Source organism: Uliginosibacterium sediminicola (assembly GCF_039631295.1).
Classification (GTDB): domain Bacteria; phylum Pseudomonadota; class Gammaproteobacteria; order Burkholderiales; family Rhodocyclaceae; genus Viridibacterium; species Viridibacterium sediminicola.
Window position 1 is genome coordinate 245,486 of record NZ_JBDIVE010000003.1, and the last position, 57,671, is coordinate 303,156.

Annotated in this window: 47 protein-coding genes and 1 riboswitch (2 of these 48 running past the window's edge); of the genes, 29 read left to right on the top strand and 18 right to left on the bottom strand. The window is 64.6% G+C overall.

All coding sequences use genetic code 11. The annotated features are described in order from the left end of the window. The 3 genes from ABDB84_RS08105 to ABDB84_RS08115 all read right to left on the bottom strand — a co-directional run. Nucleotides 1–348 carry the 5' portion of an NAD(P)/FAD-dependent oxidoreductase gene (locus ABDB84_RS08105; RefSeq protein WP_345919207.1) on the bottom strand. It extends 894 nt beyond the left edge of the window, so 348 of the gene's 1,242 nt are visible here — the first part of the coding sequence; it begins with the start codon at nt 346–348; its stop codon lies off the left edge, out of view. Nucleotides 349–363: 15 nt separating this feature from the next. Next, the gene (locus tag ABDB84_RS08110) at nt 364–708 is read right to left on the bottom strand and encodes a RidA family protein (RefSeq protein WP_345919208.1); all 345 of its coding nucleotides are present in this window, start codon (nt 706–708) and stop codon (nt 364–366) included. A 138-nt stretch (nt 709–846) separates the two neighbouring features. Then, nucleotides 847–1,800, bottom strand: coding sequence for a LysR family transcriptional regulator (locus ABDB84_RS08115; RefSeq protein ID WP_345919209.1), 954 nt, complete (start codon nt 1,798–1,800; stop codon nt 847–849). A 150-nt stretch (nt 1,801–1,950) separates the two neighbouring features. On the opposite strand from ABDB84_RS08115, the gene ABDB84_RS08120 reads away from it, so the two are divergent. The 6 genes from ABDB84_RS08120 to dsdA all read left to right on the top strand — a co-directional run bounded on the left by ABDB84_RS08120 (nt 1,951) and on the right by dsdA (nt 10,139). Further along, nucleotides 1,951–3,495 carry an amidase gene (locus ABDB84_RS08120; protein ID WP_345919210.1) on the top strand — a complete coding sequence of 515 codons (1,545 nt, stop codon included), beginning with the start codon at nt 1,951–1,953 and terminating at the stop codon, nt 3,493–3,495. A gap of 36 nt (nt 3,496–3,531) precedes the next feature. After that, on the top strand, nt 3,532–5,133 hold the full coding sequence (locus ABDB84_RS08125; RefSeq protein ID WP_345919211.1) for an ABC transporter substrate-binding protein: 1,602 nt from the start codon (nt 3,532–3,534) through the stop codon (nt 5,131–5,133). Between the two features lie 64 nt (nt 5,134–5,197). Then, nucleotides 5,198–6,139 carry an ABC transporter permease gene (locus ABDB84_RS08130; protein WP_345919212.1) on the top strand — a complete coding sequence of 314 codons (942 nt, stop codon included), beginning with the start codon at nt 5,198–5,200 and terminating at the stop codon, nt 6,137–6,139. A gap of 13 nt (nt 6,140–6,152) precedes the next feature. Further along, nucleotides 6,153–7,070, top strand: a complete 918-nt coding sequence (locus ABDB84_RS08135; RefSeq protein ID WP_345919213.1) for an ABC transporter permease — start codon at nt 6,153–6,155, stop codon at nt 7,068–7,070. A gap of 7 nt (nt 7,071–7,077) precedes the next feature. Then, nucleotides 7,078–8,748 carry a dipeptide ABC transporter ATP-binding protein gene (locus ABDB84_RS08140; RefSeq protein WP_345919214.1) on the top strand — a complete coding sequence of 557 codons (1,671 nt, stop codon included), beginning with the start codon at nt 7,078–7,080 and terminating at the stop codon, nt 8,746–8,748. A 23-nt stretch (nt 8,749–8,771) separates the two neighbouring features. Next, nucleotides 8,772–10,139, top strand: a complete 1,368-nt coding sequence (dsdA, locus tag ABDB84_RS08145) for a D-serine ammonia-lyase (protein ID WP_345919215.1) — start codon at nt 8,772–8,774, stop codon at nt 10,137–10,139. A gap of 12 nt (nt 10,140–10,151) precedes the next feature. Here dsdA and ABDB84_RS08150 read toward each other — a convergent pair whose 3' ends face one another. Then, complete coding sequence (locus ABDB84_RS08150) at nt 10,152–12,017, bottom strand: AI-2E family transporter (protein WP_345919216.1); 1,866 nt, start codon at nt 12,015–12,017, stop codon at nt 10,152–10,154. Nucleotides 12,018–12,159: 142 nt separating this feature from the next. Continuing rightward, entirely contained in the window at nt 12,160–13,170 is a 1,011-nt protein-coding gene (locus tag ABDB84_RS08155) for a helix-turn-helix domain-containing protein (protein ID WP_345919217.1), read from the bottom strand. Between the two features lie 293 nt (nt 13,171–13,463). On the opposite strand from ABDB84_RS08155, the gene eat reads away from it, so the two are divergent. The 6 genes from eat (at nt 13,464) to ABDB84_RS08185 (ending at nt 22,923) form a co-directional block, all read left to right on the top strand. Continuing rightward, on the top strand, nt 13,464–14,849 hold the full coding sequence (eat, locus tag ABDB84_RS08160; protein WP_345919218.1) for an ethanolamine permease: 1,386 nt from the start codon (nt 13,464–13,466) through the stop codon (nt 14,847–14,849). Between the two features lie 24 nt (nt 14,850–14,873). Continuing rightward, nucleotides 14,874–16,256 (top strand): ethanolamine ammonia-lyase subunit EutB, encoded by a 1,383-nt coding sequence (locus tag ABDB84_RS08165; protein WP_345919219.1) that lies wholly within the window; start codon nt 14,874–14,876, stop codon nt 16,254–16,256. Nucleotides 16,257–16,265: 9 nt separating this feature from the next. Continuing rightward, nucleotides 16,266–17,078 carry an ethanolamine ammonia-lyase subunit EutC gene (gene eutC / locus ABDB84_RS08170; RefSeq protein ID WP_345919220.1) on the top strand — a complete coding sequence of 271 codons (813 nt, stop codon included), beginning with the start codon at nt 16,266–16,268 and terminating at the stop codon, nt 17,076–17,078. Nucleotides 17,079–17,136: 58 nt separating this feature from the next. After that, on the top strand, nt 17,137–18,003 hold the full coding sequence (locus ABDB84_RS08175) for a TorF family putative porin (protein WP_345919221.1): 867 nt from the start codon (nt 17,137–17,139) through the stop codon (nt 18,001–18,003). A 230-nt stretch (nt 18,004–18,233) separates the two neighbouring features. After that, nucleotides 18,234–20,333: a TonB-dependent siderophore receptor gene (locus tag ABDB84_RS08180; protein WP_345919222.1), complete on the top strand. Its 2,100-nt coding sequence runs from the start codon at nt 18,234–18,236 to the stop codon at nt 20,331–20,333. A gap of 7 nt (nt 20,334–20,340) precedes the next feature. Then, a complete protein-coding gene (locus tag ABDB84_RS08185; RefSeq protein WP_345919223.1) occupies nt 20,341–22,923 on the top strand; it encodes a PepSY domain-containing protein in 2,583 nt (860 codons plus the stop codon). Between the two features lie 29 nt (nt 22,924–22,952). On the opposite strand, the gene ABDB84_RS08190 is transcribed toward ABDB84_RS08185, so the two are convergent. The 5 genes from ABDB84_RS08190 to ABDB84_RS08210 all read right to left on the bottom strand — a co-directional run bounded on the left by ABDB84_RS08190 (nt 22,953) and on the right by ABDB84_RS08210 (nt 28,000). After that, the gene (locus ABDB84_RS08190) at nt 22,953–24,260 is read right to left on the bottom strand and encodes an amidase (RefSeq protein ID WP_345919224.1); all 1,308 of its coding nucleotides are present in this window, start codon (nt 24,258–24,260) and stop codon (nt 22,953–22,955) included. Then, complete coding sequence (locus ABDB84_RS08195; protein WP_345919225.1) at nt 24,260–24,952, bottom strand: DUF2848 domain-containing protein; 693 nt, start codon at nt 24,950–24,952, stop codon at nt 24,260–24,262. Before ABDB84_RS08195 ends, ABDB84_RS08190 begins: the two co-directional genes overlap by 1 nt. A 31-nt stretch (nt 24,953–24,983) precedes the next feature. Then, nucleotides 24,984–26,267, bottom strand: coding sequence for a TRAP transporter large permease (locus ABDB84_RS08200; protein ID WP_345919226.1), 1,284 nt, complete (start codon nt 26,265–26,267; stop codon nt 24,984–24,986). Beyond that, nucleotides 26,264–26,890 (bottom strand): TRAP transporter small permease subunit, encoded by a 627-nt coding sequence (locus ABDB84_RS08205; RefSeq protein ID WP_345919227.1) that lies wholly within the window; start codon nt 26,888–26,890, stop codon nt 26,264–26,266. The genes ABDB84_RS08200 and ABDB84_RS08205 overlap by 4 nt, the downstream gene beginning before the upstream one ends. 66 nt (nt 26,891–26,956) lie before the next feature. Next, complete coding sequence (locus tag ABDB84_RS08210; protein WP_345919228.1) at nt 26,957–28,000, bottom strand: TRAP transporter substrate-binding protein; 1,044 nt, start codon at nt 27,998–28,000, stop codon at nt 26,957–26,959. A gap of 158 nt (nt 28,001–28,158) precedes the next feature. Here ABDB84_RS08210 and ABDB84_RS08215 point away from each other — a divergent pair, with 158 nt between their 5' ends. From ABDB84_RS08215 to ABDB84_RS08230, 4 genes are all read left to right on the top strand, one after another. After that, entirely contained in the window at nt 28,159–28,848 is a 690-nt protein-coding gene (locus ABDB84_RS08215) for a GntR family transcriptional regulator (RefSeq protein ID WP_345919229.1), read from the top strand. Nucleotides 28,849–29,198: 350 nt separating this feature from the next. Further along, nucleotides 29,199–30,467 (top strand): glutamyl-tRNA reductase, encoded by a 1,269-nt coding sequence (hemA, locus tag ABDB84_RS08220; protein WP_345919230.1) that lies wholly within the window; start codon nt 29,199–29,201, stop codon nt 30,465–30,467. Further along, entirely contained in the window at nt 30,464–31,549 is a 1,086-nt protein-coding gene (gene prfA / locus ABDB84_RS08225) for a peptide chain release factor 1 (protein WP_345919231.1), read from the top strand. Before hemA ends, prfA begins: the two co-directional genes overlap by 4 nt. Next, entirely contained in the window at nt 31,546–32,493 is a 948-nt protein-coding gene (locus ABDB84_RS08230; RefSeq protein WP_345919232.1) for a HemK/PrmC family methyltransferase, read from the top strand. The genes prfA and ABDB84_RS08230 overlap by 4 nt, the downstream gene beginning before the upstream one ends. Here ABDB84_RS08230 and ABDB84_RS08235 read toward each other — a convergent pair. The 5 genes from ABDB84_RS08235 to ABDB84_RS08255 are packed head-to-tail and all read right to left on the bottom strand — an operon-like array spanning nt 32,488 to nt 37,103. After that, a complete protein-coding gene (locus tag ABDB84_RS08235; RefSeq protein ID WP_345919233.1) occupies nt 32,488–33,717 on the bottom strand; it encodes an MFS transporter in 1,230 nt (409 codons plus the stop codon). The genes ABDB84_RS08230 and ABDB84_RS08235 overlap by 6 nt on opposite strands. Nucleotides 33,718–33,720: 3 nt before the next feature. Further along, nucleotides 33,721–34,143, bottom strand: a complete 423-nt coding sequence (locus tag ABDB84_RS08240; RefSeq protein ID WP_345919234.1) for a CoA-binding protein — start codon at nt 34,141–34,143, stop codon at nt 33,721–33,723. Continuing rightward, entirely contained in the window at nt 34,140–35,027 is an 888-nt protein-coding gene (locus ABDB84_RS08245) for a lysophospholipid acyltransferase family protein (RefSeq protein WP_345919235.1), read from the bottom strand. Before ABDB84_RS08245 ends, ABDB84_RS08240 begins: the two co-directional genes overlap by 4 nt. Further along, a complete protein-coding gene (locus ABDB84_RS08250; protein ID WP_345919236.1) occupies nt 35,024–35,887 on the bottom strand; it encodes a lysophospholipid acyltransferase family protein in 864 nt (287 codons plus the stop codon). The genes ABDB84_RS08245 and ABDB84_RS08250 overlap by 4 nt, the downstream gene beginning before the upstream one ends. A 10-nt stretch (nt 35,888–35,897) precedes the next feature. Then, nucleotides 35,898–37,103 carry an ROK family transcriptional regulator gene (locus ABDB84_RS08255; protein WP_345919237.1) on the bottom strand — a complete coding sequence of 402 codons (1,206 nt, stop codon included), beginning with the start codon at nt 37,101–37,103 and terminating at the stop codon, nt 35,898–35,900. 341 nt (nt 37,104–37,444) lie between these two features. Between ABDB84_RS08255 and metK the strand changes: the two genes are divergently transcribed. The 4 genes from metK (at nt 37,445) to metF (ending at nt 43,069) form a co-directional block, all read left to right on the top strand. Continuing rightward, nucleotides 37,445–38,611: a methionine adenosyltransferase gene (gene metK / locus ABDB84_RS08260; RefSeq protein WP_345919238.1), complete on the top strand. Its 1,167-nt coding sequence runs from the start codon at nt 37,445–37,447 to the stop codon at nt 38,609–38,611. A 624-nt stretch (nt 38,612–39,235) separates the two neighbouring features. Then, nucleotides 39,236–40,480 (top strand): cyclic di-GMP phosphodiesterase, encoded by a 1,245-nt coding sequence (locus ABDB84_RS08265; RefSeq protein WP_345919239.1) that lies wholly within the window; start codon nt 39,236–39,238, stop codon nt 40,478–40,480. 18 nt (nt 40,481–40,498) lie between these two features. Then, nucleotides 40,499–40,595, top strand: a riboswitch (S-adenosyl-L-homocysteine riboswitch). A 110-nt stretch (nt 40,596–40,705) separates the two neighbouring features. Beyond that, on the top strand, nt 40,706–42,109 hold the full coding sequence (gene ahcY / locus ABDB84_RS08270; protein WP_345919240.1) for an adenosylhomocysteinase: 1,404 nt from the start codon (nt 40,706–40,708) through the stop codon (nt 42,107–42,109). A 102-nt stretch (nt 42,110–42,211) separates the two neighbouring features. After that, complete coding sequence (metF, locus tag ABDB84_RS08275) at nt 42,212–43,069, top strand: methylenetetrahydrofolate reductase [NAD(P)H] (RefSeq protein WP_345919241.1); 858 nt, start codon at nt 42,212–42,214, stop codon at nt 43,067–43,069. Between the two features lie 72 nt (nt 43,070–43,141). Here the strand turns inward: metF and ABDB84_RS08280 are convergent, their stop codons facing one another. Together ABDB84_RS08280 and ubiB are read right to left on the bottom strand one after the other, a co-directional pair. After that, on the bottom strand, nt 43,142–43,732 hold the full coding sequence (locus ABDB84_RS08280) for an OmpW/AlkL family protein (protein WP_345919242.1): 591 nt from the start codon (nt 43,730–43,732) through the stop codon (nt 43,142–43,144). 131 nt (nt 43,733–43,863) lie between these two features. After that, entirely contained in the window at nt 43,864–45,399 is a 1,536-nt protein-coding gene (ubiB, locus tag ABDB84_RS08285) for a ubiquinone biosynthesis regulatory protein kinase UbiB (protein ID WP_345919243.1), read from the bottom strand. Between the two features lie 156 nt (nt 45,400–45,555). On the opposite strand from ubiB, the gene ABDB84_RS08290 reads away from it, so the two are divergent. The 8 genes from ABDB84_RS08290 (at nt 45,556) to grxD (ending at nt 55,225) form a co-directional block, all read left to right on the top strand. Further along, nucleotides 45,556–45,930 carry a DUF805 domain-containing protein gene (locus tag ABDB84_RS08290; protein ID WP_345919244.1) on the top strand — a complete coding sequence of 125 codons (375 nt, stop codon included), beginning with the start codon at nt 45,556–45,558 and terminating at the stop codon, nt 45,928–45,930. Then, nucleotides 45,927–48,152 carry an FAD-binding protein gene (locus tag ABDB84_RS08295; RefSeq protein ID WP_345919245.1) on the top strand — a complete coding sequence of 742 codons (2,226 nt, stop codon included), beginning with the start codon at nt 45,927–45,929 and terminating at the stop codon, nt 48,150–48,152. The genes ABDB84_RS08290 and ABDB84_RS08295 overlap by 4 nt, the downstream gene beginning before the upstream one ends. Before the next feature lie 2 nt (nt 48,153–48,154). Continuing rightward, complete coding sequence (locus tag ABDB84_RS08300; RefSeq protein ID WP_345919246.1) at nt 48,155–49,237, top strand: hypothetical protein; 1,083 nt, start codon at nt 48,155–48,157, stop codon at nt 49,235–49,237. Beyond that, a complete protein-coding gene (locus ABDB84_RS08305; RefSeq protein WP_345919247.1) occupies nt 49,227–50,255 on the top strand; it encodes an Ldh family oxidoreductase in 1,029 nt (342 codons plus the stop codon). The genes ABDB84_RS08300 and ABDB84_RS08305 overlap by 11 nt, the downstream gene beginning before the upstream one ends. 120 nt (nt 50,256–50,375) lie before the next feature. Continuing rightward, nucleotides 50,376–51,500 (top strand): uroporphyrinogen decarboxylase, encoded by a 1,125-nt coding sequence (gene hemE / locus ABDB84_RS08310; protein WP_345919248.1) that lies wholly within the window; start codon nt 50,376–50,378, stop codon nt 51,498–51,500. 479 nt (nt 51,501–51,979) lie between these two features. After that, the gene (locus ABDB84_RS08315) at nt 51,980–54,172 is read left to right on the top strand and encodes a primosomal protein N' (RefSeq protein WP_345919249.1); all 2,193 of its coding nucleotides are present in this window, start codon (nt 51,980–51,982) and stop codon (nt 54,170–54,172) included. A gap of 91 nt (nt 54,173–54,263) precedes the next feature. Next, entirely contained in the window at nt 54,264–54,794 is a 531-nt protein-coding gene (locus tag ABDB84_RS08320) for a glycine zipper 2TM domain-containing protein (RefSeq protein ID WP_345919250.1), read from the top strand. A 113-nt stretch (nt 54,795–54,907) separates the two neighbouring features. Continuing rightward, complete coding sequence (grxD, locus tag ABDB84_RS08325) at nt 54,908–55,225, top strand: Grx4 family monothiol glutaredoxin (RefSeq protein WP_345919251.1); 318 nt, start codon at nt 54,908–54,910, stop codon at nt 55,223–55,225. 68 nt (nt 55,226–55,293) lie between these two features. On the opposite strand, the gene argH is transcribed toward grxD, so the two are convergent. After that, nucleotides 55,294–56,718 carry an argininosuccinate lyase gene (gene argH / locus ABDB84_RS08330; protein ID WP_345919252.1) on the bottom strand — a complete coding sequence of 475 codons (1,425 nt, stop codon included), beginning with the start codon at nt 56,716–56,718 and terminating at the stop codon, nt 55,294–55,296. 51 nt (nt 56,719–56,769) lie between these two features. Here argH and ABDB84_RS08335 point away from each other — a divergent pair, with 51 nt between their 5' ends. Further along, a protein-coding gene (locus tag ABDB84_RS08335; protein ID WP_345919253.1) for a sensor histidine kinase crosses the window boundary here: on the top strand, nt 56,770–57,671 show its 5' portion. 178 nt of this gene lie beyond the right edge of the window; only the first 902 of its 1,080 coding nucleotides appear in the window; it begins with the start codon at nt 56,770–56,772; its stop codon lies off the right edge, out of view.

Below are 57,671 nucleotides of genomic sequence, written 5' to 3' on the forward strand. Positions count from 1 at the left end.
GGCGTGGGCGATCAAGGTGGACCAGTCGCGTGAAATGCGGGCGTGGCGCTTGGGCGAGGAGTGGTACCAGTAGGCGGCCAGACGCGGCAGCAGGCTGGGCAGCGCACGCCAGTGGTAGCTGACGGCGGCGTTGAGGCCGAAGGCATGCTGCAGCAGATCGGCCGGCTCGCGCGGCAGCGGATAGGGTTCGACGGCTTCGCGCTGGATCAGGCCGGCATTGCCGTAGGAGGTTTCACGGCCGGGCGCCTTGCGGTCGAGCAGTAACACATCGTGGCCACGCGCCTGCAGGTGTAGTGCGGTGCTGACGCCGACCATGCCGGCGCCCAGGACAATCACGCTCCTCGTCATGATCTGCGTTCTCCCTCAGCCGCGTGCGCCGGCGATAACGGTGATTTCGATGCGCGCCTGCGGTACGACCAGGCTGGCGACCAGCGTGGTGCGCACGGGCAGCGGGGCCTTGAAGCGGCGGGCGTAGGCGATATTGAAGGCGGCGAAGTCGCTCGGCTCGACCAGATAAACCGTGCAGGAGACGACATCGTCGAGATCCAGCCCCTCGCCGGCGAGGGTGTTGGCGATGCGGTCGAGGACCAGATCGGTCTGCGCGCTGATGCCTTCGGGCACGCCACCGGAGGCGTCCAGCGGCACTTCGCCGGAGAGGAAGACGAGGCCGGCGGCGCGGCGTACGCGGGAGAAGGGAAGCTCTGCCATGAACACAATCCTTGCTTGAAAAAACTTGGGTGCGTGCGCCAGAAGCGTCTGCACACGCGGTCAATCAGCTCATTCTGCGCCTGTGAAGCTTTGTAGAACAATAACGATTCTGCAGTTCTTCTTTGCCGATCTGGCAAATCAAGGGTTTTCCTCGCGATGCAGGGCTTCCAGGGGCTCGCCGATGGTGGCCTGCTGCAGGTAGCGCAGAAAGGTCTGGCATACCGTTGGCAGCATCCGCCCGGCGAGGGTCTGGACCTCCATGAAGCGCTCGTTCATCTCGCGGTCACGCAGCGGGATGGCACGTAGCGTACCCGCTTCGATGCGGCCGCGCACGGCCAGCTCACCGCACAGCGTGATCCCGCCGCCGGCGCTGGCAAAGCCGATCAGCGCATTGAGGTCATTGCTCGACAGCACGGCCTTGTACTGCAGGTTCTGGCGGCTGCAGCAGATGTCCAGTAACTGGCGCAGCGTGGTGTCGGCGCTCTCCTCGGCCAGTGCCAGCGGGTGGGCGACGATCTCCGCCACCGACAGCTGGCGGCGCTGGGCCAGCGGGTGATCGGGCTTGGTGATGGCCAGGACCGAAGCCGGGTGGCGGAATTGCACACGCACGCCAGGGTCCGGACTCAGGCCCAGGGTGACGCCGATGTCGCCATCGCCCTCGCGGATTCGCTTGGGCACTTCGCTGGGTTTGCAGACACTGAGCTGGAATTCGATGCCGGTGTAGCGCTGGCGGAAAAAAGCGATCAGCGCGGGCAGAAAGTCGGCGGCAAAGCCGGCGGTGCTGACCAGGTGGATGCGGCCCTGGCGGAGGCCGCGCAGGGCCTGCATCTCGGCGATCACGCGGTCGGCGTCCTGCTGCTGGCGTCGCGCATGGGCGGCCAGCAGTTCGCCGGCGGCATTGACCACCATGCCGCGTGCGCGGCGCTCGAAGAGCAGGGTGTCGAGCGTTTTTTCCAGCCGTGCGATCTGCCGGCTGATCGCCGAGGGCGCGACGCCCAATTGCTCGGCGGCGGCGGTAATCGAGCCACCGCGCACCACTTCGAGAAAGTAGCGCAGCGAGACTTCCTGCAGTTCCTGGGTTCTTTTGATCATGGGGGTGTCGATGGGCTGGCTGAGGGCGGACTGTGCGGCTTGAGCTTTCGCAAAACGGCAATGAAATATTGCAGATTGCTGTGTTGTTGGCAATTTTTTCGTGCCCTAAGATGAGTCCATCCAAGACCTGAGCAGCCTACCGAACGATTCATGAGCACATCCTCCACGCTTCCACACGAATCACTCCTGGCGCTGTCCGCCGTTGAGCTGCGCCAGCTCATCGGCCGCCGCGCGCTGTCGCCGGTCGAGCTGCTCGAAGCCTGCATTGCGCGCATCGAGGCGGTGAATCCGCGTGTCAATGCGATTACCGCGACCTGCTATGAACGCGCGCTGAGCGAAGCACGTGCCGCCGAGCAGGCGGTGATGGCGGGCCAGGCGCTGGGCTTGCTGCACGGTTTGCCGCTGGGCGTGAAGGATCTGGAAGACACGGCCGGCCTGCTCACCACATATGGCTCGCCGCTGTTCCGCAACCATGTGCCGGCGGCGGACAATGTGCTGGTGCAGCGCTTGCGCGCGGCCGGCGCCATCGTGGTCGGCAAGACCAATGTGCCGGAGTTCGGTGCCGGCGCCAATTCGCGCAATGTAGTGTGGGGCGCGGTGGGCAATCCCTTCAATCCCAATCTGAATGCCGGCGGTTCCTCGGGCGGTTCGGCGGCGGCGCTGGCCTGCGATATGTTGCCGCTGTGCACCGGTTCGGATACCGGCGGTTCGCTGCGCATTCCGGCGGCCCTCAATGGCGTGGTCGGCATGCGTCCTTCGCCCGGCGTGGTGCCCAGCGAGCGCAAGAAGCTGGGCTGGACGCCACTCTCGGTGGTCGGGCCGATGGGCCGTAATGTTGCCGATGCCTGCCTGCAGCTGGCGGCAACGGCCGGTGCGCATGGCGGCGACCCGCTGAGCTTCCCGCTCGATGCGCTGCAGTTCCTCACGCCGGCCAGCTGTGATCTGAGTCGCCTGCGCGTCGGCTGGAGCGAGGATCTGGGTGTCTGCGACGTTGATCCGGTCGTACGCCGCGCCTTCCGCAGCAAGATTGCGGCGATGGCCCCCCATTTCGCGCTGTGCGAACCGGTCGAGCTGGATTTTGCCGGCGCGCATGAATGCTTTGATGTGCTGCGTGCCGAGAGCTTCGTGGCCAGCATGGATGCGGCTTACCGCAAGGATCCGGCCAGCCTGGGACCGAATCCGCGCGCCAATTACGAGCAGGGCGCGGCGATGAGCCTGCGTGATGCCGCCTTTGCCCGCGCCGAGCAGACCCGCTTGCTGCAGTCCTTCCAGCGCAAGTTCGAGCAGTACGACATCCTGCTCTGCCCGACCACGCCGCTGTCGCCGTTCCCCTGGACCTCACTGTATGCCGACACCATCGATGGCAAGCAACAGGCCAATTACTACCGCTGGCTGGCGCTGACCTATGTCATCACGCTGACTGCGCACCCGGCGATCAGCCTGCCCTGCGGGCGCGACGAGCTGGGTATGCCATTCGGTTTGCAGGTGGTCGGCCGCTTCCGCAGCGATGCCGCCTTGCTGGCCATCTCGCAGGCGCTGGAGCAGGCCTTCGCCGGCGATCAGCGCCTGAGCCGGCCGCGTCCCGATCTGCAGCACTTGCCCGAGCCGGTGCCTTCTCTCAAATCCATCGTCACCGCGCCGCCCGAAGTGGGCGAGCTTGTACTGGCCGACGCCGGTACGGGCAGCGCCGTGTGAGTTGTTATCATCGATTCAGCCAACAAGGAGTTTTGCATGTCTGTACTCGCCCTCTCACGTCGCTCTGCCCTCGGGTGGATGCTTACGACCTTGGCTGCCGCCGTGATCGGCATGCCCGGGATTGCCCTCGCCGCCGGGGAGGACAGCTCGGTGCTGCGCATGGTGCCGCAGGCTGACCTGAAGATTCTCGATCCGGTGTGGACCACCGCCACGGTGACCCGCGACCACGGCTTCATGGTCTACGACACCTTGTTCGGCATGACCGACAAGGGCGAGATCAAGCCGCAGATGATCGATACCTACAGCCACAGCGCCGACGGCAAGGAATGGACCTTCACCCTGCGCAGCGGCCTGAGCTTTCACGATGGCGCGCCGGTGACCAGTGCTGACGTGGTGGCCTCGCTCAAGCGCTGGGGCTCGCGTGCCTCGGTCGGCCAGCTGCTGCTGAGTGCGACCAAGAGCATCGATGCCGTCAATGACAAGACCTTCAAGATCGAGCTGGCCAAGCCCTTCGGCTTCATGCTCGACGCGCTGGGCAATCCCAACAACCCCTTGTTCATCATGCCCAAGCGCATCGCCGAGACGCCGGGCACCACGCAGATCACCGAGGTGATCGGCTCCGGGCCCTACATGTTCAAGAAGGACGAATACAGCCCGGGCAGCAAGGTGGTCTATCTGCGCAATCCGAAGTACCAGCCGCGCAAGGAGCCTGCCTCGGGCACCGCAGGCGGCAAGAAGGTGTATCTGGAGCGTGTCGAATGGGTGATGCTGCCCGACGCGCAAACCCAGGCCAATGCCCTGGTGTCGAATGCGGTGGATCTGATCGAGCGGATTCCGCCCGAGCAATATCCGGCCTTCAAGAAAGACCCGAACCTGGTGCTCGACAAGCAGGTGGGCCAGGGCAGCATCGTCATGGCTTTCAATCATCTGACGGCACCTTTCAACAATCCGAAGATCGCCCGTGCGGCGATGCTGGCGGTCAATCAGCAAGCGCTGATGCGGGCGCAATTCATCGCGCCCGAGATGTACAGCGTGAATCCTTCGATCTATGCCAATGGCACCGCCTACTGGTCTGATCGCAGCGCCGGTTTTACCGGCAAGCCGCAGTTTGCCGAAGCCAAGAAGCTGCTCAAGGAAGCCGGTTACGACGGCAAGCCGGTGGTGTTGATGGCGCCGACCGACCACTCGACGCACAACAAGTATCCGCTGGTGATGGCCGCGCTGCTGCGCCAGGCGGGCTTCAATGTGGATGTGCAGACCATGGATTGGCAGACCGAGATTGCCCGTCGCGCCAAGAAAGATCCGGTCGAGCAGGGCGGCTGGAACATCTTTACGACAGGCTTCTTCGCGGTCGACATGATGAACCCGATTGTCATGGCGCCGCTGACCGGCACGGGTGACAAGGGCTGGTTCGGCTGGCCCAGCTCGGACAAGGTCGAGGCGCTGAAGATGAGCTTCATCGAAGAGATGGACCCGGCCAAGAAGAAGCAGATCGCCACCGCGCTGCAGGAAGAGGCGCTGTCCAAGGCGCTGTTCGTGCCGCTCGGTGAATACGTGCCTTACACCGCGATGCGCAAGAACATCAGCGGCCTGATCAAGGCGCCGGTGAATGTGTTCTGGGGGCTCCGGAAGAACTGATTATCAGGCCGCGACACGCTGTGGTCGCGGCGCTTCCTTCTCCGCAAACTGGGTTTGACTTGCCATGTATATCTTCGTCCTGCGGCGCATCCTGTCCACCATTCCGGTGCTCGGCATTGTGGCGCTCATCGTGTTCATGATGCTGCACCTGGCGCCCGGCGATCCGGCTGCCATCATCGTGGGCGACAATGGTTCGCTTGCCGACATCCAGCGGGTGCGCGATCAGCTCGGCCTCAATGAATCCTTGCCGATGCAGTTCTGGCACTGGTTGCTGCGTCTCTTGCAGGGCGATCTGGGACGCTCGATCTTCATCCCGCAAAGCGTGGTGTCGCTGATCGGCCAGCGCATCGGTCCGACCTTCTCGCTGGCTGGCCTGACCCTGGTATTCACCTTGTTGCTGGCCATTCCGCTGGGCACCATCGCCGCCTGGAAGCGCAACAGCTGGCTCGACCGTGGCCTGATGGCCGCCTCGGCAGCCGGCTTTTCGGTGCCGGCCTTCGTCGTCGGCTATCTCTTCATCTGGCTGTTCGGGCTGCGTCTGCAATGGTTTCCGGTGCAGGGCTACATCCCGCCGGCGCAGAGCCTGAGTGGCTGGCTGCATGGCCTGGTGCTGCCGGCGCTGACCCTGGCGATGGTCTATATCGCGCTGATTGCACGGGTTACCCGTGCGGCGGTCTCCGAAGCGCTGACCGAGGACTACATCCGCACCGCACGTTCCAAGGGTATCGCCGAATGGCGCGTGCTGCTGCGCCACGCGCTGGCCAATGCCGCCGTGCCGATCGTCACCGTGGTCGGCATCGGCGTGGCCTTGCTGATCACCGGCGTGGTGGTGACCGAGACCGTCTTCGCGATTCCCGGCCTCGGCCGCCTCACCGTAGATGCCGTGCTGTCGCGCGATTTTCCGATGATCCAGGGTGTGACGTTGTTTTTCTCCTTCGTCTACGTCGTGGTCAATCTTCTGGTGGATCTGAGCTATCTGCTGCTCGATCCGCGTATCCGTTACTGATCCGGGCGCGCTCATGTCTTCTTCTGTTCTTCCTTCGATTTCCGCGCCAGCACCCGGACGTGCCTTGCTGCGGCGGCTGTGGGCGCATGGCCCGATCCGCTGGAGCAGCTTGCTGCTGCTGTTGTTGCTCGTGCTGGTGGTCGGCGCGCCATGGTTCGGCACCTTGCTGCCGGATGCGATGGACCCGGCCAATGCCAATCTGCCGATGTTCACGCGTGCGCTGTTCAATGATCTCTCCGGCGATAGCTACGAGCATCTGTTCCTGCTGGGTACCGACGCGATGGGGCGTGATCTGTGGAGCCGCATGTTGTATGGCGGCCGCATTTCGCTGACGGTGGGCGCCGTGGTGGCGCTGTTCTCGCTGCTGCTCGGTTCCCTGGTCGGTCTGGTCAGCGGCTATTTCCGCCGCGTCGATATGCTGTTGATGCGCTGCATGGATGGCCTGATGGCGATCCCCGCGATGATCTTTGCGATCAGCCTGGTGGCGATCTTCGGAGCGCGGCTGAGCACCTTGCTGGTAGCGATCACCATTCCGGAGATCCCGCGTGTCGCACGTCTGGTGCGTTCGGTGGTGCTCGGCGTGCGCGAGGAGGCCTATGTAGAAGCGGCGGTGGCGCTGGCCACGCCGACGCTGAAAATCCTGCGTCGCCACATCCTGCCCAATGCCATCGCCCCGCTGATCATCCAGGGCACCTACATCTGCGCGGCAGCGATTCTCATCGAATCCAGCCTGTCCTTCCTCGGTCTGGGGCTGTCGGCTGAAGAGGCTACCTGGGGCAGCATCATGGCCGAGGGGCGCAGCCAGTTCAATCAGCATCCGAATGTCGTCCTGCTGCCCGGCGTGCTGCTGGCGCTGACGGTACTGGCGGTCAATATGCTCGGTGATGGTCTGCGCGACAGGCTCGATCCCAAGTTCAACAAGCGGACCTGATGCAATCATGAGCGCGATTCCTTCCCCCAATGAAACTGCCGTGCCCGTGCTCTCGGTACGCGATCTGAGTATTGCGCTGCCGCCGGGCGCCGACCGTCCGCATGCGGTGGCGAACATTTCCTTTGACGTGCATGCCGGGCGCATCCTGTGTCTGCTGGGCGAATCCGGTTCTGGCAAGTCGATTCTTGCCAGCACGGTGATGGGCCTGTTGCCCGAGGGTTTGCGTCCCGTCGGCGGGCAGGTGCTGCTGCACGATCAGGATGTGCTGCGCTACTCCCCCGAAGCGATGCGCGCAATTCGCGGCAGCCAGGTCGCCATGGTGTTCCAGGAGCCGATGACGGCGCTCAATCCGGTGATGAGCTGTGGCGCCCAGGTCGACGAGGTTTTGCGCCAGCACACCGCGCTGGATCGTGCCGGGCGCCGCGCACGCGTGCTGGAGATCTTCCAGCATGTACGCCTGCCGGAGCCGCAGCGCATCTACGACAGCTTCCCGCACCAGCTCTCGGGCGGCCAGCGGCAGCGCATCGTGATTGCGATGGCGCTGATCCTCAAGCCAGCCTTGCTGATCTGCGACGAGCCGACCACGGCGCTGGATGTCACCACGCAGGCCGAGATCCTCAAGCTGATCCGCGACTTGCAGGCCGAGAACGGTACGGCAGTGTTGTTCATCACCCATGACTTCGGCGTCGTTGCCGAGATCGCCGACGAGGTGGTGGTGCTGCAACTGGGCCAGATGATCGAGCACGGCAGCAAGGAACAGGTGCTCACCGCACCGCGCGAGGACTATACGCGCAGCCTGCTCGATGCGGTGCTTGAACTGGAGCCGGCGCAGCGCCCTGAGCTGCCACACAGCTATCCGCTGCTCGAAGTGCAGCACCTGTTCAAAACTTACGAGACACGGCGCTGGCCGGCCAAGCCGCGGATCGTGAATGCGGTCGATGACATTTCGCTGCGCTTGCACGCCGGCGAGACCATCGGCATCGTCGGCGAATCCGGTTCCGGCAAGTCCACCTTCGCACGCTGCGTGGCGCGCCTGATCGAGCCCAGCGCGGGCGACATCTTCTCCGACGGGCGCTCGGTGGCGCGTGCCAGCGTGCGCGATCTGCGCCCCTTCCGTCAGGTGGTGCAGGTGGTGTTCCAGGACCCTTACCGTTCGCTCAATCCGCGTCAGACCGTGGGCGAGTCGATCATCGAAGGCCCGCTCAATTTCGGCGTGCCGCGCGCCCAGGCCTGGGCAGCGGCCGAAGAGCTGATGCGTCTGGTGCGCATGAAGCCGGAGGCGCTGCGTCGCTATCCGAGCGAGTTCTCCGGCGGTCAGCGCCAGCGCATCTCGATTGCCCGCGCGCTGGCCTGCAAACCCAAGGTGCTGATTGCGGACGAAGCGGTGTCGGCGCTGGACGTGTCGGTGCAGGCGCAGATCCTGCAGCTGCTCGACGACATCCAGCGTGAGCTGCGCATCGGCATTCTCTTCATCACCCACGATCTGCGGGTGGCCAGTCGCATCTGTGACCGCATCGTGGTGCTGCATCAGGGCAAGGTGGTGGAGGAAGGTCCGGCGCGCAATTTGTTCACCGCGCCGCAAAGCGACTACACGCGCTTGCTGATGGCGGCTGCGCCGGGTCGGGCGTATCGCTTTGCGCGCTCGTCTGCCGCGCCGAGTGTGCTGGTCGATGCCTGAGCGAATCCGGGTGGAAATGAAAAATGCATGATCAGGAAGCGCTCAATCTGACCGAGGCCATTGCTTACTGGCGCGAGCAGCCGCTGCCGCGCGCGCTGATGGCGCTGCAGGAAGTCGCCTGGTTCAACCCTGCCGTGCGGCCACTGGCCGAAGCGCTTGGCGATGTCGGCCTGGGCCGCGCCGAGCTCGACGATGCAGCCGCCCGTCTGGCGCGTTTTGCGCCTTATCTGGCCAAGGCTTTTCCCGATACGGCGGCCAGCCAGGGCATCATCGAATCGCCCTTGCGCCCGCTCGGCGCCTTGCAGCCGGTGCTGGCGGCGTACTACGGCATGGCCTTGCCGGGGCAGCTGTGGATGAAGATGGACAGCCATCTGCCGGTGTCCGGCTCGATCAAGGCGCGCGGCGGCATCTATGAGGTGCTCCAGCACGCCGAAAGCCTTGCGCTGGAGGCCGGGCTGATTACTCTGGAGGCCGATTACGGTTGTCTGGCCAGCGATGCGGCCCGCGCCTTTTTCGGCCACTACCGCATTGCCGTCGGCTCCACCGGTAATCTGGGGCTGTCGATCGGCATCATCAGCGCCTGTCTGGGCTTCCAGGTCACGGTGCACATGTCGGCCGATGCGCGGCAGTGGAAGAAAGACAAGCTGCGCGCCCATGGCGTCTGCGTGGTCGAGCATGAAGCCGACTACAGCAGCGCCGTGGCCGAGGGCCGGCGTCAGGCAGCGGCCGATCCCGCCTGTCATTTCATCGACGATGAAAATTCGCAGCATCTCTTCCTCGGCTACGCGGTGGCGGCCTTGCGTCTGCAGGCGCAGTTTGCCGCGCAGCAGATCCGTGTCGACGCCGAGCACCCGCTGTTCGTCTATTTGCCCTGCGGGGTGGGCGGTGGCCCCGGCGGGGTGGCGTTTGGCCTCAAGCTGGTGTTTGGCGATGCCGTGCATTGCATCTTCGCCGAGCCCACGCATTCGCCCTGCATGCTGCTGGGCGTGCATACCGGTTTGCACGAGGCGGTCGCGGTCAGCGATTTCGGTATCGACAATCTCACTGCGGCCGATGGTCTGGCGGTCGGTCGGCCCTCGGGCTTTGTCGGGCGGGCCATGCAAAGGCTGATCGACGGCTATTACACGGTCAGCGACGAGCGTCTGTTTGCCTTGCTGGCGCTGACTGCGCAGCACGAGCAGATCTGCCTGGAGCCTTCGGCATTGGCTGGTCTGCCGGGCATCACCTGGGTCCTGGCGGCGCAGCAGCGGGACTATCGCGCGCGGATGGCGCTCGACGCGCAGCAGCTTGAGCGGGCCACGCATCTGGTCTGGGCGACCGGTGGCAGCATGGTGCCCGAGGCGCAGATGCGCGACTACCTGGCCCAGGGCCAGGCGGCGCTGGCCGCTTGAGGCAGACCGCGCTCAGACCTGCTGCGTGGCTCGCGCTTCCTTTGCCAGCAGGCTGTACGCCAGATCCACCGCGTCCTGATAATTGCCGACCATCGCGTCGGCGCCGCACTCGGCGGCGCTGGGGCGGGTGAAGGGGGCATCGATCTCTTCGAGTACGCGCATCACCGCCAGCGGGGTGTGCGGCTGCAGTGCGCGCAAGGCGGTGAGGGTTTCGCCGAGGGCGCGGGCATGGTCTTCGGGGGCGACGCAGCTGATGATGACCAGCGGGATGTCCTGGCGGCCGGCCAGCTCGCTCAAGGCGGCAGGCGCGATCAGGCGGGCGGCCATGTGTTCGCTGTGCAGCACATTGACCATCACCTGGGCGACCAGGCTGGACACCGGGCCATCCAGATGGGTGACGTACACGCTGTGCTCGGGCGCGGCGACCGGCTTGGCACGGCGCGTATCGGCCTTGCCGCTGGCGGCGGCCAGTACCGAGGCGGCACGGCTGCGCGGTTTGGTGAGGCGCTGATGTGACATGGCATTGATCAGCGCGAGGATGGCGTGATTCATGTGTGCCTGCTCGTCCTGCGTGATCTCGTTCTCGCTGAAGTCGATGTAGGCCAGGCGGATCGCGGCGAGCATCACCTGATCGCTGTATTGGTGTAGCGGCTTGTCCTTGAGGAACTTGCGCAGGCCGCGCACCAGTTCGGCCGAGTCGCCGGACAACGAGCGCTGGTAGAAGCGTTCGGCCAGGCTCAGTGCCGAGATGTCGCCGAGCAGGATTTCGAGGAAGTTGAGCGCCCGCACATAGCGCCCGGCGACCACCAGGCAGAGCGTCAGCGGCGTGGACAGGATCAGGCCGATCGGGCCCCACATGGCGCTCCAGAAGATTGCGGCGATCACCACCGAGAGTGGCGACAGTCCGGTGGAGTGGCCGTAGAGCTTGGGCTCGAAGAATTGTGCGATGACGATCTCGATGAACAGGAAGATCAGCACGGTGATCAGCATCAGGCTCCAGCCCTCGGACATCGCGGCGGCCATGACGGTGGCCGCACCGGCGGCGATCCAGATGCCGATGTAGGGGATGAAGCGCGCCACTGCGGTGAGTGCCCCCCAGAACAGTGCGCCGCTCAGCCCCGCAAGCCCCAGCGCAAGGGCCACCAGGCCGCCAACCAGGGCATTGACCGCAAACTGCGAGACGAAGAAGCGTGACAGGCGCTCGGTGGCGTCGGTGATGGCTTGCGTGGTGGCGCGCAGATTGCCGCCGCTGATCAAGCGGATCACGCGGTCACGCAGCGAGTCGTAATCGAGCAGGATGAAGATCAGCACGATCAGCACGATGCCGCCTGTCTCCAGCGGCGGCAGCACGGTGTGCACGACGCTGGTGACGATCTCGAAGGGTTTGGCGTGCGGCGTCTCGATCTGCACGCGCAGCGGCGGTGTCGGGTTGTCTGCGTTGGGCGTCAGCGCGAAGCCCGGCGCTGCCGCCTGATGTTCGGGCGAGAGCTTGCTGGCCAGGTGGTCAGCCTGATTGACGATGGCATTGAGCTTGCCGAGGGTCAGCTTGTCGACGCTCTGCAGCTTATCGCGGATAGTGCGCTCGTACTGCGGCAGGCTGCTGGCCAGACGAATCGCCTGTGAGCCGAGCACCATGGTGGTACTGGCGACCCCCACGAACAGCAGTAGCACCGACAGGGCGACAGCCTGTGTCTGCCCCAGTCCCCAGTGGCGCAGCCGACGGATCAGCGGCGCGATCAGCAGGGCCAGGAAGACCGCCAGAACGACCGGGATCAGCACGTCCCGCCCGTAGTCGAGCATCACCAACAGGATGGCGGCGCCGATCAGGCGCGCGAGTTGATCAGGCGGAGTGTGTTGAGACTTGCTGGTGCCGGACATGGATCAGGATTCCCTGTTGAGAGGACGGCCGCAGTCGGCGCGTCAGGAGCGATCCGTATTGTGTACCAGCAGGGCGATTCATGCCGAGCCTCGTGAGGCGGGCAGACAGGCGCCGGGCATGCGCAGCCCGGCGGGCGCAGCGTCAGTGGCCGGCGCTCTGGCGGGCGGCCGAGGGCAGCTCGCCGAAGAGCTGGCGGTAGTCCTTGGCGAACTGGCTGAGGTGGTTGAAGCCCCAGGCGTAGGCCACGCTGGAGACCGATTCGCCATCGTGGCCGTACTTGAGCTGGCGGCGCACGGCATTGAGGCGGATGCTGCGCATATAGCTCAGTGGCGGCATGCCGGTGACTTCTTCGACGCAGTTCTGCAGCGCGCGGCGGCTCAGGTGCAGGCGCTCGCAGAGCTCGGGAATGCTCGGCGGCTGGCCGGGGTTCTGCAGCAGTTGTTCGCGGATGCGCGCCACCGTCTGTTGACGGCTGATTTGCCGGCGCGGTGTCGGCGTGCTGGCATGAGCGCCAAGCAGGACGCCGGAGAGCGCATCGAACACGCGCGTCTGCAGATCGCTGCTCAGCGCCTGGCTGGCGTGCTGCGCATTGTCGCGCGCATCGTCGAGCACATTGGAGAGGGCCGCACACAGGCGCGCCTTGTGCGACAGCGCAACGGCGATCACATCACGCTGGCGCAGCAGATGGTCCAGATCCTGGGCGTGCTCCTGGGCGAGGTATTCGGCAAAGCTCAGGCGATCCACCACCACGCCGTAGAGGTCGAAGTCCGGTGCGGTCAGCAGGTCGAACTCGGCGCCGCCATCGCGGATGCAGATGGCATTCTCGGGCAGGGGCTTGCTGCCCATGCTCATCATGCCGTCTTCGGCGGCCGGAATGCCGAACCAGATCGACTGATGCCAGGCTGCGCAGCTCTGGCGCAGCTGGCGATTGGCGCGCTCGACGAAAATCTGCGTCTTCGGCAACCATAGCTCGCTGACCATGCCCTCGAAGCTGCCCGCCGAGAGCTGGTCGTAACGCTGGTCCCAGCGCGACAGATTGAGCGCGTGCTCATCGGCGTCATTGGCGCGTGTGATGCGGTAGATGAATTTCTCGCCGGAGGCTTCGTCAAGTGCCGAGCCGGTGGCGGGAGAGAGCGTGGAAAATGGGTACATGCCGTGACCTGCGCAGTCGCTTTGTGACAACTGCGTGACATGAAAGCAAATGTCGTACCCTCTTCTGCGTGAGTCTTGAGGCTTTCGCCAAGGCGCTCCAGTAAAGGATTTGCGGCGGCTCACGGAATTTGCGCGTAGCGCTTTAGTGATAGAGCCTGAGGGGGCCGGCACAGCCATGGTGCGTGACGGGCAGTGCATTTGTGCCGATTTTTGATAGTCGGGTGCCAAATCTTGATAACGGCTTTACGGCACTCTGCGACACGATGCACTCACTGAACAAGTGGGAGTCAAACATGAGTAAATCAAGTCCGGCCACAGGTCTGTCGGCCAGTCTGGGTACCTTGCAGTTGTGGGGCATCGCCGTGGGTCTGGTGATTTCGGGGGAATATTTCGGTTGGAGCTTCGGCTGGGCCAGCGCGGGGACGCTGGGCTTCCTGATCACCACCCTGGCGGTGGCCTTGATGTATGGCACTTTCATCTTCAGCTTTACCGAGCTGACCACCAGCATTCCGCATGCAGGCGGTCCATTCGCCTACAGCTATCACGCTTTTGGCCCCACTGGCGGTTATCTCGCCGGCATGGCCACCCTGATCGAATTCGTGTTTGCCCCGCCGGCCATCGCGCTGGCTATCGGCGCTTATCTGAACGTGCAGTTCCCGGGTCTCGATCCGAAGATCGCAGCGGCCGGCGCCTATGTGGTGTTCATGGCGCTGAACATTGTCGGCGTGACGGTGGCTGCGACCTTCGAACTCTTCGTGACCCTCCTCGCCATCTTCGAACTGCTGGTGTTCATGGGCGTGGTCGCACCGGGCTTCTCCTTCGAGAACTTCACCAAGGGCGGCTGGTCGGGCGCTGACAGCTTCTCGCTGGCATCGATTCCCGGCATCTTTGCAGCGATTCCTTTCGCCATCTGGTTCTTCCTGGCGATTGAGGGCGTGGCGATGGCGGCTGAAGAAGTGCGTGATCCGAAGCGCTCGATTCCGATTGCCTACACCGGCGGCATCATTACCCTGGTGGTGCTGGCCATCGGCGTGATGGTTTTCGCTGGCGGTGCGGGCGACTGGACCAAGCTGGCCAATATCAATGACCCGCTGCCGCAAGCGATGAAGATGATCGTCGGTGAGTCCAGCGGCTGGCTGCACATGCTGGTCTGGCTGGGTCTGTTCGGTCTGGTGGCTTCGTTCCACGGCATCATCCTCGGCTACTCGCGTCAGATCTATGCGCAAGCACGTTCGGGTTACCTGCCGGGCTGGTTCGGCGTGGTGCATCCGCGCTTCAAGACGCCGCATCGTGCCATCCTCGCCGGTGGTGTGGTCGGTATCGCGGCGATCTTCAGCGACGAGCTGCTGTCCTTCGGTGGTCAGACCCTGACCGCCAACATCGTCACCATGTCGGTGTTCGGCGCGCTGCTGATGTACATCCTGAGCATGGCTTCGCTGTTCAAGCTGCGTCGTAGCGAACCGAACCTGACGCGTACCTACAAGGCGCCGTTCTACCCGATCTTCCCGGCCATTGCGCTGACCGGTGCGGTGATCTGCCTGATCACGGTGAGCTGGTTCAATCCGCTGCTGGCTGCCGTGTTCGTCGGCATCATGGCTGTCGGCTACGCCTACTTCCTGCTGACGCACAGCCAGCGCACGGCGCTGCCGATGGATGCCCTGGCATCCGAGGCGAACTGAGTCCTGGCGTAACGGAGCAGCACCATGGCCTATTCTGCAAGCGTTGGCGTCCGGCGGCATGTGTTCGCAGACCTCAAGGTTCTGCTGGCGAAAGCCAGTCCGCTGCGCTCGGGCGACATGCTCGCCGGCGTGGCGGCCGCCTCGGAGGAGGAGCGCATGGCGGCACGCATCGCGCTCGCCGACCTGCCGCTGGCGCGCTTCCTGCAGGAAGCCGTGGTGCCCTACGAAGAAGACGAAGTCACGCGCATCATCATCGATGATCACGATGCGCAGGCCTTTGCACCGGTCGCCAGTCTCACCGTCGGTGAGCTGCGCGACTGGCTGCTGTCTGATCAGGCCGATGCCGCCGCGCTGAAGGCTGTGGCACGCGGCCTGACGCCGGAGATGGTGGCGGCGGTGAGCAAGCTGATGCGTAATCAGGATCTGATCCTGGTCGCCGCCAAGTGCGAGGTGGTGACGCGCTTTCGCAATACCATCGGGCTGCGCGGCCGCCTGGCGGTGCGCCTGCAGCCGAATCACCCGACCGATGATGCACGCGGCATTGCCGCCTCGATGCTCGACGGTCTGCTCTACGGTGCGGGTGACGCGGTCATCGGCATCAACCCGGCGACCGACAGTCTGCCGGCGATCAGCGCGCTGCTGCGCCTGATCGACAACTTTCGCGAACAATACGATGTGCCGACGCAAAGCTGTGTGCTGACGCATGTCACCAATACCATTCGCGCCATCGAGAAGGGCGCGCCGGTGGATCTGGTGTTCCAGTCGATTGGCGGCACCGAGGGCGTGAACAAGAGTTTCGGCGTCACGGCGGCGATTCTCGAAGAGTCCATGCATGCCGCGCGCAGCTTGAAGCGCGGCACGGTGGGCGACAACGTGATGTATTTCGAAACCGGGCAGGGCAGTGCGCTGTCGGCCAATGCGCATCACGGTGCCGACCAGCAAACCATCGAGACGCGTGCCTATGGCTTGGCGCGACGCTTCGAGCCGCTGCTGGTCAATACCGTGGTCGGCTTTATCGGTCCGGAATATTTGTACGACGGCAAGCAGATCATCCGCGCCGGGCTTGAAGATCACTTCTGCGGCAAGCTGCTGGGCCTGCCGATGGGCTGTGATATCTGCTATACCAATCATGCCGAAGCCGATCAGGACGACATGGATACGCTGCTCACCTTGCTGGGGGTGGCGGGCATCAATTTCATCATCGGCGTGCCGGGGGCCGATGACATCATGCTGAACTACCAGAGCACCTCGTTCCACGATGCGCTGTACCTGCGCCGTGTGCTCAACCGCCGGCGTGCGCCGGAGTTCGAGGACTGGCTCGAACGCATGGGTGTCACCGATTATCGCGGCGAACTCTTGCCGCCGGGGCCGCAACAGGCCCTGCTGGCCCATGCCAACAGTATTTGAGCGCCGCGCATGAGTAAATCGATCAAGAATCCTGCGGCGATCACCCACGACCCCTGGACCGGCCTGCAAAGCCTTACCCGCGCACGTGTCGCGCTGGGCCGCAGCGGCGTCAGCATGCCGAGCCGTGAAGTGCTGCGCTTCGGCCTGGCGCATGCGCAGGCACGCGATGCCGTGCATCAGGCGCTGGATGTGGAGAGCCTGGCCGAGACGTTCACCGACCAGGGTTTCCGCTGCCTGCATGTCGCCAGTCGTGCGCCGGATCGCGCCAGCTATCTGCGCCGTCCCGACTGGGGGCGCCGTCTGGCCGAGGCCTCGGCGCAGCAGCTTGGCCAGCAAGCGCCGCAATGCTGGCCGGCCGAGCCGCCGCTGGCCTTCGTGGTGGCCGATGGTTTGTCTTCGCTGGCGACGCAGAGCCATGCCTTGCAGCTGGTGATGAACCTGCTGCCGTATTTCCCCGATTTGCGCGACAGCCCGATCCTCATCGCTACCCAGTCGCGCGTGGCGCTGGGCGACGAGGTGGGCGAGATCCTCAAGGCCGGCATGGTGGTGATGCTGATCGGTGAGCGGCCCGGCCTGTCCTCGCCGGACAGCCTGGGCATCTACCTCACCGCGCAGCCACGCGTCGGTTTCAACGATGCCCAGCGCAACTGTATTTCGAATGTCAGGCCGGAAGGCCTGGACTACGCGGAGGCTGCGCGCAAGCTCGCCTTCCTGATTGCCGGCGCGCGCCAGCTCGGTCGCACCGGCGTTGACCTCAAGGACGACAGCGATGCCCTCGCTGCGCCCGCGAGGGACGCGCAAGCCTTGTCGGTCGAACCCTGAGATGACGTTCAGGTCTGCCCCGGCGAAATCCACACCCCTCTTTTCAAAGGAGAGTTTCATGTCCGTTCAACACGCAAGTCTTATCCATCGCAGTGTGCTGGGTGCCGCCGTTGCGGCAGCGCTGCTCGCCATGCCTGCCGCCCAAGCTGCTGATGCGGCACCGGCTGCATCCGACTGGAGTTTCCCGGCAACGGTCGGTGTGGTCAGTGACTACATCTTCCGCGGTCAGTCGCAGAGCTGGGGCAAGCCCAGTCTGCAAGCCAGCGTCGAGGCCGATCATGCATCGGGCATCTATGTCGGTACCGCGTTTGAAACCGTGTCCTCGCAATGGCTGCCGGGCGCCAAGGGTGAGCTGGACTTCTTCGGTGGCTACCGTAACAAGATCGCCGATACCGTCGGCTACGATGTGGGCGCCGTGTACTACACCTACCCGGGCGGCAACTGGAAGGACTCGGTGTTCTCGCCGACCGCGCCGAACAGCCTGAACACGCTGGAAGTCTATGCGTCGGTCTCGTATTCCTTCCTGAGCCTGAAGGCCGGCCGCACGATGACCGAATACTTCGGCTGGAGCACCGACAACTCGCCGACCGGCACCGGTTTTGCGGGCAATCCCAGCGCGGGCGTGACCGGCAGCACCAAGGGTTCCTACTTCTACGAAGCCAATGCGAGCTATGACGTTGTTGAAGGTTGGACCCTGAGCGGCCAGCTCGGTCGTCAGGTGATCGCGCATTCCAAGGGGCTCAACATCAATTACTACAAGGTCGGCGTCAGCCATGCGCTGCCGGCGGGCTGGTCGGCAGGCGTGTTCTACTCGGGCACCAACGAGCCGACGGCGTACAAAAACTTCATCAGCTTGGCCAACGGTGCGACGAGCTCCAATATCGCCAAGAAGAAGGCGTTCGTGACGGTCAGCAAGGCTTTCTGAGCGCAGTCGTTCGAGCAGTAAAAAGGCACGCAAGGCCCCGTCGCGAGACGGGGCTTTGTCATTCTGGGCTTTGTGTTGAACGTAGCTTGGCGCTTGATCTGGCGGTGCAGCACGCAAATGCGTATAGTTATCATTTGCATGCTGTTGCGCGAGGCCACGAACGCTGTGGTGCAGCAGTTGTCCTGAATCACCGCCGCCGAGAAGTCATCCTAATGAATGCCGCAGCTTGTTTGTCCAAACGCCGTATCTGTCTTGCCCTCAGCTTTCTGAACCTCCCCCTTGCCGCCTGGGCGGCCAGCAACGAAGCGGCTGATCCGCAGCTCGACGCCGTGGTCGTCAGCGCCAGGAAAAACGATGGCCTGCGTCCGCAGCGCGTCGAGGCCGGCACCTTCCGTGGCTCCGACATCATGGATGTGCCCTCCACGGTGAATGTGGTCACACGCGAAGCGCTCGATCGCCAGGGCGCCAGCGGTCTGTACGATGCGGTGCGCAATACCGCCGGGGTGACGCGCCAGCAAAACGGCGGCGAGACCTGGGACCAGCTGGTGATTCGCGGCATCACCGTCGAGAACCGCACCAATTACCGCCTCAACGGCAGCTTGCCGCTGATGAACTTCGGCCAGGCCATGCTTGAGGACAAGGAGCGCGTTGAAGTGCTCAAGGGCGCCTCGGCGCTGTACTACGGTTTTGCGGCGCCCTCGGGCATCGTCAATTACGTCACCAAGCGACCGACCAAGACGGCGCTGAGCAGCGTGTCGATGAATCTCGATCAGTACGGCACGGCGATTGTCGCGGCGGACATCAGCCGTCGTCTGGGCGAGCAGGGCGATTACGGCCTGCGTCTGAATGCCGGCGGCGGCAATCTGGGCTCTTATCTGGATGGTGTGGACAATGGCAATCGGCGCTTTGCCGCGCTGGCCTTTGACGGTCGTATCTCCAGCCGCCTGCGGGTCAGCGCCGATGTCGAATACGACCATCGCAAGACCACCGAGCAAGTCGGCATAACCCTGCCGACCGCGGTGAGCAACGTGATCACCCTGCCGCACCCGGTTGATCCCAGCAAACTGGTTGGCCCCGATTCAGCGAAGTTCGAAACCGACGCCGTCAATGCGCTGATCAAGGCCGATTACGCACTCAATGATGACTGGACCGTGCGTTTCGAAGGCGGCCATGCGCAGACCTCGCGTGACCGCAATCTGGCCACCTTCCGCTTCACCAGCGCGGCGACGGTGGCCACCGGCGCCGGGCGTATCCAGGGCACCAGCCAGCACTCGCTGCTCAAGTCCGACCTGCTCAAGACCGAGCTTTACGGCAATGTCGAGGCCCTTGGCGTGCAGCACGATCTGAGCATCGGCGTCTCGCACACCACCAAGTCGCAGGACCCGATCTACCAGTCGAGCTACGCCTACGCCAGCCAGAATCTCTACAACCCGGTGCCGATTGGCGCGCTCACCTGGACCGCCGCCGCCGCCACCCCGAGCACCGCCGAGCTCAATACCACCGACACCGGCTTTTACACCATGGACCGCATCAATCTGGGCGAGCGCTGGCAGCTGATCGGTGGCCTGCGCCACTCGATGTACCGCAGCGACCAGAGCGACAACCACTACGACGTGAGCAAGACCACGCCGATGCTGGCGGCGGTGTATCGGCCGCTGCAGGCGCTGTCGTTCTACGCCTCGTATGCACGCGGTCTGGAGGAAGGCGATACGGCGCCGACGGGCACCAATAACGTCGGCCAGCGCATGGCGCCGGGCGTCAGCAAGCAATACGAGCTGGGCAGCCGCTGGCAGAGCGCAGGCGGCACCCTGCTGTCGGTCGCGCTGTTCCAGATCGACCGGCCGGGCGCCTACACCAATACCGCCGGTGATTACGTCGGCGATGGCGAGCAACGCTACCGTGGTATCGAGCTGTCGACGCAAGGGCAGATCACGCCGGCACTGGGCTGGATGACCTCGGCGCAATGGCTGGACCCGCGTTTCGTGCGCACGGCGGCGGCCTATGAAGGCAAGCTGCCCGAAAATGCCGCCCGCCGCACCGCCAGCGCCTTCCTTACCTACGACATCGCCTGGGTGCCGGGCCTGAGCCTCAGTGGCGGCAGCTACTTCACCGGTCGTCGCCCGGTCAATGACCTGAACCAGGCCTGGCTGTCCTCGGTGACGATTTACACCGCAGGCGCACGCTATGTCACGCACATTTCCGGCAAGCAAGTGAGCTGGCAGCTCAATGTCGAGAACCTGACTGACAAGGAATACTGGGCCGGCGCCGGCACCCGTCTGGCTGCAGGCGCACCGCGCACCATCAAGCTCGGCATGAAGATCGACCTCTGAGGCGCTGATGGCGACCCTTTTCTCAGGCGCGCGCGCCCTGGTCCGCTGGACGCTGTTCCAGCTGCACTGGGTGGTCGGCATCACGGCAGGCAGCTTGCTGATGCTGATCGGCCTGAGTGGCGCGACCCTGTCCTTTGAAGAGGAGTGGCTGGCCGCACTCAATCCGGGCGTGCTCAGCGTGCCACAGCGCAGCACTCCAGCGCTCACGCCGCCGCAATTGCTGGCGGCGCTGGGGCCGCTGCCGGCCGGGCAGACGATCGGTACGGCGATCTTCAGCGCCACGCCGGGACATAGCGTCGAGCTCTTGCTCAAGACGCCGCCGGGCGCGCCCAAGGCGCTGCCGCTCTACGTTGATCCCTACAGCGGCCAGCTGCTCGGCACGGCACGCGGACAGGCCTTTTTCGACTGGGTGGAGCGCCTGCACCGCTTCCTGCTGCTGCCGCGTGAGCCGGGCCGTGTGGCTGCGGGCATTCTGTCGATCTGTCTGCTGTGGCTGATCGCCTCCGGCATCTACCTGCGTTGGCCGCGCCAGCCGCTGAACTGGCGTGTCTGGCTGAGCTTCAACCCGCGCCTCAAGGGGCGCCCCTTTCTGTGGGCGCTGCACGCGGTGGTGGCGACCTGGGCGCTGCCCGCCTGGCTGCTGCTGGCGAGCACCGGGATCTACTGGTCTTTCGATGCGGTGCGCAGCACGGTCGATGGCTGGGCCGATGTCAAACGCGCGCCGCGCATGAAGCCCGAGGGGCGCAACAAACCCGAAGCGAAGGCGGAGCCCGCCGCAGCGCCCGATCTGAGCGCGGCCTGGCAGCGCTTCCAGGACACGGTGCCGGCCTGGCGCGAGCTGCGTCTGCGCTTGCCGGAGCGTGCCGGCGGCGCGCTGGAAATCCTCTGGCTGGCGCCGGATGCCGCCCACGAGCGGCAGCGCAACAGCATCCAGATCGCGCTTGATGGCGAGCTCAAAAAGGATCAGCGCTTTGCCGAACAAAGCGCGGGCAAGCGCGCGCTGGCAGCGATCTACCCGCTGCACATGGGGCGCTATTTCGGTTTGCCGGTGCGCATCCTGATGATGCTCTCGGCCCTGGCGCTGCCGCTGCTGGGCATCAGCGGCTGGTTGCTGTACCTGCGCCGGCGCCGCCAGCAGCGTGATGCAGCTGCGCAGCGCAAGGCCCTGACGCCCTCCGCCGGGGCGGGCGACACCGAGGAACAGACCATCCTGGTGGCCTGGGCCAGCCAGAGCGGGCGCGCCGAATCCCTGGCGCTGCGCACCGCGGCGGCCTTGCAGGCGGCCGGACGCCGGGTCGTGGTCAAATCCCTGGCCGGCCTGGCGCCGCTGGAGCTGGCAGGCTACCCGCAGGCCTTGTTCGTCGTCAGTACCTTCGGTGAAGGCCAGGCGCCGGATCAGGCGCGCGGCTTTGCGCATGCGCTGGAGCAAGCGGAACTGAGCCTCGCCGATCTGCGCTTTGCCGTGCTGGCGCTGGGCAATCGCCAGTACGCCCAGTTCTGCGCCTTCGGCCAGCGCTTGCAGGCGAGCTTGCTGCAGTTTGGCGCCTCGCCCCTGCAGCCGCTCACCCCCGTGTGTGACAGCGAGCCGCAGGCACTGGAACCCTGGTTTCAGGGGCTCAGCCGCTTCGGCGTCGCGGCTGACACGCTCGACCGCCTGGCCCCGGCCGAGGTCGCACCCATCTGGCAGGATTGGCAACTGCAGCAGCGCGACCTGCTCAATCCGGGCAGCAGTGGCGAGCCCTTGTTCGAGCTGAGCCTGCTGCCCGCCAGCGCGGCCGCCTTGCCGGCCTGGCAGCCGGGGGCGCTGGCGCAGATCCAGCCGCAGCATCCGCCCCTGCTGGTGGAAGCCTTTCTGCGCGCGCATGGTTTCGATCCGCAACAGCGCTGTCAGCACGCCGGCACGACCCGCTCACTTGCCGAGTGGTTTGCCACCTCGGTCTTGCCGGCCAGCTGCGTGGCGGGCGATGTGGCGGCCCTGCTGCAGCAGATCGAGCCGTTGCCGCCGCGCGCGTATTCGATTGCCTCGATTCGTGAAGACGGCGTGCTGCAGCTGATCGTCCGCCAGCGTCACCACGCCGGCGGCATGGGTCTGGCCTCGGGTTTCCTGACCGCGCATTGCCCGCTGGGCGGCACGCTGGCTTTGCGCCTGCAGCCCAATCCGGCGTTCAGTGTGAGTCTGGAGTCACGTCCTTGCGTGTTCATCGGTAATGGTTCAGGGATTGCCGGTCTGCGCGGTTTGCTGCGCGAACGCGTGCGCCACGGCCTTGGCGATAACTGGCTGGTGTTCGGCGAGCGCCAGCGCGCCAGCGACAGCCTCTGCGCCAGCGAGTTCGATCACTGGATCGCGCGCGGCCTGCTGGAACTCGACCGCGTCTTCTCGCGCGACGCGGAGGGCGCCTATGTGCAGGACTTCCTGCGCCAGCAGGCGCCGCGTCTGCGCGCGCTGCTTGAACGCGGCGCGGTGATCCACGTCTGCGGCAGCCTGCAAGGTATGGCTGCCGGGGTCGACGCACTGCTCGCCGAGTTGCTCGGCCAGGACGGCGTCGCGGCGCTAGCCGCCCAGGGCCGCTATCGCCGCGATGTGTATTGAGCCTGCGCTGGCTGAACGGGTGTTGCCGATCAGCGCAATCCAGGCATGCCCTGCAAGGCGGCGCCGATGGCCAGCAGGCTGCGATCACTGTTGCGCTGACCGACCACCATCAGGCCGACCGGCATGGCGCCTGTCTCGCGCCTGATCGGCAGGGACAAGGCCGGCAGGTCATAGAAATTGAACACTGATGGATTGCGCAGCACCAGCAGGTTGGCCTGCGTGAATGCCGCTTCGTCCTGCAAGGCCGCGATGTGTGGCGCGACAAAGGGCACCGTGGGCAGCAGCAGCACATCGAAGTCGGCGAGCTGCGCATCAAGCGCGCTTTGCAAGGCCGTGCGCGCCTGCTGCACGCCGACATAGTGTGCGGCCGTGATCTTCTCGCCACGACGGATGCGCCCCAGCACCAGCGCGTCGAGCGCTTCGGGCTTGCTGGCGAGCACGGCGGCGTGGATGTGGGCGGCCTCGGCGGCCACCAAGGTGCCTTGTTCCTGCAGTCGGAAAGGCGCGCCCAGCCATTCGTCGAGGGCCAGATCATGCACGCTGGCACCGGCTGCGCTGAGTGCGCTCAGCGTCGCTTCGAAAGCGGCCAGCACTTCGTCTTCGCACTGACTGAACAGCAAGCCGCGTGGCACGCCAATGCGCAAACCTGCGACCGAGCGCGTCGGCAGCGCTTGCCAGGCGGTGCCGCTGAGCACGGCATCGGCCTGGGCACAATCGAGCACGCTGCGCGCCAGCGGGCCAACAGTGTCGAGGCTGAATGACAGCGGATAGGCGCCGCTGCGCGAAACGCGTGCCTGCGTCGGTTTGAAGCCGGTGACGCCGTTGAGCGCAGCCGGGATGCGGATCGAACCGCCGGTGTCCGAGCCGATGGCGATGTCGACCAGACCGCGTGCCACGCTGACGCCCGCGCCCGACGAAGAGCCGCCGGGTATGCGTGTGATATCGCAGGCGTTGCCCGGTGTGCCGTAATGCGGATTGATGCCGATGCCGGAGAAGGCGAACTCGGTCATATTGGTCTTGCCGATGATCACTGCGCCGGCCGCGCGCAGGTTTTGCACGATGGCGGCATCAGCAGCTGCGGGCGGCGCATCGCGCAGCACCGCCGAACCTGCCGTGGTGGTGTCGCCGGCGACATCGAACAAATCCTTGATCGACACCAGGCGTCCATCCAGCGGCCCCAGGCGGATGCCTTGCGCGGCGCGCGCATCGGCCGCTTGCGCTGCCGCGAGCGCCGCCGCGCTATAGACACGCGTGAAAATGCGCGCGCCCTCGTCGCCAGCGGCGCTGATCGCGGCCAGCGCAGTTTCGGTACGTTGCAAGCAGGAAGACTTGGACATCAGGCCACCTCGGGCAGGATCTGCAGTGTGTAGGAGTGCTTGAGCGAGCGCTGCAGACGCGGATCATACAGCTCCATCTCGAACACATTCGCCGGGCGGATGCCACCAATGGCAGCGACCGTGCCGCAGCTCATGCCGGTGCCATCGGGCAGTTGCGCCAGGCCCGTGGCGGCAAGATAGCCGCTGATCAGCTCACGCGGCGTGCGCAGCGTCGACAGCGGGCCTTCCTGGTAGAGCACGCGCTGACCGTTTTCCTCGATCCACGAGCGCACCATCAGCTCATCCCAGTGCGCTTCGACCTCGGCGTATAGCCAGGCGCTGCGTCCGGCTGGCTTGGGGCAGATCTGCTTGGACAGGGCGACGCTGTGCGATTCGAGTTTGCGGTCGGTGTGGTCGGAGGCGATGCTCACATAGAGCTGGCCTTCGGCGGCGAAGATGAAGGTTTCGATCTCGCCGGACGAGTGCGGGCCGACCACTTGCACGGTGTCCGCCTGGGTCAGCTGGTTGTGGCCGATGCGGTAGTACAGCGGCACGCTGCTCGGACGCGGCACGCCGATGGCGGCCAGCTCTTCGATGTGATGCTCGATGGCGGCCAGGTCGCGGCCAGCCCAGCCGGCCACCACCAGGGTGTCGATGTCGATGGCCAGCTCGCGTGCGGCGCTGGCGTATTCAATCTTGAATTGTGCTTGCATGGGAATAGTCAGTCTTGGTCAGAGGAGGTGTTCAGGCGAAGATGCGCGGCAGCCACAGCGCCAGATCGGGCATCAGGGCAAGCAGTAGCAGCATGAAGAACATGGCCGCCACGAAGGGCAGCGCGCCGATGATCACGTCATTCATCGAGCCGGCCTTGCGCAGGCTTTGCACGACGAACAGGTTGAGGCCAACGGGCGGTGTGATCAGCGCGGCTTCGACCAGGATGATGATCACGATGCCCAGCCAGATCGGGTCATAGCCGAGACCGATCATGATCGGCGCGACGATGGGGATGGTGGTGATCATCATCGACAAGGTTTCCATGAAGCAGCCCAGTACCAGATAGAAAATCACCACAACCAGCAGCATCCAGCCTGGCGACAGCCCCAGACCGCTGATCGAATTGGTCAGCGCCGAGGTGATGCCGGTGGCCGACATGACGAAGTTGAGGAAATTCGCGGCAATCACGATCAGCATGATCATGGCGGTCGAGCGCATGGTGCCTTCGATGGATTCGCGCAGCATGTTCCAGCTCAGGCGACGGAACCAGGCGGCCAGTAGCAGGGCGCCGAGTACGCCCAGCGCGGCCGCTTCGGTCGGCGTGGCGATGCCGGCGTAGATCGAGCCGACCACCAGCAGGAAGATCGCCAAGGGCGGCGCCAGATGCACCAGACTGTGCATGCGTGCGCCCCAGCTGGCGTGGATTTTCTGGCCGCCCCAGGCTGGCTTGATCAGGCAGGCAATGATCACGGTGAGGATGAACAGCGCTGCCATCGCAAAGCCGGGCAGGATGCCGGCCAGGTAGAGCTTGGGCACCGAGGAATTGGTCAGCACGCCGTAGATCACCAGATTGATCGACGGCGGGATGAGGATGCCCAGTGTGCCGCCGGCCGCCAGACTGCCCAGGAACAGCGGTTCGTTGTAGCCGTAGCGCTTGATCTGCGGCAGGGCGACGGTGCCGACGGTGGCGGCGGTCGCCACGCTGGAGCCCGAGGTCGCGGCAAACAGGGTCGAGGCGCCGATATTGGCGTGCATCAGTCCGCCCGGCAGCCACGACAGCCACAGGCTCATGGCGCCATACATGCGTTCGGCAAAACCGGCGCGCAGCAATACTTCGCCGAGCATCACGAACAGGGGGATGGAGACCAGCAGGAATTCGTTATTGGAACTCCATGACAGTTCGCCGATGGCGCGCGACAGCGGCAGCATCGAGAACAGCGGGTCGAGTGTGAGGCCGAGCACGCCGAGGGCGGCGGCAACCGGCAAGCTGAGGCCGATCAGCACCAGCAATAGAATCAGGGTCGTGGCGATCATCGTGCTTCCTCATTGCGTTCAGCCTGCACCAGACGTTCGCCGGCGGCCGCTTCCTCATCGGCCTCTTCCTGCGCCGAGCGCATGCCGCATAGTTCTTTGATGGCGCTGGTGTTGCCAGTGACCAGGGCGGTCGATGCGCGCACCAGCATCAGCGCCAGCACCACACACATCCACAGCAAACCCAGGCACCACAAACCTTGCGGAATCCACAGCGGAGTGCCCAGCGTGGTATTGGAGGCCGAGTGCTGCGTCCAGGATGAGATCACTACGTCGCTGGCATACCAGGTCAGAAAGCCCATGAAGACGCCCAGCGAGACCAGCGACAGCCAGTCCAGCAGCGCGGACAGGCGCACCGGCAATAACTGGTAGAGCACGTCGACACGGATGTTGGCGCGTTGCAAGGTGGCAAAAGCCAGCGCCCACGAGGTGCTGATGGCAAAGGCATAGCTTGAGAGCTCGTCGGCGGCGCCCGTGTTGAAGCCGAGGAATTTGCGCGCCAGCACGTCGAATGAAATCAGCAGCACGCTGGCAATGGTCAGCGCGCCACCAGCCCATACGGCCAGGCGCGAGAGTGCGTTGGCCCAGCGCAGAGGCGTGTCACTGTAGAGGAATGAATTGGTCATGATCTGTTCTCGATGCGGCGGTACCGGAATACCGCCGCTGTGGTCATGCTCAAAGCGAGCGGCGCCTTACTTGCTGGCGGTCAGCCCGACGGTTTTGCCGATGGTTGCGTTGAAGTCCTTGACGCACTGGACGTTGCAACGGGCGGCCCACTTCGGCAGCACCGATTCTTGCAGCACCTTTTTCAGCAGGGCACGATCTGCTGCGCTCGGCTGGACCAGGACCATCTTGCCCTTGACGCTCTGCGTGCAGCTGGCTGCGCCGCTGTTGCAGTCGTAGCCTTCTTGCGTCTGCTTGTCAGCCGCCGCCCAGATGCTGCTGACGAGGCCTTTGATTTCCTTGCTGAGCAGCGCTTGCACCTTGGGATTGAGCTTGTCCCAAGCTTTCTGGTTAACCGCGTGGATCTGTTGGTTCCAGTTGATCGGCAGGGCGTAGAGATGGCTTGCGACCTCGTACCACTTGGCCGAATAACCTGACAGCGAACCGGTGATTGCACAGTCCACCACCTTGTTCTGCAGCGCTGGCACCACTTCGCCAAAGGCCATGGTGACGCTGGAGCCACCGAAGGCTTCCACGAACTCTGCTTGGGTGCGGCTGCTGGTGCGGACTTTCTTGCCCTTCAGATCGGCCAGACCTTTGAAGTCGGCATTGCAGAACAAGACCTGGGCCGGATACGTCGAAATGCCCAGCAGCTTGACGCCGGATTGGGCGTAGAACTTGGTGTAGGCCGGCTCGAAGGCCTCGGTCACGGCGCGTGCGGTCTTTACGTCGGGCGCCAGGCCGGCCAGGTCGATAGCCTCGTTGATCGGATTGTCGGCCGCAAAGTAGGACAGCGTCGACGTGCCGAACTCCACCACGCCTTGCGACATCAGGCGAATCATTTCCGGTCCCTTGAGCCCCATTTCATTGAAGCCCTTGATATCGGCCGTGATCTTGCCGCCGGAGGCCATGGGGATCTTCAGCGTCCAGAAGGGGCGTTCGAAATCGTTGTACTGGCTCAGATTGCTCAGGCCGCCGACGATCTTGAGTTGGGTGGCAGGCAATTCATCGGCGTGGGCGAGCGGCGCCCAGGCGGTGCTGGCGGCGAGCAGAAGGGGAAGCAGGCGTTTCATGGAAGATCCTTTCTGGGGCAAAAACTCTATGGCTTTGGTGCTTGCGCGTTTGCTAATAGAACTGTGAAATATCACAGAAGTATTAGTGCTATTTCAAGCGAATTTCATGCCATCTCCGTGTTACGATTGGCACTACCGTGCGATTGTTGGGAGGGACTGTGGCCACCGCGAAAAAAAACGCAGTTGCAAACCGGACGGCGCCGCGCAAATCAGGCGACGGCGCGTCGCAAAATGAACTGGCTTATGAACGCCTCAAGGAAGGCCTGACGACGCTTGTCTATCGTCCAGGTGACTACCTCAATACGGCGGCCCTGATGAGCGATCTGCAGCTGGGGCGCACGCCGCTCAATCACGCCCTGCACCGGCTGGCCACGGAAGGTCTGGTGCAGATCATCCCGCGCAAGGGCGTCATGGTCTCGCCATTGTCCATCGATGACGCGCTGCACCTGATCGATGTGCGTCTGGCCAACGAAAGCTTGAGCGCGCGGCTCGGCGCGCGACGCATTACCGCCAGCCAGCTCGACGCCCTGCGCCAGGCTGCCGCAGCGTTTGATCAGGCGGTTGCGGAGCGCGACGTGGCACGCACCATGAGCTGCGACCGTCAATTCCACGAACTGATTGCCGACGCCTCGGGCAACCCCGTACTGATCGAAGTTCTGCGTGTGTTGCATGCGCGTTCGCAACGTTTCTGGGCGATCTCTTTGTCGGCGCCAGGTCATCTCCTTGAAGTGCAGCAAGAGCATCAGATGATCGTCGCCGCGCTGGCGGCTGGCGATGCGGAGGCCGCTGTCGCAAGCGTCGAAGGACACATCCTGTCGTTCCGCCGCTCTTTGCTGCAGGAGCGCTGAGCGAGCCGTTTGGCGCTCCATCCTGTCAGCGCATGCCTTGCTCCCGGCGCCTTGCCATTGGCGGGCGAGGCCACGCTAGGCGCCGCAGCAACAAAGGCGTGAGTCAATCAAGTGCATGGTTTGGGGCAGTGTCCCTTCTTTTGCATCAAGCTGGTGCGGGGGGCGTCAGCTTATCCCGTGCCTGCTCAAAGGCTGCGTCAAAGTGGGCCTGTGCTAAAATCCTGCCGCATCGCAGCGGGCCGACCTCCACCAGGCGTTGGCCCGTTTCATTTTCTGCCCTGCCGAACGAAGCTCCGCATTCCGTCCCAACCTGCAGGCAAGACCTGACGGATAATCGCCCGATGCAGCCCATGCAACTCGTTGCCCTCGGCCTCAACTACCAGACCGCACCTCTCGCCATCCGCGAGCGTGTGGTGTTCCAGCCTGAGCGCCTGGCGGCGGCGCTCTCTGAACTGGTCAGTCAGCCCTTCATTGCCGAGGCGGCGATTGTGTCGACCTGCAACCGCACCGAGCTGTACTGCGCGACCGAAGACGCGCAGAAAGCCGCCGACTGGCTGGCCAGCTACCACCGGCTGAGCCTGCCGGAGATCTCGCCCTACCTCTACACGCACCCGGACGCCGAGGCCGTGCGCCACGTCTTCCGTGTCGCCAGCGGGCTCGATTCGATGGTGCTCGGCGAGCCGCAGATTCTTGGCCAGCTCAAGGAGGCGGCGCGGCAGGCCGAATCCGCAGGCGCCCTGGGCAGCACTCTGCACCGCCTGTTCCAGAAGAGTTTTTCGGTCGCCAAGGATGTGCGCTCGAACACCGCCATCGGTCAGAGCGTGGTGTCGATGGCCGCTGCCGCCGTGCGCCTGTCCGAGCGCATCTTCGGCAGCATGCAGGAAACCCGTGTGCTGTTCATCGGCGCCGGCGAGATGATCGCCCTGGCCGCCGCCCACTTTGCCGCCACTGCGCCGCAGCGCATGAGCGTGGCCAACCGTACTTTCAGCCGTGCCGCGGATCTGGCGCAGCGCATCGGTGGCGATGCGATCGCCCTGTCTTCGGCGGGGGAGCGCCTTGATGAGTTCGATATTGTCATCTCCTGTACCGGCAGTCCGCTGCCCATCATCGGCCGTGGCATGGTCGAGCGCGCCTTGCGCGCACGGCGCCAGAAGCCGATGGTGATGGTCGATCTGGCCGTGCCGCGCGACATCGAGCCCGAGGTGGCAAAACTCTCCGATGTGTTCCTGTACACCGTCGATGATCTGGCGCAGATCGTCTCGCAGGGCAAGGCGACGCGCGAGGCGGCGGTGCAGGAAGCCGAGCAGATCATCAATGCCGGCGTGAGCAGCTTCGCGCAATGGGTCGAGGGCCGCGACGCGGTGCCGGTGATCCGCGCCCTGCGTGGCCATGCCGAGCAGCTGCGGCAGGACGAGCTGGCGCGTGCGCTGCGTGCGCTCGCGCGTGGCGACAAGCCCGAGCAGGTGCTCGAACAGCTCTCGCGCGGGCTGACCAACAAGCTGCTGCACGGGCCCTCGCAATACCTCAATCATGCCGATGGCGAAGAAGCCGCGCAGATCGTGCGCGCGCTGTTCCATCTCGATGCCAGCGCTTCGCCGGGTAACAAAGAACAACAATGAAAACCAGTATCCGTAACAAGTTCGAGCAGCTGCGCGAACGCCTCGAAGAACTCGACGCCCTGCTCGCCAGCGAAGGCGTGACCGGCGATATGGAGCAGTACCGCAAGCTCACCCGCGAGCATGCCGACATCACTCCGGTGGTCAAGCTGTGGCAGGACTTCCTGCGCGCCGAGGCCGACGAGAAGAGCGCTGAAGAGCTACTCGCCGACCCCGAAATGCGCGAGCTGGCACAAAGCGAGCTGAGCGATGCGCGCGAGGCGCAGACGCGCATCGAAGCCGAGTTGCAGATCGCCCTGCTGCCCAAGGACCCGAACGACGAGCGCAATCTGTTCCTCGAAGTGCGCGCCGGCACCGGCGGCGACGAGGCGGCACTGTTCGCCGGCGATTTGCTGCGCATGTACACGCGCTATGCCGAGCGCCAGGGTTGGCGGGTCGAAATCGTCTCGATGAGCGAGTCGGATCTGGGCGGTTACAAGGAAGTGATTGCCCGCGTGGTTGGCCAGGGCGCGTTCTCCAAGCTCAAGTTCGAATCCGGCGGCCACCGCGTGCAGCGCGTGCCGGTCACCGAGACGCAGGGCCGCATCCACACCTCGGCGTGCACCGTCGCGGTGATGCCCGAGGCCGACGAAGTGGCCGAAGTAAACATCAACCCGGCCGACCTGCGCATCGACACCTTCCGCGCCAGCGGCGCCGGCGGGCAGCACATCAACAAAACCGACTCGGCGGTGCGCATCACCCACATCCCGACCGGCATCGTTGTCGAATGTCAGGACGACCGCTCGCAGCACCGCAACAAGGCGCAGGCGATGAGCGTGCTCGCCTCGCGCATCATGGACGCACAAACCCGCGCCGCGCAGCAGAAGGAAGCGGCGACGCGCAAGAGCCTGATCGGCAGCGGCGACCGTTCCGAGCGCATCCGCACCTACAATTTCCCGCAGGGGCGCATTACCGATCACCGCATCAATGTCACGCTGTACAAACTCGACGCGGCGATGGACGGCGACATCGGCGAACTCATCGATGCGCTGATCACCGAGCACCAGACCGAGCTGCTCGCCGCGCTGACCGAAGACAACGCATGAGCCTGCCGGCCACGCTGGGCGAAGCGCTGGCCTGGGCGCGTGCGCGCATCGACGCGGTGGATGCCAAAGTGCTGCTGCGCGAAGCCAGCGGCGCCAGCGCTGCGGCCCTGGTCGCCTTTGCCGAGCGTGCACTGCCTGCCGAGGCGGCGGCACGCTTCGTCGATTGGGTCACGCGCCGCGAGGCTGGCGAGCCGGTGGCGCATATCCTTGGCTGCCGCGAGTTCTACGGTCAGCTGTTGCGCGTCACGCCGGATACGCTGATTCCACGGCCGGAGACGGAGTTGCTGGTGGAGTTGGCGTTATCCATGATCGCACCGCTCCCCCTCTCCCGGCCTGACGGCCACCCTCTCCCCCAGGGAGAGGGAACGGCAGACGCCGGGCCTGCTCGCAGCAGTTCCCTCCCCCCGGGGGGAGGGTGGCCGGAGGCCGGGAGAGGGGCGGGCGCCAAAGCTGCGCGTGTCCTCGATCTGGGCACCGGCAGCGGCGCCATCGCCATTGCCATTGCGCTCGCGAGCGAAGCTCAGGTCAGCGCCATCGACGCCTCGGCCGCCGCGCTGAGCGTGGCGCAAGACAATGCGCAGCGATTGTCGGCGCCAGTGCGCTACCTGCACGGCAGCTGGTTTGCGCCGGTCGCCGGCGAGCGCTTCGATCTCATCGTCACCAATCCGCCCTACATCGCGGAAGGCGATGCGCATCTGGCCCAGGGCGACGTGCGCTTCGAGCCGCGCAGCGCGCTGACATCCGGGGCGGATGGGCTCGACGATATTCGCCTGATCATTACCCAGGCGCCTTTGCATCTGAATGCCGGTGGGCTGCTGCTGATCGAGCATGGCTACGATCAGGCTGCGGCGGTGCGCGATCTGCTTGGCGCCGCCGGCTTCGGCCAGGTGCAGTCCTGGCGCGATCTGGCCGGCATCGAGCGGGTCAGCGGCGGCTGCTTATGAGATCCGCTTGACCTTGCTGCCCGCCCAGATGGCGAACAGGCCGATGGCGCAGGCGAGTACCCCGACCCATTCAAAGTGCAGCAGGCGGCCAGCTTCGTCGGTGCTGAGGATCAGGCCGGCGATAAAGGCTGCACTGCCCGAGCCGAAGTTCTGTACCGCAGAACTGAAGGCCATCACCCGGCCACGGAAGCGCGCCTCGGTGGAGGCGGTGGTCATCGCCATGGCGGGGATGAAACGGCCGCTGACCAGCACGAAGAACAGCATCGCAAAGAGCAGCTGCCAGGGCAGGGACAGCGGCAGGGTGAGGGTGACCAGCATCATCGGAATACAGGAGACGATGATCACGCAGCTGAGCACGCGGATATAGGGATACTTGTCGGTCAGGCGGCCGAGGATGGGACGCGAGATCAGGGTGCCGGCGCCGCCGACGAGGTAGATCCAGCTCAGCTGGGCCTGGCTTAGCCCGACATTGGCGACCAGCGCAGGCGCGATGTAGGGAATGATCAGGAAGCCCGAGAACATCAGCAGGAAGTTCAGCACGAAGGCACGCCAGTGGTTGGGCACGGCGAGCAGCTCGCGCCAGCTTTGCAGCAGGCTTTGCGCCGGCGCGTTGGCGCGTGCCACGAGGTGGCCGCGCACGCTGGGCACCCAGCGCCAGGCGACGACGCCGATGATCAGACACAGCACGGTAAGCGCCACGAAGGGCATGCGCCAGCCATAGTGCGCGGCAATGAACAGCCCGGCCGGCACGCCCGCCACGGCGGCCAGCGAAAAGCCCAGCATGACCACACTCATGGCGCGGCCACGGCGCTGCATCGGGATCACATCCCCGACGATGGCGAGGGTGATCGAGCCGAGCACGCCGCCGAACAGCCCGGCCAGCGCGCGCGCCGCGAGCAGGGCGGTCGGGCCGTGGGCCAGCGCACAGCCCAGGGTCGAGACGGCCAGGCCGGCAAAGGTGAATAACAGGGCGTGGCGGCGATCAAAGCGATCAGCAATGGCCGCCGCGAGCAGGGACGAAGCCGCCGCCGCGATGGCGTAAGCCGATATGACCAGGCCGAAATGCGCGGTGCCGATCTGCATCTCGCGCATCAGGTCGGAGGACAGCGGCATGATGATCATGAAGTCCACGATGGTCGTGAACTGCACCAGCATGAGGGTCCACAAAAGGATTCTTTCGGCCAGCGATTCCTCGCTGCCGACTGTGTTGGGGGTGGTTTTCATTTTTTATCTAAGAAAGCGCAGGGCGTCACGCCATACGCAGCGGTTCATGATGACTTCGATGCCCGCAGCTTGCGCACGCAAGGCCTCGGCCTCGTTGATCACGCCATCTTGCAGCCACAGGCGGGGGGCGCCGATGGCGATGGCGTCATCGACGATGGGCGCCAGCGTATCAGGATTGCGGAAAACGTCGACCAGATCGATGGCGAACGGGATCTCGCGCAAGCTGGCATAGGCTTTTTCGCCGAGCACTTCGCTGAGCAGCGGGCGCACCGGCACGATCTGCCAGCCAAAGTGGCGCTGCATGCTGGCCGCCACGCCATAACTGGGGCGCGCCGGATTGGGCGACAGGCCGACCACGGCGACGGTCTTCACCGTGCGCAAGAGTTCGGCGATGCGCGCCTCGTCAGGGTTGCGGAAGCGGCTCAATAGAATCTCGCCTCGCCTTCGGGCCGTGTCTTGAAGCGCTTGTGCACCCAGTAGTACTGCGTCGGACTCTTGCGTACTTCGGCTTCGATCCAGGCGTTCATGCGCGTGGTGTCGGCGACGATGTCCTCGGACGGGAAGTCTTGCCAGGGCGTGCCGAACTCAGCGACATAGCCTTGTCCCCAGGGTTTCATGCGCACCACCAGCGGCACCACCACGGCGTCGGCCAGGCGGGCGATGCGCGACAAGCCGGGAATGGTCGCCGTCTGCACGCCGAAAAAGGGCACGAAGATCGATTCCTTGGGGCCGTAGTCGAGGTCGGGCAGGTAATAGAACGGGCGGCCTTTCTTCATTGCCCGCACCGCGCCGCGAATGCCTTCCTGACGCGACAGCAGGGCCTGGTCGCGAAAGCGCGTGCGGCCGCGCAGCAGCATCTTTTCGAGCAGCTTGTTGAGCTGGGCGGCGTACATGCTGACGCAGTCGAGCTCCATCGCCATGCGGCTGCCGGCCATGTCGAGACCCACGAAGTGCGGCACCAGCATCACCACGGCGCGGCCCTCGGCGTGCAAGGCGTGAATCTGCTCGACGCCGCGCAGTTCGACGAGGCGGCGGATGCGTGCCTCGCTGGCCCACCAGATGATGCCGCGTTCGAGCATCGAGCGCGTCACCGCAACGAAGATCTGCCGCGTCATGCGCCGCCGCTCGGCCGTGCTCAGCTCGGGAAAGCTCAGGCGCAGATTGGTCATCACCACGCGCCGTCGCGGCGCCACCAGCACGTATAGCAAATGCCCGAGCAGCCAGCCGAAGGCGGCCTGCACAGGCAGCGGCAGCCAGTGCAGCAGCCACATGAAAGCGAGAAAGAGCGAAGTGAAGAAGTACGAAATCATTGCGCAGGCGGCGGTTCGGCACCAGCCGGAGTCTTGTAGCGGTTATAGCCCCACAGGTATTGCGTCGGGCATTTGAGGATCAGGGTTTCGATATTGCGATTGATGCTGTGCACGCGCTCTTCCAGCGTGCCGCTGGGCGCTTCGTCCGGGGTCTCGACATGGATACACCAACCCTTGCCGACAACGCGCTCGGCCCAGAACAGCACCACCGCAGCATTGCTCACCTCGCTCAAGCGGGCAGCGAGGGTCATGGTGTAGGCCGGTTTGCCGAAGAACGGCGACCACAGGCCTTCGCCCTTGCCCGGCGCCTGGTCCGGCAGCAGGCCGGTGGCTTCGCCCTGGCGCAGCGCCTTGATCAGGCGTCGCACACCCGACAGATCGGCGGGCGCCAGGCGGATGCTGCCCTGCTCGCGCCCGGCACGCAGGATCGGTTCGATCATCGCCTGCTTGGGCGGCCGGTAGAGCACGGTCATCGGCATGCGCTCACCGATGTAGAGCGAGATGATCTCGAAACAGCCCAGATGCGGGGTCAGCGCTACGATGGCCTTGCCCTCGGCACGCAGGGCCTCGACCTTGTCCCAGCCTTCAACCGCCAGGACGTGGCCGAGTACGCGCGCCAGCGGTCGCTGCCAGATATAGGGCAGCTCGAACATCATGCGTCCGGTTTCGGCAGCGGTGCGGCGGATTTCCGCAGCCTGCGGCGGCCGGCCGAGGCCTCGCGTCATGTTGGCGATCAGGCGCTGGCGATAACTGGCTGAGGCGTAGAGCACCAGCAGCCCGGCCGTAGCGCCGAGCCAGTGCAGTTTGCGCAGCGAGAGGCGGCCAAGCCAGCGGAACAGAAGCGGAATCAGTTTTTTCAAACGAGACGTCTCAAGCAAGGATGCTCAGGGAAGTGGGCGCTGTTTCAAGCGCCTCGCGTTCGATCGGGCAGCTCAGCAGCACGTGCAGCGCGGCCGCGGCGGCGCCCAGGGCGAGCGTATTGTGCGCCAAGCTTACCAGCTTGATGGTCTTGGCTGCGGAGTGGCGGCGCGCGCAGGCGCTCAGCATGGCCTGCGCCGAGGCCAGATACGGGCCGCTGAGGCGGAAGGCCGGCCCGCCGACCAGGATGTGGGAGGGGTCGAAGAGCCGGTCCAGGTCCGCCAGCAGGCGTCCGAGCTGGCTGCCGGCTTCACGCTGCACCGCATGGGCGGCTACCTCGCCGGCGGCGCTGGCCGCTTCCAGCGCGGCCAGATCCTGCCCGAAGGCGGCACACATGGCGGGCAGGGACATCAGGGTGTTGGCACAGCCACGCTGCCCACAGCGGCACAGTGGGCCATCGGCCTGCATCTGCAGGTGGGCGATGGAACCGGCGACGCCGTTGTGACCACGCAGGATGCGCTGATGGGCGACCACCGAAGCGGCCACGCCTTCGCCGACATGGACATACAACAGCGGGCCCTCACCCTCAATTTTTTCCCGCTCGAAGTGAAGGAAGGCGGTGCAATTGACAGCGCGTTCAAGTATCAGCGGCAGTCTGTGCAGCCCCGCGTCGGCGAGGCGGGCGTGCAGCATGTCGCGGATCGGCGCGTCGTGCCAACCGGTCTGTTCCGAGTAGCGCAACACGCCGCGTGCTTCGTCGACCGTGCCAGGCACGCCCAAGCCGATGCCGACGATCTGCTGCCGCGCGGGATCCAGTGTGGCCGCGAAACGGGTGATCAGTGCGGCCAGGGTGTCGAGCACCGTGCCGAGCTCGCGATCAGCCGGGGCGAGGAAAGTTTCGCGCAGTTCTCCACGCAGCGAGGTGGCCACCAGCTCGATCTGCTGGTTGTTGATACTCGCGCCGAGTACGAACTTGCGCGTCTGGTCCAGGTGCAGCGGGGTTGGGCGGCGGCCGGTGTGGGTCGGGGTCGGGGTGGGCGATTCGTCCAGCCAGCCCTCCTCGATCAGCGCTTCGACCAGATGGCCGATGGTCGATTTGGTGAGCCGGACGACGCTCGCCACCTCGCTGCGCGAAATGCCGGGATGCGCGCGGACGGCGCGCAGGATGGCCAGCTGATTGAGGCGCTTGACGAGCTGCTGATTGCCTGTGATGACCATTGAAATGACACTATGAACCGCGGGTACGGGGCTGTGCTGAAATCAGCTGGCTGCGGGAGCGGAACATGACGCTGGCCAGGCATCGCGGCTGGCCGCACTTGCAGGGCGCTGCGGCCGATCTTCTTATGGATCGCGCCCAAGGTCAATGCCGCTGCGCAAGCTTCTTGCGTGCGGCAGCGTGGCGAGCGTTATAATCATGCGAACCGCCGAGTTAAAACGACAACTTGCAGGGCGGCAAGTCTGGCTAGTGCGCCGACTCAAATACTGCTAAAGCGTCGCTTGCTCATACCCCGGAGCTGGCAGCGCGCCATCTACGGGGTTTTTCGTTTGCGGAGCACAATATGGCGAATGAATTTTTGTTTTCTTCCGAATCGGTCTCCGAAGGCCATCCGGACAAGGTTGCCGACCAGATTTCCGATGCGGTGCTCGACGCCGTGCTGTCCAGCGATCCGGCCGGCCGTGTGGCCTGCGAGACTCTGGTGTCCACCGGCCTGGTGGTGATCTCCGGTGAAATCACCACCAATGCCCACATCAATTACCGCGAGATCGCGCAGAACACGGTCAAGCGCATCGGCTATGACGATTCCGATATCGGTTTCGACTACAAGAGCTGCGCCATCCTCACCGCCATCAATCGCCAGTCGCCGGACATCGCACAAGGCGTCAATGAAGGTGAAGGCCTCGATCTGGAGCAGGGCGCAGGCGACCAGGGCCTGATGTTTGGCTATGCCAGCAATGAAACGGCGCAGCTGATGCCGCTGCCGATCTACTATGCGCACCGCATCATGCAGCGCCAGGCCGAAGTGCGTAAGGACGGCCGTCTGCCCTGGCTGCGTCCGGACGCCAAGAGCCAGCTGACCGTCAAATACGTCGATGGCAAGCCGGTGGCAATCGACACCGTGGTGGTGTCCACCCAGCATAGCCCGGACATCGAGCACAAGGAACTGAGCGAGGCGGTGATCGAAGAGATCATCAAGCCGGTGCTGCCGCCCGAGTTGCTGCAAGGCAATGTGCGTTACCTCGTCAATCCGACCGGCCGCTTCGTCGTGGGCGGCCCGCACGGCGACTGCGGTCTGACCGGCCGCAAGATCATCGTCGACACCTACGGTGGCATGGGCCGTCACGGTGGTGGCGCCTTCTCGGGCAAGGATCCGTCCAAGGTCGACCGCTCGGCGGCCTACGCCGGTCGTTACGTCGCCAAGAACATCGTCGCCGCCGGTCTGGCCGACCGCGTCGAAGTGCAGGTCGCCTACGCCATCGGCGTCGCCCGCCCGGTTTCGCTGTCGGTCAATACCTTTGGTACCGGCAAGATCAGTGACGAGAAGATCGTCGCCCTGATCGAACAGCATTTCGACCTGCGCCCCAAGGGCATCATCCAGTCCCTCAACCTGCTGCGCCCGATCTACTCCAAGACCGCCGCCTACGGCCACTTCGGCCGCGACGAACCGGAGTTCACCTGGGAAAGCACGGACAAGGCGGCAGCGCTGCGCGCTGACGCCGGTCTCTGAGCGAAGCGAAGAGGCCCGGGGCGTAAGCCCCGAGGCGTCCGTGCTTCGGGGAGTGCTGGCGTAGCCAGCGCGACCCAAAATGAGCTGAATGAGGGCCGCGAGAGCGGCCCTCGTCACGAGCAGAGCGAGTGGGCAGCGCTGCGCGCTGACGCCGGTCTCTGAGCGAAGCGAAGAGGCCCGGGGCGTAAGCCCCGAGGCGTCCGTGCTTCGGGGAGTGCTGGCGTAGCCAGCGCGACCCAAAATGAGCTGAATGAGGGCCGCGAGAGCGGCCCTCGTCACGAGCAGAGCGAGTGGGCAGCGCTGCGCGCTGACGCCGGTCTCTGAGCGAAGCGAAGAGGCCCGGGGCGCAAGCCCCGAGGCGTCCGTGCTTCGGGGAGTGCTGGCGCAGCCAGCGCGACCCAAAATGAGCTGAATGAGGGCTGCGTGAGCGGCCCGGATCTTCAGCGTGTGAGTGCGCTTGGATAGGCTTTTGTCGGTTCCAACCAAAATAAGCTGAAAAGGGTCGCGTAAGCGGCCCTTTTTCTCGTCCTTTCCGGTCTTGGGTGGCCGCTTGGCTTGCGTAAACTGCAGCATTCTTGGCTTCCTTCGCGTCGTCCGGGTGGCCGCAGGCCGCTCCTTTCAGTCATGCTCAAGCGCGTTCGTTGTGATCAGCTCCGTGTTGGAATGTTTCTTCATGAACTTTGTGGTTCCTGGATGGATCATCCGTTCTGGCGCAGCGCGTTCCTGCTCTCTTCGCAGCAGGAGCTGGACAGTCTGCGCAATAGCGCAATCCGCGAGGTCTGGATCGATACGGCCAAAGGCCTGGATGTGGCGGCCGATGAGACCCCGCCCGACGAAGATCTGGCGAGTGTCGAGCGGGCAGTAGAAGTCGAGTTGCTTGAGTTGGCAGAGAGTCCGGCCGTGCCGGCGCCGTGCTCGATGGCGGAGGAATTGCAGCGCGCTTCGCGCATCTGTCGCAAGGCCAAGGATGCCGTGCAGTCGATGTTCAGCGAAGCACGCATGGGCAAGGCGCTGGACACGGCGGATGCCTTGCCGCTGGTGGAGGAAATCTCCAATTCGGTGATGCGTAATCCCGGCGCCCTGATCAGCCTGGCGCGCCTGAAGACCAAGGACAACTACACCTACATGCATTCGGTGGCGGTCTGCGCGCTGATGGTGGCCTTGTCGCGCCAGCTCGGGCAGGACGCCCAGCAGACGCGTGAGGCTGGCATGGCCGGCTTGCTACATGATCTGGGCAAGATGTGGATTCCGCCGGAAATCCTCAACAAGCCAGGGCGGCTGACGGATGCCGAGTTCGATGTGGTGCGCCGTCATCCGCTGGAAGGCTGGCAGGCTTTGCGCGAGGCGCAGGGGGTGAGCGAAGTCACCCTCGATGTCTGCCTCCACCACCATGAAAAAATGGATGGCAGCGGCTACCCGCATCACTTGCCGGCCGCGCAGATCAGCTTGTTTGCGCGCATGGGCGCGGTCTGCGATGTGTATGACGCGATTACCTCCAACCGGCCCTACAAAAAGGGTTGGTGTCCGGCCGAATCGCTGCGCAAGATGACCGAGTGGTGCAAAGGGCATTTCGATGAAGACATCTTCCACGCTTTCGTGCGCAGCCTCGGCATCTACCCCATCGGTTCCCTGCTGCGTTTGAAGTCCGGGCGCATTGCCGTGGTGATCGAGCAGTCCGGCACGTCCTTGCTGGCGCCCATCGTGCTGGCTTTCTTCTCGACGCGCAGCAATGCCCGCATCATCCCGGTGATTGTCGATCTGTCCGAGAAAAGCTGTCGCGACGGCATTGCCGGGCGCGAAGATCCTGCGAAGTGGAACTTCCCCGACCTCGATGCGCTGTGGCTGGGAGAGATGGCAAGGATCACTTGAGGCGGCTATAATCCGATTTCTTCCGAGGAGCGCTGCGAGAAGGCGGAGACGCAATCCACCCTCCCAGGCTCGGAACCTGGCCCTGTCCAGGCTGTTTCAACTGCGCTCACCTGTCAAACCGTGCCGGGCACGGGGACGGAATCGCTGGCCCGCGCTGGCACTTCCTCAGGTGAGCCGCATCGCAAGCTCCCCTCCCTCCCGGCCACACTGTTCAAGGAGAACACCGTGGCTGAAAATTTTTCCGATTACGTCATTGCCGATCTCAAGCTCGCCGACTGGGGCCGCAAAGAGATCCTCATCGCTGAAACCGAAATGCCGGGCCTGATGGCCATTCGCGAAGAGTTCGCGAGCACGCAGCCGCTCAAGGGCGCGCGCATCACCGGCAGTCTGCACATGACGATCCAGACCGCCGTGCTGATCGAGACGCTCACTGCGCTCGGCGCTGAAGTACGCTGGGCCTCGTGCAACATTTTCTCGACGCAGGACCATGCGGCGGCGGCGATTGCGGCGGCCGGCATTCCGGTGTTCGCGGTCAAGGGCGAGTCGCTCACCGAGTACTGGGATTACACGCACCGCATTTTCGAGTGGGCCGATGGCGGCTACTCGAACATGATTCTCGATGATGGCGGCGATGCAACCTTGCTGCTGCATCTGGGCGCCAAGGCCGAGAAAGATCTGTCGGTGCTGGCCGATCCGAAGTCGGAAGAAGAGACGATTCTCTTTGCCGCGATCAAGGCCAAGCTGGGGCAGGACGCGAGCTGGTACTCGACGCGTCTGGCACAGATCAAGGGCGTGACCGAAGAGACCACCACCGGCGTGCATCGTTTGTATCAGATGCATCAGCGTGGCGACCTCAAGTTCCCGGCGATCAACGTCAATGACTCGGTCACCAAGTCCAAGTTCGACAATCTCTATGGCTGCCGTGAATCCCTGGTCGACGGCATCAAGCGCGCCACCGATGTGATGATTGCCGGCAAGGTTGCCGTGGTGTGTGGCTATGGCGACGTGGGCAAGGGCTCGGCGCAGGCGCTGCGCGCGCTGTCCGCCCAGGTCTGGGTCACCGAGATCGACCCGATCTGTGCCCTGCAAGCGGCCATGGAAGGTTACCGCGTGGTGACCATGGAGTATGCCGCCGACAAGGCTGACATCTTCGTCACCACCACCGGCAATTTCCACGTCATCACCCACGAGCATCTGGTGGCGATGAAGAACAATGCCATCGTCTGCAACATCGGTCACTTCGACAACGAGATCGATGTCGCTTCGCTGGAAAAGTACCAGTGGGAAGAGATCAAGCCGCAGGTCGACCACGTGATCTTCCCCGACGGCAAGCGCATCATCCTGCTGGCCAAGGGTCGCCTGGTGAATCTGGGCTGCGCCACCGGCCACCCCAGCTATGTGATGAGCTCCAGCTTCGCCAACCAGACCATCGCGCAGATCGAGCTGTTCACCAAGACGGCGGAGTATCCGGTGGGCGTGTACACCCTGCCCAAGCATCTTGATGAAAAGGTCGCCCGTCTGCAGCTGAAGACGCTCAACGTGCAGCTGAGCACGCTGCGTCCGGACCAGGCGGCCTACATCGGCGTGCCGATCGAAGGTCCGTACAAGGCCGATCATTATCGCTATTGATTGACTGAGCGAGGGGCGGGGAAGCAGTGCTGTACGGCTGCCTTGCCCGTCCTTTCCTTCTCCGAATTTCATTTCGGCTCACGAAATGATGGACACGCTACGATGAACTCCCCACTCCCCACTCCTCACTCCGCGCTGCAATTTAGCGTCGAGTTCTTTCCGACGGCGACGCCCGAAGGCCTCGTCAAGCTGCGTGGCGTGCGTGACCAGCTCGCTGCACTGGGCCCGGAGTTCTTCTCCGTGACCTATGGCGCCGGCGGTTCGACGCGTGACCGCACGCTGCAGATCGTGCGCGAGATCCGTGCTGCAGGGCTGGATGCCGCACCGCATCTGTCGTGCATCGGCGCCACCGAAGCGAGCATCCGCGAACATCTGGCCGAGTTTCGCGAAGTTGGTGCCAAGCGCATTGTCGCGCTGCGTGGTGACTTGCCTTCGGGGATGGCCGATCCCGGCGAATTCCGTTATGCCAGCGAACTGGTGGCCTTCATCCGGCGCGAGTCGGGCGATGAGTTCCGCATCGAGGTCGCCGCCTATCCCGAGGTACATCCGCAGGCGCGCAGCGCAGCCAGCGATCTGCAGGCCTTCCTCACCAAGGTGCGTGCCGGCGCCAATTCAGCGATCACGCAGTATTTCTACAATGCGGATGCCTACTTCCGCTTTGTCGACGAAGTGCGCGCTGCCGGTGTCGACATTCCCATCGTGCCGGGCATCATGCCGATTGCCAGTTTCAGCAAGCTGGCGCGCTTTTCCGAGAGCTGTGGTGCGGAAATTCCGCAATGGATGCGCCGCCGCTTCGAGGCTTATGGTGATGATGCCGAAAGCATCCGTGCGTTCGGGCTTGATGTGGTCAGTCAGCTGTGCGAGCGTCTGCTGGCCGGCGGTGCGCCAAGCCTGCATTTCTATACGCTCAACCAGGCCAATCTCACCACGGCATTGATTGAACGCCTGCAGTCGAAGTAAGCGCCACCACAAAGAAAAAGCCCTCGTCGCTGGCTGCGCAGCGACGAGGGCTTTTTGCTTTTCTGTGCCGGCTTAGAAGCGGTAGCCGAAGCCGATGCCGAACAGCAGCGGATCGACATGCAGGGTGCCGACCTTGTTGCCATTGGCCTTCACATCGGTCGCGATTTTGACCTTCTTGACGTCGAAGTTCAGCGAGGTCTGCTTGGTCAGCGCGACATCGAAACCTGCTTGCAGCGCGTAGCCGAAGCTGTTCTTGTCGATGCTGAAGCCGTCCGGCAGGCTCACGCTGGAAATGCGCGTGTAGTTCAGGCCCGCGCCCACGTACGGCCGGAACGAAGATTCGGGCGTGAAGTGGTATTGCAGGGTGAGTGTCGGCGGCAATTGCTTGAGGCTGCCGATCTTGGTGCTGCCGGCCTTGATGTCGTGCTTTTGCGGATAGGTCAGGATCAGCTCAGTGGCGATGTTCTTGGTGATGAAGTACGAGATGTCGACTTCAGGCAGGAACTTGCCATTGACGTTCAGATTCAGTGGTGTGGTGTCGTGGTTATCGGGTGCCAGGTAGATGGCGCGAGCACGTACCAGCCAGGGCGAGTCGCCCGCTGCACTGGCGATCTGGGTGGCGCAGGCTGCCAGAAGGGCAGCGGCGATCAGCTTGTATTTCATTCAATTACTCCGCGTCACGGGGACAACCCCCATGCAGCGATTTCACGCGGAATCGGTCCGGCGTAACTTGATGAAAATCAAACAGCGCGGACGTACATGCATTGTGGAAAACGCTTAAAAGTGAGCCCCTGTCAGCGCAAAAGCAGCGCCAGCACAAGCCCGCAGAGCAGCAGCAGGGTGGCCACGCATGCATAGATCATTTTCTGCTGAGCTTCGATGCGCCGCCCCATGTTCTCCAGTGCGCGGCGTGCCTGTTCCGTGCTGTTGTCCTGCAAGGCCTGATGCATCAGGCGCGGCAGTTGGGGCAGGGTGCCAGCCCAGTTGGGCGCTTCATCACGCAGGTGGCGCAGCAGGGCGCGCGGCCCGACCTGATCGCTCATCCAGCGTTCGAGGAAGGGCTTGGCGGTGGCCCACAGGTCCAGATCCGGATTGAGCTGGCGACCGAGCCCTTCGATATTGAGCAAGGTCTTTTGCAGCATCACCAGTTGCGGCTGCACTTCCATCTGGAAGCGGCGCGCGGTCTGGAACAGGCGCAGCAGGGTCTTGCCGAAAGAGATGTCCTTGAGCGGCTTGTCGAAGATCGGCTCACAGACGGCGCGGATGGCGCTCTCGAATTCATCGACGCGCGTGCCCGGCGGCACCCAGCCGGCGTCGACGTGCGCCTGTGCGACGCGCTTGTAATCGCGCTTGAAGAAGGCGAGGAAGTTCTGCGCCAGGTACTGCTTGTCGCGGTCGGTGAGGGTGCCCATGATGCCGAAGTCCAGCGCGATGTACTGGCCCCGGCGCACGCCTTCGGTGGCGACGAGGATGTTGCCCGGATGCATGTCGGCATGGAAGAAGCCGTCGCGGAACACCTGCGTGAAGAAGATTTCGACACCGGCGCGCGACAGGGCGGCCAGATCGACACCGAGTGCGCGCATGGTGTCGATCTGCGAGATCGGAATGCCGTGCATGCGCTGCATCACCATCACCGACTTGCCGCAAAAATCCCAATACACTTCGGGCACTTGCAGCTGGGTCGAGTCCTTGAAGTTGCGCCGCAGCTGCGAGCAGTTGGCCGCTTCGCGCATCAGGTCCAGCTCGTCGTCTAGATGCTTGGCGAATTCGGCGACCACTTCGCGTGGTTTGAGGCGGCGGCCGTCGACCCACAGGCGTTCGATCAGCGCGGCGGCGGTGTCGAGCAGGGCCAGATCCTTGGCGATGATGCTCTCGATGCCGGGGCGCAGGATCTTGATGGCGACCTCGGTACCGTCCGGTAGCGCGCCGAAATGCACCTGCGCAATCGAGGCCGATGCCACCGGCTGCATGTCGAAGCGGGCGAACACCTCATTGACCGTGCGGCCGTATTCGGCCTCCAGGCGCGCCAGGGCTTGGTCGGTCGGGAAGGGCGGGACGCGGTCCTGCAGCTTGGCCAGCTCGTCGGCGAGCGCCGGGGCGAGCAGGTCGCGGCGGGTCGACAGCATCTGGCCGAACTTGACGAAGATCGGGCCGAGCGATTCGAGCGCCAGGCGCAAACGGACTTCCGGCGCTTCGCTGAAACTGCGTGCAGGCAGCACGCGGCGCAGGCAAGCGCCCACGCGGGTAGTCGCCGTACGGTCGAGGATCATCTGATCCAGACCGTGGCGCAGGGCAACCAGGCTGATGCGGGCAAGACGAAGGAGGCGCACTTTTCTGTCGGCAGAGGCAGGGATTCGCGATGGTAGTGCATTTTGCGCAGCGCGGTGCGGCGGCTGCGGCGGCGAAAGCGCTTGCGCAGATTCTGCGCAATGGCACAATCCTTACCGCATGACAGCACTTTCGACAAACCGAGACGCGGAGCGCGCATGTCGATGTCCTTTTATCAGCGATACCTTTCCCCGGCCGGGCGTCTCTCGCGTGGCTGTTTCAATGTGCTGTTGCCGCTTGTCTTGCTGCTGTTTGCCGCGCTTTACGTGCTGATCGAAGCGCTGGGCAGCGAGACGCTGACCTGGCTGCTCTATCCTTTTACGGCCTGGGCGCTGCTGGTCTTGCTGGCGCGCCGGCTGCATGATCAGGGCCGATCGCTGGCCAGCCTGCTGTGGGTGCTGCTGCCGATTGCCGGCCCGCTGTGGTTGTTGATCCTGTTGTGCTGTCGCGCCGGATCAGCCGGCGAAAACCAGTTCGGCGCCGATGCGCGCCTGCGTGACGCTGATTATCTGACGGTCGATATCCACTCATGAGTACTCAAGTGCTGGTCAATGACGTGACCGGACTCAATCCGGTTCCGGTGTGGTCGGTGTCGCGGCCGCTCACGCTGGCGCAGCTGCAGGAAGCGATTCGCCAGACGCGTTTGCCGATCTCGGTCGGCGGTGGGCATTTCAGCATGGGCGGCCAGACCACCAGCCCCGGCAGCTTGCATCTGGACCTGCGCGGGCTCAATCAGGTGCTGTTCTTCGCGCCGCAGGAAAAGCTGATCCGCGTGCAGGCGGGCATCCGCTGGTGTGACATCCAGAAATTCATCGATCCGCATGATCTGTCGGTCAAGATCATGCAGACCTATGCCAACTTCACGGTCGGCGGTTCGCTGTCGGTCAATGCGCACGGCCGCTACATGGGCCTTGGTCCGCTGATCCAGTCGGTGCGCAAGATCCTGTTGGTGCTGGCCGATGGCGAGTTGCTGGAAGCTTCGCCGAGCCACAATGCCCAGGTGTTCTACGCCGCCATCGGTGGTTACGGTGCGGTGGGCGTGATCGCCGAGGCCGAGCTGGAGCTGGCGGACAACTGCCGTGTCGAGCGCCGCGAAGTCAGCATGAGTGTGCAGAAGTATGCCGAGTGGTTTGCCCGCAGTGTGCGCAGTGCGCCGGGGGCGATCTTCCACAATGCCGACATCTACCCGCCGCACTATAGCCGCGTCCGCGCGGTGACCTGGACGGAAACCCGTCGCCCGGTGACCGTGCCGCACCGCCTGCAACCCTTCCGCCGCGCCTATCCGCTGCAGCGTTATTTCCTCTGGGCGGTGTCGGAGACGCCGCTGGGTAAGTGGCGCCGCGAGCACCTCGTGGATCCGGTGGTGTATTTCGGCCGCCCGGTGCATTGGCGCAATTTTGAGGCCGGTTACGATGTGGCCGAGCTGGAGCCGCCGTCGCGTGCCAGCAAGACCTATGTGCTGCAGGAGTACTTCGTGCCGCAGCGCCGGCTCGACGAGTTCGTGCCGAAGATGGCGGCAATCCTCGCACGGCACGAGGCCAATGTGCTCAACATCTCGATCCGCCATGCCGCGTCCGACCCCGGCTCCCTGCTCGCCTGGGCGCGCGGCGAGACCTTTGCCCTGGTGCTCTACTACAAGCAAAGCACGGCGGCGCATGCGCAGGCCAGCGTGGCGGTGTGGACCCGCGAGCTGATCGACGCAGTGCTGGCAGCCGGCGGAACCTACTACCTGCCGTACCAGCCGCACGCCACGCCGGAGCAGTTCCATCAGGCTTATCCGCGCGCGCGCGAGCTGTTTGCGCTCAAGCGCGAGCTCGATCCGCACTACCGTTTGCGTAATGTGCTGTGGGACAAGTACTACGCGCCGACGCTGAGCGCTTACGAGGAGCCCGAGGAGGCCGAGTCGGAGTTCCAGCGCGTCTACGGCAGCGTGCCGGCGCGCGATGATTTCTACCGCTTCCTGCAGAACATCTTCCACCTGTTCCCGCAGGATCGCCTGCATGCGCTGATTCACACCGCCAGCCGCCAGCACGATGACGATGCGGCGATCTATCGCCAGGTGCAGCAGCAACTGCCGCAGATCCGCCCCTTCCTGGCCGATTTGCGCTTCGCCTTGCCAGCGCTGCGCAAGCAAAAGCGCGAGATGGCGCGGCAGACCCTGCGTTTGCTCGGTGAGCGGCGCAGTCTAAGTGGCTATGTCGAGATCGGTAGCACCGGGCGTTACATCAGCGCGCTGCGCCGCCATGTGCGGGTGCGCGGCGATCTGGTCCTGCTCGGCGATACGGCGCCCGGCAATTCGCTGGCCGACATCATGGAGCGCGGCGGTCTGGCGCAGATCGGCCGTTTCCTGCCGCTCGATGGCTACGCGCCTTTCGGCCAGAAGCTGTTGCGCGACAACAGTGTCGATCTGGTGAGCTGCTACATCGGCCTGCACCACGTCAATCCGCCTGATCTGGCGGCTTTCCTGGCGTCCATCCACCGCGTGCTGCGTCCGGGCGGGCTGTTCATCCTGCGCGAGCACGATGTCGATACGCCAGAGATGCGCGATTTCGTCTCGCTGGCGCATAGCGTCTTCAATCTCGCTACTGGCGTCTCCTGGGAGCGCAATCTCGACGAGCCGCGCCACTTCCGTTCGGTCAATGACTGGGTGCAGCGGCTCGATGCGGCCGGTTTCACCGATACCGGTGCGCGCCTGCTGCAAGACCATGACCCGACGCGCAATGTGCTGATGTCCTTCACCAAGCGCGGGGTCTAGCCATGCGCCGCGCGCTCTTGCTGATCCTGCTGTGCTGCTGGAGCTTTGCCCGGTTCGCCTACGCCGCGCCGCTGCCGCAGATCCTGCCTGCCGACAGCGCGCCCGCCGTGATGGCGCCGCCCGCACACTGGCGCAGCGCCGAGCAGAGCTGGCTGACTTTCCCTGAGTGGTATCTGGTGCACAGCCCGGCCGAATACGCGCGTTACCTGGCCGATGATCGTCCGCCCAGCCAGTTTCCCTGGTGGGGGCATATCGGCCAGCTGTGGCGCAGCTATGCGCGGGTCAGCCAGGCCCAGCTGGCGAGCCGGCCGCGCCAGCTTAACCCCGGCTACCATCTGATGATCGTCGTGATCGCCACCAGCACGACTTGCGAATACGCCCTGCGCTCGCTCTACGAGCTGAGCATCGGCCGCCTCGCCGAACTCAGCCGCCAGCATGGTCCGACCGCCGAGGAACGCTTTGCTGCCAAGACTGCGCAGGACTACGTCGACTTCATCCGTGAGCGCCCCTGGTACGAGTTCGATTTTCTCGCCCGCCTCAAGAGTCTGTGGCGTGACACCGGCTACGGCGGCAATGACCTCCTGCGCAAATGGGAACGCAAGTACGCACTGAGCACCGAATACGGCATCAAGGCGGTCTATGCCTGGCTGATCGCCAAGGCCACCCGCGCCACTTACGACGCAGCGCAGCCGGTGACGGCGGTGTTTGTCGACCGCTGGCAGGACCGGCTGGTCGGCGGCTGGCCGGAGATCAAGCGCATCAAGAGCGTGCGCGAGGGCGGCGAGCTCTTGCTCTTGCCGCGTTACCACGGCTTCATCGCGCCGGCTGTGGCGATGGCGCGCAGCGGAACCAACTTCAGCGAAATTGCCGGCAATGGCGCTGATACGCGCCTGCTCCTGTCGGTTCTGGTGCCTGCAGACTGGGCGCCGGACAGCGAGGGTGCCGTCAGCGTCTTTGAACAGCCCGTGCTCAGCCGCCCCGGCGAAAAGCGCGTCGTCATCAGCGTGCCGATTCGTGATCTGGCGCAGAACCTGCGCGAACTCGACGGCATGGGCATCCACATCGAGCATATCTATGACTTCTGAGCAGGACTTCCGCATTCCCTATCCGCAACTGGTCGAGGCTCTCAGCACCGCCATGCAGGCACATGGGCTCGCTCCCGAGCTGGCCGACATCGAGGCGCAGATCATGGCCGAGGCTGACTTGCACGGCGTGCCCTCGCACGGCGTGCGCATGCTGCCAGCCCTGCTGCGCGGCTTTGACGAGGGGCGTGCCCATGCTCGCCCCGAGCTGCGCTGGGAGCGTGATTTTGGTGCCATCTGTGTGCTCGATGGCGACAATGGTCCAGGGCGTTACGTCGCACTGACCGCGATGCAGGCGGCGGTCGAGCGGGCCAGCCGCTTCGGCGTGGGCGTCTGCCTGGCCAAGCGCACCACGCATTGGGGGCGTGCTCATGCCTATGCCTTGCGCGCCGCGCAAGCCGGCTGCATCGGCCTGTGCACCACCAATGCAATCCAGACCATGGCGGCCTGGGGCGCCCGAGGCGCGGTGATCGGCAATAACCCGATTGCCATCGGCGTGCCGCGTGCCGCAGGGCTCGCGCCGGTGGTGCTCGATCTGGCCATGAGCCAGGCGGCCGTAGGCAAGGTCACTACCTGGCTGCGCGAGGGGCGCAGCCTGCCCGAAGGCTGGGGCGTCGATGCCGAGGGTAAGCCGAGCACCGATGCGCGCGCGATTCTGTCTGGTGCCGTGTCGCCGATGGGGGGACACAAGGGCGCCGGTCTGGCGCTGATGATGGAATTTCTCACCGCAGCCTTGGGGGGCGGCCTGTTCTGCAGCGAGATGCGCGCCACCAAGGGCCTTGAAACCGACGCCAGCAAGCTCTTCCTGGCCTTCAATATCGAAGCCTTCGGTGCGCCGGATTTCCATGCCGAGGTCGAGCGCTACCTCGACTATCTGCGAACCGAAGCCAGCTTCCGCGAAGCTTTCCTGTTCCCCGGCGAGCGCGGTTGGCAGGACTGCGCCCGCAACGAAGCGCTCGGCGTGCCGCTGCATGCCGAGATCGTCGATCAGCTCCGGCAGGCCGGTGTCGTGCTGGACTGAGTTGCCCACAATGCTGCCGCAGGGGCTGGCCGCCGCAGGTCATGGCGGCGCTGAAAAGCCAGCGTGAGGGCGGCGGCGGGCGGTACAATCCGCAGCTTCCCGATGTACCGGTACTGAGCGATGACCCGTCCGACCAACGACACGCTGCTGCGTGCCCTGCTGCGTGAGCCGACCGATTACACCCCCGTCTGGCTGATGCGCCAGGCCGGCCGTTACCTGCCCGAATACCGCGCTTCGCGCGCGCGCGCCGGCAGCTTTCTCGACCTCTGCAAGAATCCGGACTTCGCCACCGAAGTGACTTTGCAGCCGCTCGAGCGCTTCCCGCTGGACGCCGCGATCCTCTTCTCCGACATCCTCACCGTGCCCGATGCGATGGGCCTCGGTCTGTATTTTGCCGAAGGCGAGGGGCCACGCTTCGAGCGCCCCTTGCGCAGCGAAGAGGCGATCAAGGCGCTGGCCGTACCGCCGATGGAGAAGCTGAGCTATGTGTTCGACGGCGTCAGCGCGATCCGCAAGGCGCTCGATAACCGGGTGCCGCTGATCGGCTTCTCCGGCAGCCCCTTCACCCTGGCGTGCTACATGATCGAAGGCGGCGGCTCGGACGACTTCCGCAACGTCAAAGCGCTGATGTACAGCCGCCCCGAGCTGCTGCACCACATCCTCGACATCAATGCGCAGACCGTCACGGCCTACCTCAACACCCAGATCGACAGCGGCGCGCAAGCCGTGATGCTGTTCGATACCTGGGGCGGGGCGCTGTCGACGCGCGCCTATCGCGAGTTCTCGCTCAAATACATGCAGCAGATCGTCGATGGCCTCAAGCGCAGCCACGAGGGCGAACTGGTGCCGCTGGTGTTGTTCACCAAGGGCGGCGGCCAGTGGCTCGAAGATCTGGCGCAGACCGGCTGCGATGCGCTGGGCCTGGACTGGAGCGTCGATCTGGGGCTGGCGCGTGCGCGCGTTGGCCACCGTGTCGGCTTGCAGGGCAATCTTGATCCGGGCGTGCTGATGGGCAGTGCGGCGGGGGTCGAAGCCGAAGTGCGCGCCTTGCTCGACGCCTTCGGCCCGCATCATGGCCATGTGTTCAATCTGGGCCACGGCATCTCCCAGCATGCGCCGTACGACAACGTCAGTGTGCTGGTGTCCACGGTGCATGCCTACAGCCGCAGCCTGCGCGCCGAGCAGGATTTCAGCGAGGTGCAGCCGGCCGCCGAGGACTGGGTCAGCCCGCTGATCCTGGGGTAAGCCGTGTTCGGGCGGGAAGTGGCGCCGCTGCCCGTATTGCAGCTTTGTGACGGTGGAAAAGCCCTTGCTGCAAGGGCTTTTCTGGGCATGACGAAGTCATGAATAAGGCCTGTCCTGCGCTTCCGCCTACTTGACTTATTCACACAAAATCGTACTGCGCCGCAACAACGCTCTGTCTGCCGTAACGCGTTTGAAACTCACATTCAAGTCTTTGTTTATAAATGAAAATGCGCATGTATTTTGGCCTTAGCATGAAATGGCGGGCGATTGCAAGCGCACCAAGACAAAGTTTCGATAGATGGTTGCTCACAATTTTGTCCACAGGCTGTGTGGACAAGAAACCGCATCACGCAAGGACATGCATTTGCGCGCGATAGCTCATCAGACTCCTCACCAATGTCGCGCAAGTACATGATGCATCTAGGCTTGCTTCGGCGACGCCGCTGCGCAGCACGCGCGCGCGCTCAAGGTGGCGGCTGATGAGCACAGCGCGGATCGCCCGTGTCGCCTTGCCGCTGCCCAAACCACGCCTGTTCGACTACCTGGTCGAGGCGCATGAGGGGCTGGCGGTGGGGCTGTGCGTGCGCGTGCCTTTCGGCCCCGGCGAGAAAACCGGGGTGATCGTTGCGCTCGATCCCGCCGATGCGCCGCCGCGCGACAAACTGCGCACGGTGCGTGAAGTGCTGCTGGAGCTGCCGCCGTTGCCGGCGCAATGGCTGGCGATGGCCGAGTTCGCCGCGCGCTACTACCAGCATCCGCTGGGCGAGGTGATCGCTACCGCGCTGCCGCCGGGTTTGCGCCGCGCCGTGCGCCTGCCACGTGAGGATGATCCCCTGCTTGCCGCCACCGCCGCCGGCCGCGCGGCCTTGGCGGCGGCCAGCAAGCTGACGCGTGCGCTGGCGGCGGTCAGTCTGGTCTGCAGCGCCGGCTCGATGCGCCGCGCGATGCTGCTGGAGCAGCTCGACAATGCACGGCCGGGCGCCGCCAGCGAGGGCATTCGCCAGGCGCGCAACAAGGGCTGGCTCGAAGTGCTGGCGCCGGGCAGCAATATCGTGGCGGTCGACAGTTTCCAGGCCAATGCCGAGCAGGCGGCGGCCATCGAGCGCATCGGTGCAGCGCTGGGTCGTTTCGAGAGCTTCCTGCTGCACGGCATTACCGGCAGCGGCAAGACCGAAGTCTATCTGCAGCTGATTGCGCGCTGCCTGCTGCAGGGCCGTGCGGCCCTGATGCTGGTGCCGGAAATCGGCCTCACGCCACAGCTGCTCGAACGCGTGGCCGGGCGTTTCCCCGGCGCACGTCTGGTGGCCTTGCATAGCGGCCTGGCCGACGGTGCGCGCTCGCGTGGCTTTGTCCAGGCGCTGCGCGGGGAGGTCGACATCGTGCTCGGCACGCGGCTGTCGGTCTTCGTGCCTTTGCCTAACCTGGGCCTGATCGTGGTTGATGAGGAGCATGACGCTTCGTTCAAGCAGCAGGAAGGCCTGCGCTATTCGGCGCGTGATCTGGCGGTGTGGCGCGCACGTCAGGAGTCGGTGCCGGTGGTGCTCGGTTCGGCGACGCCCGCGCTGGAGAGCTGGCTGGCCGCCGACAGCGGGCGCTACACGCGGCTGAGCCTCAGCCAGCGCGCCGTGGCCGAAGCGCCGCCGAGCGTGCGCCTGATCGATACGCGCCGGCTCAAGCTGGATCAGGGCCTGTCACCGCAAATGGTCGATGCGCTGCGCCTGCGCCTGGAGCGCGGCGAGCAAAGCCTGGTCTTCCTCAACCGCCGTGGTTACGCGCCGGTGATCGCCTGCCCGAGCTGCAATTGGATCAGCGCCTGCCCGCACTGCTCGGCCAATATGGTGTTCCACCAGGTCGATGCGATCCTGCGCTGCCACCACTGCGGGGCCGAGGCGCCGGTGCCGCGCACCTGCCCGGATTGCGGCAGCCACGACGTGATGGCCTTCGGGCGCGGCACGCAGCGCCTCGAAGAGCGGCTCGGCGAATACTTCCCCGCCGCGCGCATCCTGCGCGTCGATCGTGATGCGGTGAAGACGCCGGCGCAATGGGCCTTCGTGCGCGAACAGATCGACACCGGCCAGGTCGACATCCTCGTCGGCACGCAGATGCTGGCCAAGGGGCACGACTTTCCGCGCCTCACCCTGGTCTGCATCGTGGGTGCCGATGCCTCGCTGTACTCCTCCGATTACCGCGCGCCGGAGCGCCTGTTCCAGCAACTGATGCAGGTCTCGGGGCGCGCCGGGCGGGCCGAGCTGCCGGGCGAGGTGCTGATTCAAACCGCCTTTGTCGACCACCCCTTGTTCCACAAGCTGACCGAGCACGACTTCCCCGGCTTTGCCGCCTTGCAGCTGGCCGAGCGGCGCCAGGCCGGCTTTCCGCCCTACAGCCACCACGCCGTGTTGCGTGCCGAAGCCAGCGATCTGGCGCAGGCGCTGGACTTTCTCAAGCATGCGCGCGAGCTGGCGCTGAGCCTGCAGGGCGCGGTGCGCCTGTTCGACCCGGTGCCGATGCGCCTGGTGCGGCGCGCCCGGCTGGAGCGCGCACAGCTGGTGGTCGAGGCTGATTCGCGCCCGGCCTTGCAGGCGATGCTCAGCGAATGGATGCGCCAGCTCTACGAGGTCCGCCTGGCGCGTGATCTGCGCTGGCATCTGGATGTCGATCCGGGCGATCTGTAGCGCGTGGTCGGTGCAACAACTGCTTACACACTGTTGCAGCTTGTTGGCCGCGTCTGCGTGAGGATGCAGACTCTGCTTTCAGGAGTGCATCATGAAAAAAATCTCGATCCTGCTGGCGCTGGCAGGCCTGGTGTCGGTGGCGCAGGCCAGCGAATTTGCGCCGGTGGTGGCCAAATCCGAAATCATCAAGAGCGTGCCGGTGTCACGCCAGGTGTGCAGCACCGAAACGGTCGAAGCTGCGCCTGATCGCTCGGCGGCTGGCGCCATCATCGGCGGTGTCGCCGGCGGTGTGCTGGGCCACACGGTCGGCAAGGGCGGTGGCAAGGTCGCTGCCACGGTAGTGGGCGCAATTGCCGGGACGGTGGTCGGTGACCGTCTGGATAATCAGGATGCCACGCCTACTACGCAGCAAGTCCAGCGCTGCCATACGGTGCGCGAACAACAGGATCAGCTGGTTGGCTACCGCGTGACCTATGAGTACGCCGGCAAGCAGTACAGCACGCGCATGGCACGCGATCCGGGCGATCGCGTCGAGCTGCAGATTAGCGTGGTGGGAGCCGATGTGGAGGCGCCGCCGGTGATTTATCGCGAGGTCGATGGACCGCGTCCGCGCCGATTCTGAGGGTTTTGGCAAGCTGCAGGCATGAAACAGGGCATGGCGCTCGCAATATTTGTCCGATAAAATTAGTCAGGTATTGTTTTGCCTAGCCAGCGCCCTGTTCCCTGGAGTCCCCCATGAGTACCCACGAAAAAATTCACCAAACCGTTACCAGCAACCCCGTTGTGCTCTTCATGAAAGGCACGCCGCAGTTCCCGCAATGCGGTTTTTCTTCGACGGTCGCACAGATCCTCAAGCAGTCGGGTGTGGACAGCTACACCGCCGTCAATGTGCTGGCCGATGAAGAAATCCGCCAGGGCATCAAGGACTACGCCAACTGGCCGACGATCCCGCAGCTCTACATCAATGGCGAGTTCGTTGGCGGCTGTGACATCGTCCGCGAGATGTACCAGTCCGGCGAGTTGAAGACCCTGCTCGACAGCGTCCAGAAATAAGCACGCGTAACACGTAAAAAAGCCCGGGCGAAGCGATTCGCCCGGGCTTTTTTACGTCGACGGCCGGATCAGGCGCCCAGTCGCAGGCGTGCGCGGGCGATGGCTTGGCGCACCTGGTTCGGCGCCGTACCGCCGATGTGGTCACGCGCGGCGAGTGAGCCTGCTATGGTCAGCGCGCTGGCCACATCGCTGTCCAGGCGTTCAGCTGCGCCGCTCACTTCATGCATGCTGGCGCGCAGTTCGTCCAGCGTGAAGTCGGCCAGATCACAGCCACGCGCTTCCGCCGCACGCACGGCGAGGGCAACGGCTTCGTGTGCGTCGCGGAAGGGCAGACCCTTCTTGACGAGGTAGTCGGCCAGATCGGTGGCGGTGGCAAAGCCGAGCTTGAGCGCTTCGAGCATGTTGTCACCCTTGACGCGGATGCCGGTGACCATGTCGGCGTAGATGCGCAAGGTGTCGATCAGGGTGTCGGCCGCGTCGAACAGCGGTTCCTTGTCTTCCTGATTGTCCTTGTTGTAGGCCAGCGGTTGGCCCTTCATGAGGGTCAGCAGGGCCACCAGATGGCCGTTCACGCGGCCAGTTTTACCGCGCACCAGTTCGGGCACGTCAGGATTCTTCTTTTGCGGCATGATCGAACTACCTGTGCAGAAGCGATCGGCCAGGTCGATGAAGCCGAAGCGCGGGCTCATCCACAAGATCAGCTCTTCGGACAGACGCGACAGATGGGTCATGGTGATCGCCACCGCCGCGCAGAATTCGATGGCGAAGTCGCGATCCGAGACGGCATCCAGGGAGTTTTCGCAAACGCCTTCAAAACCCAGCTCGCTGGCCACGAAGGCGCGGTCGATGGGGAAGGTGGTGCCGGCCAGGGCGGCGGCGCCCAGCGGCAGGCGATTGGTGCGGCGACGCGCATCCTGGAAGCGCTCGGCATCGCGGGAGAGCATCTCGAAATAGGCCAGCAGATGGTGCCCGAAGGTCACCGGCTGGGCGATCTGCAGATGCGTGTGGCCGGGCAGGGGCGTAGCGGCATGTTCCTCGGCGATCGTGAGGATGTTGCGCTGGAAGTCGGCGATCAGCAGCAGGATCTGGTCGATGGCGTCGCGCAGCCACAGGCGGATGTCGGTCGCCACCTGGTCGTTGCGCGAGCGGCCGGTGTGCAGGCGCTTGCCGGCATCGCCGACGAGGCCGGTGAGGCGGCGTTCGATGTTCAGATGCACGTCTTCCGCATCGAGGCTCCATTCGAAGGCGCCGCTGCGGATCTCGGTCAGGATCTGGCTCATGCCGCGTTCGATGTCGGCAAGATCTTGTGCGCTGATGATGCTTTGCCGGGCCAGCATCCTGGCGTGGGCCAGCGAGCCGCGGATATCCTGCTCGGCCATGCGCTTGTCGAAGAACACCGAGGCGGTGTAGCGCTTGACCAGATCCGACACGGGTTCGGAAAAGCGGCCAGACCAGGCCTTGCTTGCGGGATTGTTGGGCGTTGAATCTGTCATGATGGGGAATGAGTGCTCAGCCAAGGCTGGCAGCGTACGGCGAAAAGAGAGATGGCGAGTATAAATCAAGCACCGCAGGACCATGCAGTTGCTGCACAGCCCGCGCCGGGGCGCGCCAATGATGGCGCCCGCCCTGCGACGACGGTCGCGCGCGTGGCGGTGCCGGATTTCCGCAACATCGGCGCTCTGGTGCGCATTCTCGTCGTCGCCAATGTGCTGCTGTTGGCGACCGCGCTGGTGCGTGCCGAAGCGCTGTCGCATCTGGCGCATGACTGGGGCTACCTGCTTGGCCGCGCCCAGTTGCCGATCCTGCTCGCGGCCTTGTTCATGTATGCGCTCGGCACCTGGCTGCCGCGCCTGTCCTGGCGCGAGTTATGCGCGATGGCCAGCAGCAACGCCATGTTGGCGACGGTGCTGGCTCAGGCAGTGGGGTTGCTGAGTGGCGGTGAGGACGCTCATCTGCGTCAGGTGATCTGGTCGGCGGTCGCTGCGCTGCTGGTGGTGGCCTATTTCCGCTGGCTGCAGATCGAACAGACGCCAGCGCTCGACGAAGCACGCATCCTTGCGCTGACGGCGCGCATCCGTCCGCATTTCTTTTTCAACAGTTTGAATGGCGTGCTTGGCGTGATCCGCTCCGACCCGCGCCGCGCCGAACAGGCGCTCGAATCGCTGGCCGAACTGTTTCGCGAGCTGATGAAAGACAACCGCGAGCTGGTCCCCCTGTGCGATGAAATCGACCTCTGCAATCGCTATCTGGAGCTCGAACGCTTGCGCCTGGGCGACCGCCTCAAGGTGAAGTGGGAGCTCAAATTTGCGCCGCTGGAAGCCAAAGTTCCGCCTTTGATGCTTCAGCCCTTGATCGAAAATGCCGTCTACCATGGCATCGAGCCCAGTGCCGAACCGGGCACGGTGCACATCGGCATCGTACGCAAGGGCCGCGCGCTGGAAATTGG

Bases quoted from the DNA above. Each gene is read 5' to 3' on its own strand.
- ABDB84_RS08110 (WP_345919208.1), bottom strand. From the start codon at position 708: ATGGCAGAGCTTCCCTTCTCCCGCGTACGCCGCGCCGCCGGCCTCGTC.
- ABDB84_RS08115 (WP_345919209.1), bottom strand. From the start codon at position 1,800: ATGATCAAAAGAACCCAGGAACTGCAGGAAGTCTCGCTGCGCTACTTT.
- ABDB84_RS08120 (WP_345919210.1), top strand. From the start codon at position 1,951: ATGAGCACATCCTCCACGCTTCCACACGAATCACTCCTGGCGCTGTCC.
- ABDB84_RS08125 (WP_345919211.1), top strand. From the start codon at position 3,532: ATGTCTGTACTCGCCCTCTCACGTCGCTCTGCCCTCGGGTGGATGCTT.
- ABDB84_RS08130 (WP_345919212.1), top strand. From the start codon at position 5,198: ATGTATATCTTCGTCCTGCGGCGCATCCTGTCCACCATTCCGGTGCTC.
- ABDB84_RS08135 (WP_345919213.1), top strand. From the start codon at position 6,153: ATGTCTTCTTCTGTTCTTCCTTCGATTTCCGCGCCAGCACCCGGACGT.
- ABDB84_RS08140 (WP_345919214.1), top strand. From the start codon at position 7,078: ATGAGCGCGATTCCTTCCCCCAATGAAACTGCCGTGCCCGTGCTCTCG.
- dsdA (WP_345919215.1), top strand. From the start codon at position 8,772: ATGCATGATCAGGAAGCGCTCAATCTGACCGAGGCCATTGCTTACTGG.
- ABDB84_RS08150 (WP_345919216.1), bottom strand. From the start codon at position 12,017: ATGTCCGGCACCAGCAAGTCTCAACACACTCCGCCTGATCAACTCGCG.
- ABDB84_RS08155 (WP_345919217.1), bottom strand. From the start codon at position 13,170: ATGTACCCATTTTCCACGCTCTCTCCCGCCACCGGCTCGGCACTTGAC.
- eat (WP_345919218.1), top strand. From the start codon at position 13,464: ATGAGTAAATCAAGTCCGGCCACAGGTCTGTCGGCCAGTCTGGGTACC.
- ABDB84_RS08165 (WP_345919219.1), top strand. From the start codon at position 14,874: ATGGCCTATTCTGCAAGCGTTGGCGTCCGGCGGCATGTGTTCGCAGAC.
- eutC (WP_345919220.1), top strand. From the start codon at position 16,266: ATGAGTAAATCGATCAAGAATCCTGCGGCGATCACCCACGACCCCTGG.
- ABDB84_RS08175 (WP_345919221.1), top strand. From the start codon at position 17,137: ATGTCCGTTCAACACGCAAGTCTTATCCATCGCAGTGTGCTGGGTGCC.
- ABDB84_RS08185 (WP_345919223.1), top strand. From the start codon at position 20,341: ATGGCGACCCTTTTCTCAGGCGCGCGCGCCCTGGTCCGCTGGACGCTG.
- ABDB84_RS08190 (WP_345919224.1), bottom strand. From the start codon at position 24,260: ATGTCCAAGTCTTCCTGCTTGCAACGTACCGAAACTGCGCTGGCCGCG.
- ABDB84_RS08195 (WP_345919225.1), bottom strand. From the start codon at position 24,952: ATGCAAGCACAATTCAAGATTGAATACGCCAGCGCCGCACGCGAGCTG.
- ABDB84_RS08200 (WP_345919226.1), bottom strand. From the start codon at position 26,267: ATGATCGCCACGACCCTGATTCTATTGCTGGTGCTGATCGGCCTCAGC.
- ABDB84_RS08205 (WP_345919227.1), bottom strand. From the start codon at position 26,890: ATGACCAATTCATTCCTCTACAGTGACACGCCTCTGCGCTGGGCCAAC.
- ABDB84_RS08210 (WP_345919228.1), bottom strand. From the start codon at position 28,000: ATGAAACGCCTGCTTCCCCTTCTGCTCGCCGCCAGCACCGCCTGGGCG.
- hemA (WP_345919230.1), top strand. From the start codon at position 29,199: ATGCAACTCGTTGCCCTCGGCCTCAACTACCAGACCGCACCTCTCGCC.
- prfA (WP_345919231.1), top strand. From the start codon at position 30,464: ATGAAAACCAGTATCCGTAACAAGTTCGAGCAGCTGCGCGAACGCCTC.
- ABDB84_RS08230 (WP_345919232.1), top strand. From the start codon at position 31,546: ATGAGCCTGCCGGCCACGCTGGGCGAAGCGCTGGCCTGGGCGCGTGCG.
- ABDB84_RS08235 (WP_345919233.1), bottom strand. From the start codon at position 33,717: ATGAAAACCACCCCCAACACAGTCGGCAGCGAGGAATCGCTGGCCGAA.
- ABDB84_RS08245 (WP_345919235.1), bottom strand. From the start codon at position 35,027: ATGATTTCGTACTTCTTCACTTCGCTCTTTCTCGCTTTCATGTGGCTG.
- ABDB84_RS08255 (WP_345919237.1), bottom strand. From the start codon at position 37,103: ATGGTCATCACAGGCAATCAGCAGCTCGTCAAGCGCCTCAATCAGCTG.
- metK (WP_345919238.1), top strand. From the start codon at position 37,445: ATGGCGAATGAATTTTTGTTTTCTTCCGAATCGGTCTCCGAAGGCCAT.
- ABDB84_RS08265 (WP_345919239.1), top strand. From the start codon at position 39,236: ATGCTCAAGCGCGTTCGTTGTGATCAGCTCCGTGTTGGAATGTTTCTT.
- metF (WP_345919241.1), top strand. From the start codon at position 42,212: ATGAACTCCCCACTCCCCACTCCTCACTCCGCGCTGCAATTTAGCGTC.
- ABDB84_RS08280 (WP_345919242.1), bottom strand. From the start codon at position 43,732: ATGAAATACAAGCTGATCGCCGCTGCCCTTCTGGCAGCCTGCGCCACC.
- ABDB84_RS08290 (WP_345919244.1), top strand. From the start codon at position 45,556: ATGTCGATGTCCTTTTATCAGCGATACCTTTCCCCGGCCGGGCGTCTC.
- ABDB84_RS08295 (WP_345919245.1), top strand. From the start codon at position 45,927: ATGAGTACTCAAGTGCTGGTCAATGACGTGACCGGACTCAATCCGGTT.
- ABDB84_RS08300 (WP_345919246.1), top strand. From the start codon at position 48,155: ATGCGCCGCGCGCTCTTGCTGATCCTGCTGTGCTGCTGGAGCTTTGCC.
- ABDB84_RS08305 (WP_345919247.1), top strand. From the start codon at position 49,227: ATGACTTCTGAGCAGGACTTCCGCATTCCCTATCCGCAACTGGTCGAG.
- hemE (WP_345919248.1), top strand. From the start codon at position 50,376: ATGACCCGTCCGACCAACGACACGCTGCTGCGTGCCCTGCTGCGTGAG.
- ABDB84_RS08315 (WP_345919249.1), top strand. From the start codon at position 51,980: ATGAGCACAGCGCGGATCGCCCGTGTCGCCTTGCCGCTGCCCAAACCA.
- ABDB84_RS08320 (WP_345919250.1), top strand. From the start codon at position 54,264: ATGAAAAAAATCTCGATCCTGCTGGCGCTGGCAGGCCTGGTGTCGGTG.
- grxD (WP_345919251.1), top strand. From the start codon at position 54,908: ATGAGTACCCACGAAAAAATTCACCAAACCGTTACCAGCAACCCCGTT.
- argH (WP_345919252.1), bottom strand. From the start codon at position 56,718: ATGACAGATTCAACGCCCAACAATCCCGCAAGCAAGGCCTGGTCTGGC.